58 protein-coding genes (1 of these 58 only partly in view) are annotated in these 56,511 nt (G+C 64.4%); 37 read left to right on the top strand and 21 right to left on the bottom strand.

Annotated features, from left to right (window positions below; all coding sequences use genetic code 11):
- Together QMG52_RS00290 and QMG52_RS00285 are read left to right on the top strand one after the other, a co-directional pair.
- On the top strand, window positions 1-143 hold the final stretch of the coding sequence (locus QMG52_RS00290) for a sulfatase family protein (protein WP_283558441.1). Its footprint begins 1,276 nt before the window's first position; only the last 143 of its 1,419 coding nucleotides appear in the window; the start codon falls outside the window, past its left edge; the stop codon is at window positions 141-143.
- Entirely contained in the window at window positions 136-1,479 is a 1,344-nt protein-coding gene (locus QMG52_RS00285) for a sulfatase family protein (RefSeq protein ID WP_283558440.1), read from the top strand. The genes QMG52_RS00290 and QMG52_RS00285 overlap by 8 nt, the downstream gene beginning before the upstream one ends.
- Before the next feature lie 144 nt (window positions 1,480-1,623).
- Here QMG52_RS00285 and QMG52_RS00280 read toward each other — a convergent pair whose 3' ends face one another.
- Entirely contained in the window at window positions 1,624-2,001 is a 378-nt protein-coding gene (locus QMG52_RS00280; protein WP_283558439.1) for a VOC family protein, read from the bottom strand.
- Between the two features lie 234 nt (window positions 2,002-2,235).
- Entirely contained in the window at window positions 2,236-3,165 is a 930-nt protein-coding gene (locus QMG52_RS00275) for a GNAT family N-acetyltransferase (protein ID WP_283558438.1), read from the bottom strand.
- A gap of 229 nt (window positions 3,166-3,394) precedes the next feature.
- Between QMG52_RS00275 and QMG52_RS00270 the strand changes: the two genes are divergently transcribed.
- From QMG52_RS00270 to QMG52_RS00210, 13 genes are all read left to right on the top strand, one after another.
- Window positions 3,395-3,730, top strand: coding sequence for a metal-sensitive transcriptional regulator (locus QMG52_RS00270; protein WP_283558437.1), 336 nt, complete (start codon window positions 3,395-3,397; stop codon window positions 3,728-3,730).
- A gap of 43 nt (window positions 3,731-3,773) precedes the next feature.
- Window positions 3,774-4,004: a heavy-metal-associated domain-containing protein gene (locus QMG52_RS00265; RefSeq protein ID WP_283558436.1), complete on the top strand. Its 231-nt coding sequence runs from the start codon at window positions 3,774-3,776 to the stop codon at window positions 4,002-4,004.
- 51 nt (window positions 4,005-4,055) lie between these two features.
- Window positions 4,056-6,434: a heavy metal translocating P-type ATPase gene (locus tag QMG52_RS00260; RefSeq protein ID WP_283558435.1), complete on the top strand. Its 2,379-nt coding sequence runs from the start codon at window positions 4,056-4,058 to the stop codon at window positions 6,432-6,434.
- 57 nt (window positions 6,435-6,491) lie between these two features.
- Complete coding sequence (locus QMG52_RS00255; RefSeq protein ID WP_283558434.1) at window positions 6,492-6,839, top strand: NADH-quinone oxidoreductase subunit A; 348 nt, start codon at window positions 6,492-6,494, stop codon at window positions 6,837-6,839.
- The gene (locus QMG52_RS00250) at window positions 6,830-8,287 is read left to right on the top strand and encodes a hypothetical protein (RefSeq protein ID WP_283558433.1); all 1,458 of its coding nucleotides are present in this window, start codon (window positions 6,830-6,832) and stop codon (window positions 8,285-8,287) included. Before QMG52_RS00255 ends, QMG52_RS00250 begins: the two co-directional genes overlap by 10 nt.
- The gene (locus QMG52_RS00245) at window positions 8,280-9,218 is read left to right on the top strand and encodes an NADH-quinone oxidoreductase subunit H (RefSeq protein WP_283558432.1); all 939 of its coding nucleotides are present in this window, start codon (window positions 8,280-8,282) and stop codon (window positions 9,216-9,218) included. Before QMG52_RS00250 ends, QMG52_RS00245 begins: the two co-directional genes overlap by 8 nt.
- 10 nt (window positions 9,219-9,228) lie before the next feature.
- Window positions 9,229-9,786: an NADH-quinone oxidoreductase subunit J gene (locus tag QMG52_RS00240; protein WP_283558431.1), complete on the top strand. Its 558-nt coding sequence runs from the start codon at window positions 9,229-9,231 to the stop codon at window positions 9,784-9,786.
- Entirely contained in the window at window positions 9,783-10,088 is a 306-nt protein-coding gene (gene nuoK / locus QMG52_RS00235) for an NADH-quinone oxidoreductase subunit NuoK (RefSeq protein WP_283558430.1), read from the top strand. Before QMG52_RS00240 ends, nuoK begins: the two co-directional genes overlap by 4 nt.
- Window positions 10,089-10,093: 5 nt before the next feature.
- Window positions 10,094-11,986: a proton-conducting transporter transmembrane domain-containing protein gene (locus QMG52_RS00230; RefSeq protein ID WP_283558429.1), complete on the top strand. Its 1,893-nt coding sequence runs from the start codon at window positions 10,094-10,096 to the stop codon at window positions 11,984-11,986.
- Window positions 11,987-11,988: 2 nt separating this feature from the next.
- A complete protein-coding gene (locus tag QMG52_RS00225; protein WP_283558428.1) occupies window positions 11,989-13,635 on the top strand; it encodes a complex I subunit 4 family protein in 1,647 nt (548 codons plus the stop codon).
- Window positions 13,636-13,640: 5 nt separating this feature from the next.
- Complete coding sequence (locus QMG52_RS00220) at window positions 13,641-15,140, top strand: NADH-quinone oxidoreductase subunit N (RefSeq protein ID WP_283558609.1); 1,500 nt, start codon at window positions 13,641-13,643, stop codon at window positions 15,138-15,140.
- A 244-nt stretch (window positions 15,141-15,384) separates the two neighbouring features.
- The gene (locus tag QMG52_RS00215; protein ID WP_283558427.1) at window positions 15,385-18,003 is read left to right on the top strand and encodes a bifunctional lysylphosphatidylglycerol flippase/synthetase MprF; all 2,619 of its coding nucleotides are present in this window, start codon (window positions 15,385-15,387) and stop codon (window positions 18,001-18,003) included.
- Window positions 18,000-19,316: an alpha/beta hydrolase gene (locus tag QMG52_RS00210; RefSeq protein ID WP_283558426.1), complete on the top strand. Its 1,317-nt coding sequence runs from the start codon at window positions 18,000-18,002 to the stop codon at window positions 19,314-19,316. The genes QMG52_RS00215 and QMG52_RS00210 overlap by 4 nt, the downstream gene beginning before the upstream one ends.
- Before the next feature lie 592 nt (window positions 19,317-19,908).
- On the opposite strand, the gene lgt is transcribed toward QMG52_RS00210, so the two are convergent.
- The 6 genes from lgt to QMG52_RS00180 all read right to left on the bottom strand — a co-directional run bounded on the left by lgt (window position 19,909) and on the right by QMG52_RS00180 (window position 25,325).
- Window positions 19,909-20,823 (bottom strand): prolipoprotein diacylglyceryl transferase, encoded by a 915-nt coding sequence (gene lgt, locus QMG52_RS00205; RefSeq protein WP_283558425.1) that lies wholly within the window; start codon window positions 20,821-20,823, stop codon window positions 19,909-19,911.
- A 12-nt stretch (window positions 20,824-20,835) separates the two neighbouring features.
- Window positions 20,836-22,398 carry a multicopper oxidase family protein gene (locus tag QMG52_RS00200; RefSeq protein WP_283558424.1) on the bottom strand — a complete coding sequence of 521 codons (1,563 nt, stop codon included), beginning with the start codon at window positions 22,396-22,398 and terminating at the stop codon, window positions 20,836-20,838.
- Window positions 22,399-22,436: 38 nt separating this feature from the next.
- Window positions 22,437-23,186, bottom strand: a complete 750-nt coding sequence (locus QMG52_RS00195) for a cytochrome c biogenesis CcdA family protein (RefSeq protein WP_283558423.1) — start codon at window positions 23,184-23,186, stop codon at window positions 22,437-22,439.
- A 4-nt stretch (window positions 23,187-23,190) separates the two neighbouring features.
- Complete coding sequence (locus QMG52_RS00190) at window positions 23,191-24,078, bottom strand: F510_1955 family glycosylhydrolase (RefSeq protein WP_283558422.1); 888 nt, start codon at window positions 24,076-24,078, stop codon at window positions 23,191-23,193.
- 83 nt (window positions 24,079-24,161) lie between these two features.
- Window positions 24,162-24,791, bottom strand: coding sequence for a DUF305 domain-containing protein (locus QMG52_RS00185; protein ID WP_283558421.1), 630 nt, complete (start codon window positions 24,789-24,791; stop codon window positions 24,162-24,164).
- A gap of 105 nt (window positions 24,792-24,896) precedes the next feature.
- On the bottom strand, window positions 24,897-25,325 hold the full coding sequence (locus tag QMG52_RS00180; protein ID WP_283558420.1) for a DUF6153 family protein: 429 nt from the start codon (window positions 25,323-25,325) through the stop codon (window positions 24,897-24,899).
- A 189-nt stretch (window positions 25,326-25,514) separates the two neighbouring features.
- On the opposite strand from QMG52_RS00180, the gene QMG52_RS00175 reads away from it, so the two are divergent.
- On the top strand, window positions 25,515-25,880 hold the full coding sequence (locus tag QMG52_RS00175) for an ArsR/SmtB family transcription factor (RefSeq protein ID WP_283558419.1): 366 nt from the start codon (window positions 25,515-25,517) through the stop codon (window positions 25,878-25,880).
- Here QMG52_RS00175 and QMG52_RS00170 read toward each other — a convergent pair.
- Entirely contained in the window at window positions 25,853-26,002 is a 150-nt protein-coding gene (locus QMG52_RS00170; protein WP_283558418.1) for a hypothetical protein, read from the bottom strand. The two genes, QMG52_RS00175 and QMG52_RS00170, sit on opposite strands and share 28 nt — an antisense overlap.
- A gap of 48 nt (window positions 26,003-26,050) precedes the next feature.
- Here QMG52_RS00170 and QMG52_RS00165 point away from each other — a divergent pair, with 48 nt between their 5' ends.
- The 5 genes from QMG52_RS00165 to QMG52_RS00145 all read left to right on the top strand — a co-directional run bounded on the left by QMG52_RS00165 (window position 26,051) and on the right by QMG52_RS00145 (window position 30,328).
- On the top strand, window positions 26,051-27,037 hold the full coding sequence (locus tag QMG52_RS00165; protein WP_283558417.1) for a cation diffusion facilitator family transporter: 987 nt from the start codon (window positions 26,051-26,053) through the stop codon (window positions 27,035-27,037).
- A 147-nt stretch (window positions 27,038-27,184) separates the two neighbouring features.
- Window positions 27,185-27,457, top strand: coding sequence for a hypothetical protein (locus QMG52_RS22055; RefSeq protein ID WP_502920411.1), 273 nt, complete (start codon window positions 27,185-27,187; stop codon window positions 27,455-27,457).
- Between the two features lie 155 nt (window positions 27,458-27,612).
- Window positions 27,613-28,323, top strand: coding sequence for a response regulator transcription factor (locus tag QMG52_RS00155; RefSeq protein WP_283558608.1), 711 nt, complete (start codon window positions 27,613-27,615; stop codon window positions 28,321-28,323).
- A gap of 12 nt (window positions 28,324-28,335) precedes the next feature.
- Complete coding sequence (locus QMG52_RS00150; RefSeq protein ID WP_283558416.1) at window positions 28,336-29,934, top strand: sensor histidine kinase; 1,599 nt, start codon at window positions 28,336-28,338, stop codon at window positions 29,932-29,934.
- Between the two features lie 103 nt (window positions 29,935-30,037).
- Window positions 30,038-30,328, top strand: a complete 291-nt coding sequence (locus tag QMG52_RS00145; RefSeq protein ID WP_283558415.1) for a WXG100 family type VII secretion target — start codon at window positions 30,038-30,040, stop codon at window positions 30,326-30,328.
- Between the two features lie 25 nt (window positions 30,329-30,353).
- Here the strand turns inward: QMG52_RS00145 and QMG52_RS00140 are convergent, their stop codons facing one another.
- Window positions 30,354-31,286 carry an RNase H family protein gene (locus tag QMG52_RS00140; RefSeq protein ID WP_283558414.1) on the bottom strand — a complete coding sequence of 311 codons (933 nt, stop codon included), beginning with the start codon at window positions 31,284-31,286 and terminating at the stop codon, window positions 30,354-30,356.
- Window positions 31,287-31,388: 102 nt separating this feature from the next.
- Window positions 31,389-33,017, bottom strand: coding sequence for a chaperonin GroEL (gene groL, locus QMG52_RS00135; RefSeq protein ID WP_283558413.1), 1,629 nt, complete (start codon window positions 33,015-33,017; stop codon window positions 31,389-31,391).
- Window positions 33,018-33,392: 375 nt separating this feature from the next.
- Between groL and QMG52_RS00130 the strand changes: the two genes are divergently transcribed.
- Complete coding sequence (locus QMG52_RS00130; RefSeq protein ID WP_283558412.1) at window positions 33,393-34,022, top strand: TM2 domain-containing protein; 630 nt, start codon at window positions 33,393-33,395, stop codon at window positions 34,020-34,022.
- A gap of 170 nt (window positions 34,023-34,192) precedes the next feature.
- On the opposite strand, the gene QMG52_RS00125 is transcribed toward QMG52_RS00130, so the two are convergent.
- Entirely contained in the window at window positions 34,193-34,663 is a 471-nt protein-coding gene (locus QMG52_RS00125) for a LapA family protein (protein ID WP_283558411.1), read from the bottom strand.
- Window positions 34,664-34,938: 275 nt separating this feature from the next.
- Here QMG52_RS00125 and QMG52_RS00120 point away from each other — a divergent pair, with 275 nt between their 5' ends.
- The 3 genes from QMG52_RS00120 to QMG52_RS00110 all read left to right on the top strand — a co-directional run bounded on the left by QMG52_RS00120 (window position 34,939) and on the right by QMG52_RS00110 (window position 37,186).
- On the top strand, window positions 34,939-35,976 hold the full coding sequence (locus QMG52_RS00120; RefSeq protein ID WP_283558410.1) for an NAD-dependent epimerase/dehydratase family protein: 1,038 nt from the start codon (window positions 34,939-34,941) through the stop codon (window positions 35,974-35,976).
- Entirely contained in the window at window positions 35,973-36,413 is a 441-nt protein-coding gene (locus QMG52_RS00115) for a pilus assembly protein CpaE (protein WP_283558409.1), read from the top strand. Before QMG52_RS00120 ends, QMG52_RS00115 begins: the two co-directional genes overlap by 4 nt.
- A 68-nt stretch (window positions 36,414-36,481) precedes the next feature.
- Entirely contained in the window at window positions 36,482-37,186 is a 705-nt protein-coding gene (locus QMG52_RS00110) for an HAD family hydrolase (RefSeq protein ID WP_283558408.1), read from the top strand.
- A 65-nt stretch (window positions 37,187-37,251) separates the two neighbouring features.
- Here the strand turns inward: QMG52_RS00110 and QMG52_RS00105 are convergent, their stop codons facing one another.
- The 3 genes from QMG52_RS00105 to QMG52_RS00095 form a co-directional block, all read right to left on the bottom strand.
- On the bottom strand, window positions 37,252-38,448 hold the full coding sequence (locus QMG52_RS00105; RefSeq protein WP_283558407.1) for an ABC transporter substrate-binding protein: 1,197 nt from the start codon (window positions 38,446-38,448) through the stop codon (window positions 37,252-37,254).
- Window positions 38,449-38,609: 161 nt separating this feature from the next.
- Entirely contained in the window at window positions 38,610-39,233 is a 624-nt protein-coding gene (locus QMG52_RS00100) for a LytR C-terminal domain-containing protein (RefSeq protein ID WP_283558406.1), read from the bottom strand.
- Between the two features lie 41 nt (window positions 39,234-39,274).
- A complete protein-coding gene (locus QMG52_RS00095) occupies window positions 39,275-39,568 on the bottom strand; it encodes a DUF3263 domain-containing protein (RefSeq protein ID WP_283558607.1) in 294 nt (97 codons plus the stop codon).
- Between the two features lie 230 nt (window positions 39,569-39,798).
- Between QMG52_RS00095 and QMG52_RS00090 the strand changes: the two genes are divergently transcribed.
- The 3 genes from QMG52_RS00090 (at window position 39,799) to QMG52_RS00080 (ending at window position 42,591) form a co-directional block, all read left to right on the top strand.
- Window positions 39,799-40,572: a uracil-DNA glycosylase gene (locus QMG52_RS00090; RefSeq protein ID WP_434617638.1), complete on the top strand. Its 774-nt coding sequence runs from the start codon at window positions 39,799-39,801 to the stop codon at window positions 40,570-40,572.
- A 76-nt stretch (window positions 40,573-40,648) separates the two neighbouring features.
- Window positions 40,649-41,473 carry a siderophore-interacting protein gene (locus QMG52_RS00085; protein WP_283558405.1) on the top strand — a complete coding sequence of 275 codons (825 nt, stop codon included), beginning with the start codon at window positions 40,649-40,651 and terminating at the stop codon, window positions 41,471-41,473.
- Between the two features lie 110 nt (window positions 41,474-41,583).
- Window positions 41,584-42,591 (top strand): DNA-formamidopyrimidine glycosylase family protein, encoded by a 1,008-nt coding sequence (locus tag QMG52_RS00080; RefSeq protein ID WP_283558404.1) that lies wholly within the window; start codon window positions 41,584-41,586, stop codon window positions 42,589-42,591.
- Between the two features lie 65 nt (window positions 42,592-42,656).
- On the opposite strand, the gene QMG52_RS00075 is transcribed toward QMG52_RS00080, so the two are convergent.
- Both QMG52_RS00075 and QMG52_RS00070 read right to left on the bottom strand, forming a co-directional pair.
- Entirely contained in the window at window positions 42,657-44,132 is a 1,476-nt protein-coding gene (locus tag QMG52_RS00075; protein ID WP_283558403.1) for a threonine/serine exporter family protein, read from the bottom strand.
- A gap of 67 nt (window positions 44,133-44,199) precedes the next feature.
- Window positions 44,200-45,273 (bottom strand): lipid II:glycine glycyltransferase FemX, encoded by a 1,074-nt coding sequence (locus QMG52_RS00070; RefSeq protein ID WP_283558402.1) that lies wholly within the window; start codon window positions 45,271-45,273, stop codon window positions 44,200-44,202.
- Window positions 45,274-45,570: 297 nt separating this feature from the next.
- Between QMG52_RS00070 and QMG52_RS00065 the strand changes: the two genes are divergently transcribed.
- Both QMG52_RS00065 and QMG52_RS00060 read left to right on the top strand, forming a co-directional pair.
- Entirely contained in the window at window positions 45,571-47,067 is a 1,497-nt protein-coding gene (locus tag QMG52_RS00065; RefSeq protein WP_283558401.1) for an ABC transporter permease, read from the top strand.
- Window positions 47,068-47,070: 3 nt separating this feature from the next.
- A complete protein-coding gene (locus QMG52_RS00060) occupies window positions 47,071-47,751 on the top strand; it encodes an ABC transporter ATP-binding protein (RefSeq protein ID WP_283558400.1) in 681 nt (226 codons plus the stop codon).
- A gap of 122 nt (window positions 47,752-47,873) precedes the next feature.
- Here QMG52_RS00060 and QMG52_RS00055 read toward each other — a convergent pair whose 3' ends face one another.
- Window positions 47,874-48,116, bottom strand: coding sequence for a DUF2630 family protein (locus QMG52_RS00055; RefSeq protein WP_283558399.1), 243 nt, complete (start codon window positions 48,114-48,116; stop codon window positions 47,874-47,876).
- A gap of 111 nt (window positions 48,117-48,227) precedes the next feature.
- A complete protein-coding gene (locus QMG52_RS00050; protein WP_283558398.1) occupies window positions 48,228-49,679 on the bottom strand; it encodes an amino acid permease in 1,452 nt (483 codons plus the stop codon).
- Window positions 49,680-49,897: 218 nt separating this feature from the next.
- Here QMG52_RS00050 and QMG52_RS00045 point away from each other — a divergent pair, with 218 nt between their 5' ends.
- The 3 genes from QMG52_RS00045 to QMG52_RS00035 all read left to right on the top strand — a co-directional run bounded on the left by QMG52_RS00045 (window position 49,898) and on the right by QMG52_RS00035 (window position 51,474).
- A complete protein-coding gene (locus QMG52_RS00045; protein ID WP_502920410.1) occupies window positions 49,898-50,770 on the top strand; it encodes a prephenate dehydratase in 873 nt (290 codons plus the stop codon).
- Between the two features lie 130 nt (window positions 50,771-50,900).
- On the top strand, window positions 50,901-51,305 hold the full coding sequence (locus QMG52_RS00040; protein ID WP_283558397.1) for a hypothetical protein: 405 nt from the start codon (window positions 50,901-50,903) through the stop codon (window positions 51,303-51,305).
- A gap of 4 nt (window positions 51,306-51,309) precedes the next feature.
- Window positions 51,310-51,474, top strand: a complete 165-nt coding sequence (locus QMG52_RS00035) for a hypothetical protein (RefSeq protein WP_283558396.1) — start codon at window positions 51,310-51,312, stop codon at window positions 51,472-51,474.
- Here QMG52_RS00035 and QMG52_RS00030 read toward each other — a convergent pair.
- Entirely contained in the window at window positions 51,471-51,620 is a 150-nt protein-coding gene (locus QMG52_RS00030) for a GntT/GntP/DsdX family permease (protein ID WP_283558395.1), read from the bottom strand. The two genes, QMG52_RS00035 and QMG52_RS00030, sit on opposite strands and share 4 nt — an antisense overlap.
- 254 nt (window positions 51,621-51,874) lie before the next feature.
- Between QMG52_RS00030 and QMG52_RS00025 the strand changes: the two genes are divergently transcribed.
- From QMG52_RS00025 to QMG52_RS00015, 3 genes are all read left to right on the top strand, one after another.
- Complete coding sequence (locus QMG52_RS00025) at window positions 51,875-52,990, top strand: cation:proton antiporter (protein ID WP_502920409.1); 1,116 nt, start codon at window positions 51,875-51,877, stop codon at window positions 52,988-52,990.
- A 59-nt stretch (window positions 52,991-53,049) separates the two neighbouring features.
- On the top strand, window positions 53,050-54,057 hold the full coding sequence (locus tag QMG52_RS00020) for a zinc-binding dehydrogenase (protein ID WP_283558394.1): 1,008 nt from the start codon (window positions 53,050-53,052) through the stop codon (window positions 54,055-54,057).
- Window positions 54,058-54,406: 349 nt separating this feature from the next.
- A complete protein-coding gene (locus QMG52_RS00015; RefSeq protein WP_283558393.1) occupies window positions 54,407-54,817 on the top strand; it encodes a hypothetical protein in 411 nt (136 codons plus the stop codon).
- A gap of 62 nt (window positions 54,818-54,879) precedes the next feature.
- On the opposite strand, the gene QMG52_RS00010 is transcribed toward QMG52_RS00015, so the two are convergent.
- The gene (locus QMG52_RS00010) at window positions 54,880-55,062 is read right to left on the bottom strand and encodes a hypothetical protein (protein WP_283558392.1); all 183 of its coding nucleotides are present in this window, start codon (window positions 55,060-55,062) and stop codon (window positions 54,880-54,882) included.
- A gap of 962 nt (window positions 55,063-56,024) precedes the next feature.
- On the opposite strand from QMG52_RS00010, the gene QMG52_RS00005 reads away from it, so the two are divergent.
- Window positions 56,025-56,511: GntR family transcriptional regulator (locus tag QMG52_RS00005; RefSeq protein ID WP_283558391.1), on the top strand; the 487-nt coding region annotated here is incomplete at its 3' end.

Here is a 56,511-nt window from a genome sequence, read left to right as displayed (position 1 = left end):
TGCGCAAGGATCCCTATGAACTGGTCCCGGTGCTGGACCCAGATGTGAACAGTTTGTGGGCTGCCCGATTGGTTGCTGAACTGCAAACCGCCGGGGACGATTGGATGGGCCTTAGTGCATTAAAGGAGCTGGCCAATGCCTGAGGACCTGCCCAACATCGTGCTGATCATGGCCGATCAGTTCGCAGCGCACGTGCTCGGCAAGGAGGCGGGAGAACATGAACACTTTTCCACCCCCGCGCTGGACCGCCTCGCCGCCGACTCCACCAGGTACACCCGTGCCTACACCAGCTTTCCGCTCTGCGTGCCCGCCCGTAGTTCCATGCTGACGGCAAAGTACCCGCACCGGCTGGGGATCGACGGCAACGGGCGCGAATTCCCCCCGGACGCAGACCGGAACGAGGACGAGCCCGGCCGTGGCCCACACAGCCTGGGGCACTGGTTCGGCGGACACGGCTTCGATTGTGCCTACGCCGGGAAATGGCACGCACGCCAAGCCAGCGCGCAGGCCTCCGACGGCTTCGCGCCCATCCACGATTTCGGTGACGAAGGACTGGTCAGATCCTGCACGCAGTGGCTGGCAACGCGCCGGTCCTCGAAGCCGTTTCTATTGGTCGCTTCCTTTGACGATCCGCACACCATCTGCGAGCACGCTCGGCTTCAGCCACTCCCCTACGGTGATGTTGCGGCGTCGCCGTTGGATGATTGCCCTCCGCTGCCGGAAAACTTCCCCCGCGCCCCGTTCGCCGCGCAGGCGCCGCAGGAGGAATACGCCGCGGCTGCCGCCAAGTATGGCACGACAGCATACACAGCCGAGGATTGGCGCCGCTACCGTGATGTCTATGCACGACTGGTGTCCAGGGTAGACGAACGGATCAACACTCTTCTCAGTGCCGTGGATTCTGAGCCCGGGAACACCATCGTCGTCTTCATTAGCGACCACGGCGACGGGGACTCCTCGCACGGCTGGAACCAAAAATCGGCCCTCTTCGAGGAATGTATCAGAGTCCCGTTCCTGCTGCGCGTTCCTGACCGGCCAGCCGGACGCATCGATACCCCGGTCGCCGCGGTGCTGGGTCTGCTGCCCACCCTGTGCGAGACGGCAGGCATAGCCGCTCCCCCTGGTCTGGACGGGTCGAGCGTGCTGGACCCTGACGCCCGCCCCGTGTTCATCGAAACCAAGTTCGACGGCGGCAGCGAACCTGCGACGACGGGCCGGGCAGTGATCCACGGCCGTTACAAATACGCCGTATATAACTGGGGCAAATGGCGTGAACAGCTTTTCGACCTCGAGGCTGACCCCGGGGAACGACGGAACCTCGCCGTCGAAGGAAGGTTCGACGACGTGCTGGAACGGATGCGCTCGCTGCTGCTTCACTGGTGCTTGGAAACCGTGGATACTGCCTTTCTGAAACGGCTGGTCAGGCCCCCGGATGCTTCCGAGGAGCTGCGCCGGCAAATCTTCGAGGTGCCGTACTAGCATTCCGGGTGCTGTGTCCGGCAGTCGCATGTTGGCGCCGTCTGAAGGGCACTTTTCGCCGGGTCGTTACGGCAGAGCTCACCTGCCGATTTGGACATTGTCGACGGCGGCGGTAGCCGTCACGGCGCGGGAACCAGCCCGCAATTAGCGAAGCTTAAGGTCCTGAACGGTGCGGGACAATAAACAGAATTCATTTCCTTCTGGATCTGCCAGCACCACCCAGCTCACATCCGGGCCCTGGCCGACGTCGGCCCGGCTGGCTCCCAGCGCAAGCAGCCTGTCCAGCTCCTCGGACGTCGTCGTACCGTCCGCGCGAAGGTCAAAGTGCAGGCGGTTTTTCCCGCCCTTGCCCTCCGGAACTTGAAGGACATCGATTGTTGGCCCACTTCCGTCCATGGGCGCGATGCTGATGCCGCCCGGATCTTCGTCCGTGCTCTTCCAGCCCAGCACAGCACACCAAAAGTCGGCGACCTTCCGTAGGTCTTGGGCATCAATGGCTATCGTGGCAAGTCGACTGGTCATGACTGTATTCTCGGCAGGTTTCCGTATGGAAGCAAGAGTAATCTCTCCTAACGACGGCAACCATCCGCTTTCAGTGGTCAAGCAACGCCGGCCACGCTAAATCAGCGCCCGGAACAGACCCAGATATCGGATCGCCGCCCAGTCTTCCGAAGCCAAGCGGCGACGGAGGAGACTGCATAAACGGGAATGATCGCCGCCGTCGCCATCGAGCCCTACGGACCGGCCGGCAGTATCTTAAGCGGTCAGCACCAAGCGCCGCTTGATAATGCAATAGCCCGCCCGCTCGAACGCAGCCAGCATCGGTGCATTGTCCAAATCGGTAGTCCCTGTAATCCGTGGGACACCCGAAGCTGCATGCACTCGGGTAATTTCGCCCAGCAGCTCATGGATGTATCCGTGGCCGCGCTGGTCCGGATAGACCCCGACGTAGCTCACGGACGCATCGTAGGCGGTGCGTGTCGGGATGATGAACCCGATGGGAGTCCCGGATGGTACAAACGCCAGTCGCCAGGCCGCCCTCTCGCCCGGCAGGGAGAGATAGAATTCCAGATCGTCCTGCGCTTGTCCGCGCGGCCCCATGATGGCCAGATTGTTCCTGGTCTGGGCATCCAGACTACCTTCGGCTGCGCGGGCAAAGGCGGTCTTAAACTCCTGGTCAGTTCCTGTCCTGTAGTCCAAATCGTGTACGGGAACAGGCAGGACTGTCCCGGGAGTCCATTCGAAATTCACCCGCTCAATAAAACTCTCCAGCCCGGCGCATTCAGCGGCGCGGCGGCGCCACGCTACGGCTTCCATCGCCCTCGGATCCTCGTGCCACCCAACGGCAACGTCGATTGTATAGTCAGGCAACGTCGTCGCCCCCGCTGCCTTGAAGGCTTCATGTCCCGCTTTGAGCAGGCCTGCAGCGAGCTCCTCGGGTTGTTTGACGGAAGGCTTCACCAGCAGACAATCAAGTGCAACAGGATGGTCTGCTCCGGAAGGTGCCCACCAAATCGCCCGAGCCATTGGGTATCCGCTGGCCTCTGCGATCCACGTCCAATGATCGCGGTAGTTATTCGTAGCCAGTTCGCGCCGGTACCGCCCGGCATCAGTCCACCCCACGGGCTCGGCATTAGCAAAAGCCAAAATGGTGTCGAGGTCGGCACTGTTCGAAGATCGAAACATAGGAAAGCGTCCTTCACAAGAGAGTGGAGGCGCTTCTCGCCCAGCTAAGCCATGGGCTCGGGCAGCGAGAGAAGCGCCGAACAACGGACATCACGGCAGAGCCTCCTTTCGCTTAGAACGCATGGGCGTCTGAGATAAAACCCTAAGACATGTGGCCCCTCGACGCACCCTCTCGACATATACCCTATAGGGGTATACTCTCGAAGCAGAGTTCAGGGAAGGAACCATCATGAGCGGCACCACCACGAGCGAGACGGTCGACCAACACCTCGACCACGGCTACACCACCGACAAGGATGCGTACCTGCGCCGGCTAAAGCGGATTGAAGGGCAGGTCCGCGGAATCGCCCGCATGGTGGATGAGGACAAATATTGCATCGACATCCTCACTCAGGTGGCGGCAATTAATAAAGCGCTTCACGCATTGAGCCTTGGTTTGATCGAAGACCACATAGCTCATTGCGTCGTGGGCGCGGCCGCCGAATCGGACAAAGCCGGGGACCCGGAGATTGTCCAGGCAAAGGTCAAGGAAGCCACCGACGCGATCGGCCGCCTTTTGCGCTAGCGCTACCAGTAACACCGATGACTACCGGCAAGAAGGAACCATCATGAACGCCATCACCACCACCGTCAGCATTTCCGGCATGACCTGCGGGCACTGCGTCTCGGCGGTCACCGAAGAACTCAAGTCCCTCAAGGGCGTCGAAGACGTCAGCGTTGATCTGACGGCAGGCGGGATTTCCACCGCCACCGTGACGTCTCATTTGACCATTTCACCGGAAGAAATCAGCGAAGCTGTCGCCGAGGCCGGGTACCTGGTCGTCGCCAACGAGGCGTAACCAACTGCTTCACCCAGTCGCGCACTTGCCACCACTGCCGAAGGATGCCCTGTGAGTACCGAAAACCTGCTTCACCAACCGCTGACGCGGATCATTGAACTCGACATCGAGGGCATGACTTGCGCGTCCTGTGTCGGCCGTGTGGAACGCAAGCTGGGGAAGCTCGACGGCGTAACGGCGGCTGTGAATCTACCGCTTGAATCGGCGCGCGTCACCGTCCCGGACGGTTTGACCGATCAGCAGATTGTCGACACGGTGAATGCGACAGGGTACAAGGCCACGCTCAAGGGCGTACCGCATAGGGCGAGCGCGACGGACGACGGCGGCGCAACTTCGGATGTCCACGCGGCCGCGGGCGCACTTGGTCGGTCACCGGTTTCGGCCCCTGGCGGCCTTAGTTGGTCACCGAAAACAGGCCTTGGTCGATCACCGGAAACAGGCGCCGGGACCCCTGCGCGCACCGCTGCGGAGCAGCTGCGGCCACGGCTGCTCCTGGCCGCAGCGCTGAGCGTGCCGGTCTTCCTGATTTCCATGTTTCCCCCTCTGCAGTTCACCAACTGGGGGTGGGTGGTCGGCGTACTCGCCTTGCCCGTGGTGACCTGGTCGGCCTGGCCGTTTCACCGCGCTGCGGCCATCAACGCGCGCCACTTCTCCTCCACGATGGACACGCTCGTCTCCCTGGGTGTGATCGCGTCCTATGTGTTTTCTGCCGTCATGCTCGCATCGGACCCGGCCATGACCGCACACACCGACATGGACGGTCACGCGGAACTGTATTTTGAGGTCGCCTCAATAGTGGTGACCTTCCTGCTCTTGGGCCGCTACCTGGAAGCGAAGGCCAAGGCTAAGGCCGGGGATGCGCTCAAGGCACTGCTGAGCCTGGGTGCTAAAGATGCCACGGTGATCCGCGACGGCGCCGAGGTCAGCGTTCCGGCCGCAGAGCTCATGGCAGAGGACATCTTCATAGTCCGGCCAGGTGAAAAGATTGCCACTGATGGCATCGTCGTCGAGGGCCGTTCCGCCGTCGACGCCTCCCTGATCACCGGCGAATCGATGCCGGTCGACGTGGACGTGGATGACCCGGTCACCGGCGCCACGATTAATACGTCCGGACGGCTGCTGGTCAAGGCCACCCGCGTGGGCAGCGAAACGACGCTGGCCCAAATGGGACGTCTGGTCAGTCAGGCCCAGTCCGGCAAGGCACCGATCGCCCGGTTGGCGGACCGGATCAGCGCCGTCTTCGTACCGATCGTGCTCGGCCTCGCCATCCTGACGTTTGTCCTGTGGCTGCTGCTCAGCGGCGACATCCAGAGCGCCTTCACCGCCGCCGTCGCCGTCCTGGTCATCGCGTGTCCCTGCGCCCTCGGACTGGCCACGCCGGTCGGCCTGCTCACGGGGACCGGTCGCGGCGCGCAGCTGGGTATTCTGATCAAGGGACCGCAGGTTCTGGAAGACACCCGCACGGTCGATACCATCCTGTTGGATAAGACCGGCACCGTCACCCACGGAAAACTCGCCGTCACCCGCACCATCGCGCTGGGTCAGCGCGGGGAAGCCGAGGTGCTGCGTCTGGCGGGATCTGTCGAAGCCGCCAGCGAGCATCCGATCGCCCGCGCCATCACGGCCGCAGCCGCGGGAGGACCGTCAGCCGCGCCGGGAGCGGCAGCAGGCCTCGCTGCGGTGACCGGGTTCGAGTCGGCTCCCGGCGGTGGCGTCCGTGGCACGGTTGACGGGCACATCGTGGTGGCCGGGCGGGCAGGTTGGCTTGGCGACAATGGGATCGCGACAACTCCTGCCCAGCAGGACACGCTGCTAAATGAGGAGCAGTCGGGCGCCACCGCCATCTGGGTTGCCGTGGACGGAACCCCGGAGGGCATCATCAGCCTGGCGGATACCATCAAGGACGGATCAGCGGCCGCCATTGCCCGGCTCAAGACGCTGGGCTTGCGGCCTATCCTGCTCACCGGAGACAACGCCGCCGCCGCCGCTCAGGTGGCCGCCGCCGTCGGCATCGCGCCGGCGGATGTCTATGCCCGGGTGTTGCCGGAAGGGAAGGTCGACGCCGTCAAGCGCCTCCAGGCCGAAGGCGCCACGGTGGCGATGGCCGGGGACGGAGTCAATGACGCAGCAGCGCTTGCGCAAGCCGATCTGGGGATCGCGATGGGATCCGGCACGGATGTTGCGATCCAGGCCGCGGACCTGACGGTGATGGGTAATGATCTCGCGCAAGTGGCGCAGGCCATCGAGCTGTCCCGCAAAACCCTCGGCACCATCAAGACAAACCTCTTCTGGGCATTTTTCTACAACGCCGTCGGCATCCCGGTCGCCGCGCTGGGGCTGCTGAATCCGATGATTGCCGGCGCGGCGATGGCTGCCAGCTCGGTATTGGTGGTCACGAACTCGCTGCGGCTGCGGCGGTTCGGGAAATAAGACTAGTCTGAGCAGCACCCGGACCCCGGCAGCCGATCTTCAGGAGGCGATGACGACGTGGAATTCGGACTGGCTCTGATGGCTCTGGCCATAGCCGTGGCAGTCATCCTGGCGGTCTGTGCCATTTCGGCATCCGTGCGGGTGGTCAGCAAACCTCTGGTCCGCGAGCCGTTCCTGTCCGGCATGACGCCGAGCGAGCATGCGGTATCGCGGTACCACGTGCGCTGGTACACGGTGGCGGTGCTCTTCCTGGCCTTCGATATGGAGATGGTTTTCATGTATCCATGGGTATTGGTGGTCGGCCGAATGGGAGCTGGCGCCGTCGTGGAAATGTTCACTTTTCTCGCCGTGCTGTTCGCCGCCGTTGTGTATGCATGGCGGGAAGGAGCCTTCCGGTGGAGCTGATCGCCCGGCTGCTCGCCCTCGGCGTGCCGCACCCCTTCCTGATGACTACGCCCGGTTCCACGTCGGTGCGGCTGGCCGTCGAAAAATTGGTCCGCGAGCGCGGCTGGTCCGAGGCGCTGAGCCCCGCGGACGCGGACATGCTCGTGCTGTGCGGCCAGGGCGGCCCGGAATTCAACAAGGCGGCCGGGCGGGTTTGGGAGCAGCTGCCAGCACCCCGGGCCAGGATAGTGATCTCTGCCGCGCAAGCCGCCTCCGACTGCTTGGACGCGGCCGCCGCGGCGCTCCGGGATCTGGAGGGGTTCCGTCGGCTCGAAGCCGACCGGCCCGATGTCGCTCCGATGGCTGCCGAGCCGATGAACAAGGACGACGGCGGCGGCCCAGCCATGAGCGGACACGCAGACAGCGAGACGGCAACGTCGGATACTGGCTCGGACTCGGACATGTCCGGCATGGATATAGCCGGCTCAGAATCAAACATGTCCGGTATGGATATGGACATGGAACTGCCGGGAGGTCGGCCCATGGCGGACCGCGGGGCTGACCGCGACGGGTTAAAACTCGATCAGCTCCATCTGGTGCTAGGACCCGCACTACCGGATTGGCCAGCAGGGCTGGTGGTCCGGCTGGTCCTGCAAGGTGACGTTGCCCAATGTGCGGAGATCTCCGTGCTGGCCGGCGGCACGGATGGCCGGGCGATCTCCTCCTTCTGGGCGGACCTGCTCGGTGGGGCCGCGCAGTCGGAGCAGACCGGACACCTCGAACTCGTCAGCGCGGCCGCGGCCACGGATTCGCTGCAGCGGTTCTTGAGCGTGGCCGGTTGGCAATCCGCTGCCCGCACGGGACGGCGGTTGCGCGATGGACTGCTCGAAGCCGCCGTGACAGATTCTTCTTCGACTGACACTGCTTCGACCGGCACTGCCGTGACGGATGCCGCCCGAGCCGACTCTGCTGCCAGGCGGCACACGCTTTATCCCCAATGTCGGCGCTGGCTGCGCACAGTGCGGCGTTCGCGGTTGCTGCGCTGGTCAATAGCGGGTCTCGGGCACCTCGATAACGGCGTGTCGTCGTGCTTGTGCGGCGACGTCACAGCAAGGGTGCTGCGCTGGATGGACGACATTTCCATTGTGCTCGATCCCGCATCCGGAGCTGCCGGGGACGAGGTCTTGGCTCTGGGCAGGGCCCCGGACCCCGGTCAGTCCACGTCCGTTCCGGACCCCGGGTCACTCTTGGCCAGCCGCGCTGCGACCGCCCGGGTGGCGTTGACCGCCTTGCCTCAATTGCTCGCGGGTCAGGAACTGGCGGCGGTTCGTCTGATTGTCGCCTCTCTGGATCCCGACATCGAAGCGCTGCAGGCACAGGCAGCGGGGCTGGAGCAGTCCCCTCCGCTGTCCCCTGAGGTGCCGTCCGGACAGACGCCTGTGCATTCTCATGGGCAGTCGAATGATTAGCGCGCTGCTGTGGAACATCATCCTCGGCTTCGTTTTCCTGGGGGTCCTGGCCTACGCCGCTGCAGCCTGGTCAGCGTTCCTGAGCGCCCGCGAAAGCGGAACCTCGCCGGTGGCTGCGCTGGCGGGGCCTGGCCGGGAGACCGCCCGGCTGCTCATCCGCCAACGCAGCATCGCCCCCGGCGCGGACGCCCTGCTCGCCAGGATCGGCACCTGGCTGCTGCCGCTGGCGGCGCTGCTGGCCGTCCTGGTGATCCCGCTGGGACAGCACGCCATCAGTGATCTGTCGGTTGGCGTGGTTTGGTTCAATGCGATGGAAGTGCTGGCCTGGGCCGCGGTATGGATGGTGGGATGGGGATCCAATTCCATCTGGGGCCTAGTGGGAGCCAATCGTTTCCTGGCACAAGGGTTAGCGTACGAACTCCCGCATATGTTCGCGCTGATCACGGCGGCCGTGGGCGCCGGATCCCTGCGGGTCAGCGACATTGCCGCCGTGCAGGAACAGCCCGGGCACCTGTGGTTCGTGGTGTATATGCCTGCCGCGTTCCTGGTTTTCCTGCTCTCCTTGCTGGGGTTCGCCTTCTTCGGCCCGTTCAATCAGCCGGTGGGCAGGGAAATCGCCGGCGGAGCTGCAGCAGGAATCTCCGGAATCGACAGGTTACTGCTCCTCGCCGGGAGGTACCTGCTGCTGACGGCCGGCGCCGCCATGGCCGTTCCGCTGTTCCTGGGCGGCGGTGCGGGCCCGCTGCTGCCAGCCTGGCCCTGGGTCCTGTTCAAGACGGTAGCCGTTCTGGCAGTCCTGGTCTGGATCGGCCGCCGGGTGCCGGCGGTGCGGATGGAGCGTTTCACCGAGATCAGCTGGCTGGTGCTGTTGCCGCTGACGATTCTCCAGGCGCTGGCAGTATCGATTTTTGTGCTTGTCGGATGGATCTGAGGAGGCAGTGATGCAGACCGTAATTTTCCTCATCTGCGCCGTCGGTGCGGTGGCGGCGGGCATCGCGGTGTTCCGGGTGGACTCGATGGCGCGCGCGACGCTCGCTCTGCTGGCGTCCTTCGTGGTCGCGGCAATCCCCATCCTGCTGCTGGGCCTGTCTTACCTCGGGGTCCTAGTGATACTGATGATGGTGATGGAAATGATGATCATGGCCGTCTTCATGGTCATGTACATGATGAACCCCGCCGGGCTCATGCCGATGAAAATGGTCCATAACAACCGCATGTCACTGGTCATTGCCGCCGTCGTCTTCGTCTTGCTCGCGGCCGGCGCCCTCCTCACCCCGTGGCCGTCCGGCGGTCGGGCGACGTCGGACCCTACGCTCGCGCTCGGGATGGACTTGATGGGTCCGCACATGCTGGTGATGATCGTCATCGGTCTGGCACTGTTCGCGACGATGATCGCCGTCGTCGTGCTCTCCACGCATCGCGGCCGTTATGACAGGTTCGGCGATGACCTGCGGCGTCGAACTCCCGATGATCCGGTGCGGGGAGGATTGGGGAAATGATGCTCCAGCTGTTCCTGCTGCTGGCGGCGGCGCTCTTTGCGGTGGGGCTCTACGGGTTGCTGAGCCAGCAGTCCATCGTGATGATCCTGATGGGCCTGGAGCTGGCCATCAACGGCATCATCGTGGCCGCCGCCGCTTTCTGGTTTTTCACCACGGACGCACGCCCGGACGGGCAGGTCCTGGTCCTGCTGGCGATCAGCGTGATGGCGGTGGAGATGGCGATGGGCTTTGCCATCACCACCGCCATTTTCCGCGCCCGCGATGTGGACATGGCTGATTCCGCCTCGGATTTGGCGGGATAACGGGTATGGTCCTGTGGTTGCTGATTCTTCTTCCGGCGCTGGCCGGAGGAATCCTGCTGCTGTCCGGCCGCCGGGCCAACGCCGCCGCTGCACCGCTGGCCGTTGCGGTGGCCGTGGCGCTGCTGGGCCTGGCTGTCGCGGCGACGGTGCTGCGCCCCGCCGTCGAAGTACCCGCGTTGGAAGGCATCCCGGCCGGGCTGGCCGTGGACGGGCTTGCCGCGCTGGCAGTGATGACGGTGTCCGCGATCTTTCTGGCCGTCGTCGTCTTCTCCAGCGCTGACATCGGGCGGCAGGAGGCGAGGGCACGGTTTTTCGGTCTCATGCTGCTTTTCGTTGCCGCCATGCTGATCACGGTCACGTCGACGGGGACTTTGACGCTGCTCGGCTCCTGGGAGGTGATGGGGGCCGTCTCCTATGCGCTGATCGGATACTGGTGGCCGGACGCGGGACGGGTCAAATCCGCAACCCTGGCGTTCATCACCACGCGGACGGCGGATCTGGGGATGTATCTGGCCGCGGGTGCAGCCCTGGCCGGTGGGGCCGCAGGGCTGCGCCTGGATGCCCTCGCCGGGATGCCGAGCGGCTGGCGGGATGTGGCTCTGGCCGGATTGGCCCTGGCCGCCCTGGGGAAGTCCGCACAGCTGCCCTTTAGTTTCTGGCTCTCGCACGCCATGGCCGGACCCTCCCCCGTTTCAGCTCTGCTGCATTCGGCCACCATGGTTGCCGCCGGCGGGTATCTGCTGCTGCGGATCGAACCCGGGATGGCCGCCACCGGATGGTTGGGCGCCGCGGTGGCCTGGATCGGTGCGTTGACCGCGCTGCTGCTGGGCGCCGTCGCCTTCGCGCAGCGAGACCTCAAACAGCTGCTGGCCGCCTCCACCTGTTCGCAGATCGGCTTCATCGTGCTCGCCGCCGGCGCCGGAAGCGTCGTCGGCGGCGGCGCCCAGTTCGTGGCCCATGCAGCGGTCAAATCCCTGCTTTTCCTGGTGGCGGGAGCCTGGCTGAGTTACCTGGGAACCAAGGATCTGCTGGAACTTCGCGGCGTCGCACGGGGAGGTACGCACGGCTCTGTAGGCGGGTACCGGACCGCTGGAATCACCTTCACCCTGGGTGTCCTCGCGCTGGGCGGCCTGCCGCCGCTATCCATCTGGACCGCCAAAGACGCGGTCCTCGCCGGCGTTCTGCGGCAATCCCCCGCGCTCTACGTCGTCGGGCTTGCCGCCGCCGCCGTGAGCGCAGCCTACGCGGCTAAGGCGCTGGCCGTGGTCTGGGCAAAGCCGCAACCAGCGCCCGGAAAACGCCGCCGTGCCCTCCCCACCGCCGTGCTGCTGCCGATGCCCGTCCTCGCCGCAGCAGCGGTGCTACTTGGTCTTTTCGGTGTGCCGTCCATCGGGAAATGGTGGCAGGAGTTCCTCGGACTGCCGAATATCGGCGGCCCGGCGCCGTGGGAACTGGCAGTCTCGGGACTTGTGGCCCTCGCCGTCACCGTATGGATTTATTGCCAGCAAACCCGGCGGCTGGCCGGCGAGGGCACGCTGTTGGGTGTGCCGGCGGCGGGGGGGACGGGCCTGTCGGGTGACTGGCTCGGCCTGGAACACGCCGCGACCGTGCTCATCTCCCGCCCGACCATGGCGCTCGCGGTTTCGCTGGCCCGGTTCGACGACCGGATGCTGGCCCGCAGCGTCGACGCGGCGGCGGTGCTTGTCTTGAAAGCCGCCACGCTCACTGACCTGCGGCTGGAGCGCCGGCTCAGCGGCGCCGTCGGCGGCCTCACCTCAGTAGTGCGGAAGCTGGCGCGCTCCGCCCGCCGTCCGCAGACCGGCCTAATTTACCAGTATTACGCCCAGGCGCTGATTGTAATGACCGTCCTTGCCGTCCTATTCGTCGTCATGAGGTGACTGTGTATTCCGAGGTGACCGTGTTTTCCGAGGTGACCGTGTTTCCTGAACTGCCGGTGCTCTCCTTCATCGTGTTTCTTCCGGTCGTGGTCGGAGCCGCCCTGTTGTTGGTCCCTGAAGCACGACGGCGGCTGGTGGGATGGATCTGGATCGCGACAGCCGCCGTCGACCTCGGTTTAGTAGTAGCGCTGTGGATCGATTACGCGGCAGGCGGCGGCAGGAGCGGTGGGAGTGCCGGGGTCCAGGCCGGTGCCGGGACGGGCGCGATCGGCTATGAGACGAAATTCGCCTGGATGCCCACCTTGGGGTCGGGATATCACATGGGCGTGGACGGGCTTTCCCTCCCGCTGGTCGCCCTGACAGCTTTGCTTTTCCTCGTCTGCGCCATCTATTCGGTGCGCCAGGAGCACCGTCCCCGGGCGCATGCCGCGCTGTTCTTGTTCCTGCAGACCGTGTCCCTGGGGCTGTTCGTCTCCCTGGACCTGATCCTGTTCTTCATCTTCTTCGACCTGTCAATCGTCGGCATGTACTTCATTATTGCGGTCTGGGGTCACGGGAGTGCCGTCCGTTCGGCGCTGCAGTTCTTCCTCTACACCTTCATCGGCTCACTGGCCCTGCTGCTGGGTTTCATCGTGCTGTACCTGGCCAGCGATCCGCACACTTTCGACATCGTCGAGCTCATCCGGCAGGATCCACTGAAGAATGATCCGGTGCTGGGTGGCCTGGCACTGCTGGCCATCAGCATCGGACTGGCCGTCAAGACCCCCACCGTGCCATTCCATACTTGGCTGCCGCCGGCGCACACGGACGCCCCGGCGCCGGGCTCGGTGATCCTGGCCGGGGTGCTGCTCAAAATGGGGACTTTCGGCTTCGTCCGGATCGCCATGCCCATCCTGCCCGGTCCGTGGCGCAGCTACGCCATGGGCTTCGTCATCGTCGGTCTGGTCTCCGTGCTCTACGGCGCGCTGGTAGCCATGGCGCAGACCAACTTCAAGCGGATGGTGGCCTATACCTCGGTGAATCACATGGGTTACATCATTTTGGGCCTCGGAGCTGCGGGTCTCGCCGCGGGAAGCAATCCCCACGCCGCCAACCTTGCCGTCACGGGCGCAGTGACCCAAATGCTCAGCCACGGACTTCTGACCGGGGCACTGTTCCTGCTGGCAGGGGCGCTCTTTGAACGCGGTCACACCTACGAGATGTCCGCCTACGGAGGCCTCGCCGGCGGCGCCCCCCGGTTTGCCGGACTCACCGCCGTCGCCGTCTTCGGCTCCCTGGGCCTGCCCGGCCTCTCCGGGTTCATCGCGGAGTTCCAGATCTTCACGGGCAGCCTGGAAGCCGCACCCGTTCCCACTGCGCTGGCCCTGCTGGGCATCCTGATCACCGCGGCCCTGCTGCTGCGGATGCTGGCGCAGATGTTCTTCGGACCGGTGCGGCAGCCAACGGCGGAGCAGTTGGAGTCTGGCGCGCCGAGTGCTGGATTATTGAGTGCTGGAACGCCGGGTGATCTGCGCCCGCGCGAGCTGCTCTCGGTCGCTCCCCTGCTGGTGCTGGCCATCGTCGTCGGGGTTTTGCCGCGATTCCTGCTGGATCTGATCGAGCCCGCGGCGCACGCGCTGATCGTCCTCGTCGCTGCGGCTGCCCCGTGAATGGAATGCCGGCGGGGGACGCCATCAGTCTCGCAGCCCTGGCGCCAGAGATCATCGTGGCGCTGGCCGCCGTTGTCATCCTGCTACTGGGCAGCTGGCTCCCGAGGCGCCGGCAGCATCTGTCCCGCTGGATCGCGCTGGCGGCCGTTGGAGCGGCACTGATCCTGTCTGTGGCCCGAACATCCCGGCCCGCGGAAGTGACCGCGGCGGCTACTTTCACCATTGACACCTCCCTGAGCACGACCCGCCTAGCGGTACTGGCCGGTACCGCCGTCGTCCTGGTGCTGGCCGGCGGACGGTTCGGCGGTCACAAAAGGGAATCGGAGTTTTACGTTCTGCTGCTGCTTGGGGCCCTCGGGACGCTGGTCCTGGCCGGCGCCAGCGACCTGCTGGTGCTGGGAGCCGGCTATCTGCTCGCCAGCATTCCGCTCTACGCCCTGGTGGGATTCGCCAAGGACTCCGCCGGCACCGAGGCCATGCTCAAGTACTACCTGATGGGCGCACTGTTCGGCGTGCTGCTGCTGGTGGGGATCACGGTGCTGTTCGGCGTCGGCGGGAGCACCACCTATGCCGGCCTGACCCGCACCTTGCCCAATGCACCCGCGGGAGCCGCCGCCGTCGGGCTGCTGGCCGTTGCCGCCGGGCTGCTGTTCAAAGCCGGCGCCGTACCGGCGCATTTCTGGGTACCGGACGCCATCGACGGCACCACCGGGCCGGCCGCCGCGTTCATCTCCACGATTCCCAAGATCGGCGCTCTCGTGGCACTCTTCCGGCTCAGTTCACTGACTGGAGTGCCGACGGCGTGGCCGCTGATACTGGCGTTGCTGGCGGCCCTGACCATGACACTCGGAAACCTGGCCGCGTTTTTTCAGGCCCGCGTGCTGCGCCTGCTCTCCTACTCCACCATCAGCCAGGTCGGATATCTGCTGATGGTGACCGCCGCCGTCGGGCATTCCGAGCTTGCCCTGCCCAGCCTGCTGTTCTACCTGCTCGGCTACACCGTCACCAATCTCGGTGCCTTCGCCGTCGTCTGTGCGTTCCCCACGCTACGGACCTTGGACGATTACCGCGGCTTTTTCCGCCGGCACCGATGGCTGGCGCTGAGCCTAATCTTCTGTCTGTTCGGGCTGATCGGCACGCCTCCCACCGCCGTCTTCGTCGGCAAACTCACCGCCTTCACCGCCGCGCTCGACGCGGGATTCGGCTGGCTGGTGGTGCTCGCATTGATCAACTCCGTGGCCAGCGTCTTTTACTATCTGCGCTGGATCTACCTGCTCTTCCAATCGTCGCCCTCGGGGAAGGCCATCGAACGGGTGGACCGAGGCGGGGCCGAACCTGAGGCGGCAGGTGACGCGGAAACGGACGAGGGCGGTCCGGTCGACCCAGACGCTGTTCCCGTCCCGTGGAGTGCCCGGTCCGCGGTTATCCTGAGCATAGTTTCAGTGTGTTTTGGTCTATCCGCGAATCCGGTTCTGGCATTTCTGCTGGTCAGCCCCCTCCCTTAAAATCGGCCTCGCCGGTTTGAACGCGCCGCTCGACCGTCCTGCTCGTTCCCGGTGTCTCAGCCTTCCCTTAGGAACCATGGCGGAGACTCGAAAGGGAGGGTTCGGTACCGCATCATTGCGGCGTGACGAAGCCGGCGGCGAGAACGGTGGTAGCGTCCGAGAGGCTGTCCCGCATAGTTGTGATAACCGCAGCCGACATGACAGATGTTCCGCGATTTATCGCGATTTAGGAGGAGGACAGACCGTGCTACAGACCATGCACCCGCGCCTTGCTGCCGCGCGGCGCGTCTGGCAGTGGATCGGGGACATGGCCGCGGATGGGATCCGCCACGCCCCGCTGACATTCGCTTTGCTGGTCATGATGTGGGCGGTAGCGCTGGGGACCACAAGCATCGTCCGCGGACCGCGCGGTCACCTCGCCGATGCGGTGCTGGCCAATCCTTCCACCACCGGTTCCCATCCCTGGTCTGTGGTGCTGTCTCTACTGTGGGCTCCGGACTTGAGCACCTACCTCTGGACAACTGCAGCGTTGCTCGGGCTGGGAATATTCGCCGAACGGCAGTTGGGCACGGCACACTACGCGGTGGCTATGGTGTCCGGCCACCTCGTCGGAGTCCTCGGCGGCTTCGCCATGGCCGGTGTCGTTGCATTCGCTTTCCCGGACTGGGCCTCCGTCTTGGCCACGGCCGGATTCGGCGGCCCGTCCCTGGCCGTGGTCGGGGCCGCCATGGCATCGACCGCATCCCTGGACACCATGTGGCGGCGGCGCTGGCGGCTGAGCGGATTCATCCTGCTCAGCACCATGGTCCTTTTCAACGGTGCCATGGTCACCATTATGCTGCTCGCCGCAGCAGTAGCCGGCTATCTCGCGGGCAGGCTCCGCTACCGCACCCCGCACGCGCGGGCCGTGCCGTCCGCGTCGATCCGGGAGAGCAGGATCCTAATCGCGCTGATCTGCGCCGCAGCGGCTGCTGGTCCCCCGCTGGCAGCCGTATCCGCCAACGCGAACGGCCCCTTCGCCGTGCTGGGGGAACTTTTCACCGGAGTACAGGACACCGATCCGACGGCCATCCGGGCGATATGCCAAACCGCTGCGACTGCCCGCGAGTGCGCCGTGGCCCAGCTCCAGCTTCGCTCCGGGATTGGGTCAGTCATCATGGCATGTGTGCCCTCACTGCTGCTGCTGGTGTTTTGTTACGGGCTCCGGCTGGGCCGCCGGTTTGCCTGGTGGGGTACGCTGCTGCTGCAGCTTGGGCTGATGGGGCTCGCCGTAGTCTCCTTCACCTCCCTGCGCCACGGCCGTGATGTGGGCGAAGCCACGCAGGCCGCCGGGAGCGCGCCCTTTATAGCTGATCTGGTAATCCCGGTCCTGGAGCCGGCCGCCGTCGTCGTCCTCCTGCTGATGACGCGACGGCTGTTTCCCCTCGTCGCGCCCGCAAAGCAGTACCGGGCTTTGGCAGGGAAGGTTGCGCTCACCGCGGCTGGTGCCGCGGCAGTCTATCTCGGAGGCGGGCTGATCGTGGCCGGACAGTTCAGCCCGGCGTCCGATCCTGGGCGGCTGATCAGCGATTTCCCGCAACGGCTGGCCCCCGTCGGAGTGACGCTGCAGCTGTTCCCGGATTTCCTGCCCAACGGACCAGCGGCCGACGTGCTCTACGAATGGACCGGCGTCCTGTTCTGGGCAGTCGTGTCGGCCCAGCTGCTCGCCTCCTTCCGCCTCCGGAGCGACCACGGCGCGCAGACCGGCCGGGAACGTGCCCGCGGCCTGCTGAAAGCGAACGACGGCGGCGCCATCGGCTGGATGGGTCTGTGGCCGGGCAACTCATACTGGTTCTCCGCCGACGGAACCGGGTATGTGCCCTACCGTGTGCTGGCCGGTATCGCCCTGACCACGGGCGACCCGATCAGTGCGGCCCCGGAGCGCCAGCGGATCCTGCGCGAGTTTTCCGAGCATTGCGCGGCGATGGGCTGGACCCCGTGCCTGTACTCCGTCACCTCAGCCCACCGCGATGCCGCGGCGGCTCAATCATGGCAGAGCGTGCAGATCGCCGAGGAAACAGTACTGGATCTGGGTGCGTTGGTATTCACCGGGAAAAAATTTCAGGACATTCGTACCGCCCTGAACAAGGCCGCGCGCGAGGGCGTCCACACCGAATGGATCCGCTACCCGACGGCGCCGCTGGCGATCGTGGACCAGATCAGAAGCATTTCCGAAGAATGGGTCGCAGACAAAAAACTTCCCGAAATGGGGTTCACTCTTGGCGGCCTCGAGGAACTCAACGACGACGAAGTCAGATGCCTGCTCGTCATCGACGGTGACCGGACCGTGCACGCCGTCGCGTCCTGGTTGCCCGCCTACATCAACGGGGCAATCACCGGCTGGACCTTGGACTTCATGCGCCGGCGGTCCACCGGCTTCAAAAACAGCATCGAAGTCCTCATCGCCCAAGCCGCCCTGGACTTCCAAGCCGAGGGCTACACTACAGTGAGCCTTTCCGGTGCACCGCTGGCAAAATCCGTCTCCGCCAGCCAGGACACGGATTCCGGAGTCGTAACCGGTGCAGGCGCCGGACGCGATGCGGCCGACGGGGTCGGCGGGGTCGGCGGGGTCGGCGAGAGACCGCCGCCGGGGTCCCTGGAACGGGTGCTGGACTGGCTGGGCCGCACGCTGGAACCGGTGTACGGATTCCGGTCCCTGTTTGCCTTCAAGTCAAAGTTCCATCCACGCTACGTACCCTTGTATATGTGTTACCCCGATCCGGCCGCCCTGCCGGCGATCGGCCAAGCCATCGCCAAAGCCTATGTCCCGGACGCTTCCCTCGGGGACCTCCTCCACCTGGTATCGCAAAGGACACGTCGATGAGCGATCTGTTAAAGCTCGCCCTGATCAACGGACCGGTTTGGGCGGTTTTTACGACGCTGGGCGTCGCCGCGCTGCTGTGGCTGCTGCTGGTCGGCAAACGGTACGTACTAATCACCGTGCCCCTCGCAGTGGCCGCGGCGCTGACCGTCACCGCTGCGGTGTGGTTTGTCACCGAACGGGTCTGGAATGTCTGGGGCGCCCCGCAGCCGCTGCAGCTTTACGTACCCATCGGCCTGTCCCTGCTCGCACTGGCCCTGGCCGTCCCGCGATTCCTGCGTGGGCGACGGATCCCCGGCCGGGTGGCCACCGCCGTGGCCGTACCCTTGGTCCTGTTGGCCGCAGCAGTGAACGTCAACGCCTACTACGGCAACTACCCCACACTGGGGACGCTGACCGGAACCGGGGTGCAGATCCGGGCCCTGCCCACCACCCCGGCGGCACCAGCGCCAGGACCGGTCGTCACCCCAACCGCGCTGACAACCGAAGCCTCCTGGAACCCGCCGCCGGACATGCCCACCCATGGCACAGTCGCCCAAACGACGATTCCGGGAACCGTGTCAGGGGTCAAACCGGGCGGAGGATTCGTATGGCTGCCCCCGGCCTATCTCGCCAGCCCGCGCGCCGTCGTGCCCGTACTCGTTCTCCTGCACGGCGTGCCCGGCGGTTCCATGGACTGGATCGCCGGTGGACAGCTGCCGGAGCTGATGGACGCCTACGCCGCAGCGCACAAGGGTCTGGCCCCGATTATTGTCATGCCCGACGCCAACCAGGGCAGCGTAGCCGAGCCCACGCTGTGCATGGACACCAGCCATGGCAAAGCCGCGACGTACCTCGCCGCCGATGTGCCCGGCTGGATCAAAAGCACCCTCGACGCCGGCCACGGATCGGCCCGGAACTGGGCCGTCGCCGGCTTCTCCTACGGCGGGACCTGCGCCCTGCAACTCGCCGTGAACTTCCCGGCCGTCTTTCCCACCTTCATCGACATCTCCGGTGAGAACGCGCCCACCATCCCCGCCGGACGGCAGGCCCTGATCAATGGCTACTTCAACGGCGACGCCGCCGCATTTGCCCGGCAAAATCCGTTGGACGTGCTCAAAACGGGCAACTTCCCCGACACCGCCGGCCTCATCACCGTCGGCGCCGAGGACAGCTTCTACAAGCCCCAAGGCGAGCAGGTCTATGCCGCGGCGAAGGCAACGGGTATGAATGTCACGCTCCAAACCGTGCCCGGTTCCCATACCTGGCAGGCCTGGCGCGCCGGACTAGCGAATAACCTCGACTGGCTCATGCAACGCTACGGCGTTGTTCCTTAGGCCAAGTCGGGAGAGACCAGCGGGCGACGGCGGCACAGCCGTCCGCTGATAGCCATGCGTTTTGCGCTCGGCTAAGCCGGCCAGGTGCCGCTGACCTCGGTTGCCGGCGTGAGCGTGAGCGCTAGGCCACTCGGCGCCAAGGCTCTCTCAGCCTCCGCTTAGGGCACGCCGGATAGCGTAAAGCCCATGGAACGATCCAGATCCGCGCACGCAGCGACTCAAGGCTCAGCCCCGGAGTCCGGTCGATTGGATCGCGTCGACGGGCTCACCGGTGCCGACGAAAAAGACGATTATGACCTCATTGACGACTACCTCGATCAACGCGACAAAACATGGCGCAGGAATTTTTGGCCCAGCGCTCGGCATCCGAAGCGCCCCGGCCCGCATTCGGCTATGAGTCGTCCAGCCGCAGCAGCACCAAAGCATGACGACTTCGAGGCTGCCCTCCACAGAGGTAGCGTGCGTAGGCCCGCCATGGCGACAGTCTGCGTAGCCGTTGCCGCCATCGTCGGATCCCATTGCGGGACGCAAGGCCCAGCCCGATAGTGCCCCTCCGATAAGCACCCGGCGCCTGTTGTCTTTTCCTCGTTGCTCATTTGGTAGTTCCATCCGCCGATGTAACGGTGTCCGCAATCGGTTCAGTGTCCGGACTGTCGAGCTGGGCTGTTGAGCGGTCCCTTCGACGTAAAAGCAGGAAGCCGGCGAGACCGGCCAGCAGGAGTAAACCGGAAACCCAGGTATTGACGCGCAGCCCAAGGATGGTGTTGGCGTAGTCGGAACGGAGTAATTCGAAGATGAACCGACCGGATGTGTAGAAGACCACATAAAGGGCAAATACTGATCCCGCGCCAAGCCGGTATCTCCTATCCAGAAACATCAGCAACGAAGCAGCCGCAAGACACCAAAGGGACTCATAGAGGAACGTTGGCTGGAAGTAGCCAAGCACCACGGGAGCCCCGGCCGCGTCCGTGGCCGCCCGGCCGGTGGAAAAATCCATCTGATGGATCTGCAATTTCCAGGGCAGCGCCGTCGGGTCGCCATAGAGTTCGTTGTTGAACCAGTTGCCCCACCTGCCCAGCCCTTGGGCGATCAGCAAGCCAGGGGCGGCCGAGTCAATCAGTGCAGTAAAGGGCACGTTATGCCGGCGGCAGCCAAGGTACGCTCCGAGCAGTCCCAGGGCCACGGCTCCCCAGATACCCAGGCCGCCGTCCCAGATTTTGAGGGCATCCCACGGATTCTTCCCCGGAAAAAAGTAGAGCTCCGGGTCCGTGATGACGTGATAAATCCGGCCGCCCACGATGCCGAACGGAACAGCCCAGATGGTTATGTCCAAGACCACGCCGGGGCGGCCACCCCTGGCGGTGAGGCGACGGTCGGCGAGCCAGACCGCGAAGACGATCCCTGCCAGGATGCACAGCGCATAGAACCGAATCGTCAGGGGGCCGAGCTGGAAGGCATCGACGGCGGGTGAGGGGAAAAACAGCTCAGAAGCTGCCGCTGGGTTCATGGTCGGCCTGTCTTAGGTGGTGTAGGAGAAGACGCCCATCATGCCGCGTTCGGCATGGAGGGCATTGTGGCAGTGGGTGAGCCATTGGCCCGGGTTGTCCGCGTCGAACTGGACGGTAACGGTCTGCTTGGGCCTGACGATGACGGTGTCCTTGCGTGCACCGTCATCGCCCACCTGGAATGTATGGCCGTGGAGGTGCATGGGATGCCACATCATCGTGTCGTTGATGAACGTCACCTGGACGCGCTCTCCGATTTTCAGGTCGAAGGTGTTCTCGAACGGCTTAGCCATATCGAAGCGTTTCCCGTTGATTCCCCAGTCGTATTTGCCCATCCCGCCGGTCAGATGCAGCTCGTGGACCCGGTCCGGTGTTTTTGTCGGCAGGGTCACGGATGGGTCGGCCTTGAGCTGACCACCGTCGACGACGACGCCGTCAAGTTGAGCGGGCAAGTCCGCTGCCGCGGGCGGCGTCCCGATGCCGGTGGCAACGAGTCCGTATGTCAGCTGGCCCTTGCCCTCGGCCAGAGCCAGGACAGGAGTGATTCCGTCCCGGACTGTCAGGAGTGCGTCGATCCGCTCCCCCATGCCCAGCACGACGGCGTCCACGTCCCGGTGCGCGACGGGGAACCCGTCGGCATGCGTGAGTGTGAGTTTCTGCCCGGGGATACCGACGCGGTAGGCGGTGTCCCCTGCGGCGTTGATGATGCGCAGCCGGATGACCTCTCCGGGCTTGGCTGTCAGCGTTTCGGGCTGGGAAGGCGGCCTGCCGTTGAAGAGGTGGAAGGGAAACTTCACGTCTCCGGCATCCCCTCCCAAGAAGTCGCTGCGGGCCCCCATCAGCATGTGTCCCATATCCATCCCGCCCTGCCCCATGCCCCCGGTCATCCCGGACGTGCTCGTCCCCCCGGACATCCCGGACATACTCATGCCCTTGGACAGCTCCTGCAGCACCTCATCGGGCGTGCCTGTGACGCCGTCGAGCCAGTCATCAAGCACAATGACCCAGTCCCTGCTGTACTGCAGCGGCTCCTTGGGGTCTTCGATGATCAGGGCGCCGTAGAGCGCCCGGGCCCGCTGCATTTCCACGTGCGAGTGGTACCAGTAGGTCCCCGGATGGGGCAGCCTGAAGTTATAGGTGAAGTCGGCACCGGGGGCGACGGGTTGCTGCGTGACGTTCTGGACGCCGTCGTCGTTGTTCCGCAGAGCCACGCCGTGCCAGTGCACCGTCGTGCCGTCCGTGAGCCCGTTGGCGACTTTTGCTTCCAGCAGGTCTCCGACGGTCGCACGGATCAGTGGTGCCACTAGGGCTCCGTTGTAGCCCCAGGTAGTGATCTCTTTGCCGTCCAGACTGGTACTGAGCGCCGCCGGTGTCAGCTGTGCACTCACGGTCTTACCCGTGGATGTGCGGCGCGACTCGTACTCGGCGATCAACGGATTGTCGGGCATGATCCGGTGGGCGTCCGCGCCGGTTGTCTGGGTGGGAGCTGTATTGCCCGTGCACGCGGCGAGCGCTGCAGCCGCGGTGGCTGCGACGGAGAGTCCAATGAAGCTGCGGCGGTTGACCTGAGTGGTCATGATAACCATTCCTTACTAATGATGATGATTGGGGAATTTCAGACCGGGGTGACGAAGGTCCCGGATAGGCCCTGCAATTGGTAGATCCACTGCATCCAGAGGCCGCTCACCATGAGCAGGCCGAGGGCAATGAGCATAGATGCGCCGGCGATATTAACTGCGCGAATGTGCCTGCGGACGTAGCCGAGGATCCGCGTGACCCAGCCGAGCCCCATCGCGACGAGGGCGAACGGAATGCCCAGCCCCAGGCAATAAACGAAGGCCAGCAACGCACCGCGCCAAGCGTTCCCGGAGGTCACGCTGAGAGTCAGGACAGCGCTGAGGGTAGGACCCATGCACGGTGTCCAGCCAAGGCCGAAAACAATGCCGAGAAGCGGTGCCCCCGCCAAGCCGGTGCGGCGAGTGAGTGCGAGTTTACGGGTCTGCTGGAACCAGGAAAATTTACCCATCAGCACCAAGCCCATGACGATCACGACGACGCCGAGGACCCGTATGAGCGGGTCCTGCCACCGGGTGAGCCACGACCCGACCGTCCCGAAGGCCGCACCGTAGAGCGTGAAGACCGCTCCAAAACCCAGAACGAACAGGGCGACTCCGGCGAGGACACGGCGTCTGTTCTTTGGTTGGCTTGGATCGGTGAGCCCGGAAACATATCCCAGATAGCCCGGAACGAGAGGCAAAATGCATGGGGACATGAATGACACAATGCCTGCGATCATTGCCAGCGGCATGGCGATCAGTAGTGCTCCGGAGCTGACCGAGTTGGCGAAGAACTCTCCGATATTCATCGAGCTAGCTGGAATCCGCTGGGCTGAAAGTCATTCCGCCATCCTTAGAGACCTGAACACCGGTACTCGTGGCGGCCCAGATCCGCGGCTTCCCCGTTTCTCCCTCAACTGCTGTGACCGCCTGCACCTGGCCGCTGATTTGGCCGGTTTGGACCCAGCTCAGACCGGCGTCGGCGGAAGCGTACACCGTGCCGTCCGGCGCGACCCCCACGGCCTCCGTCGTTGCTTTGTCCTTAGCAGTTGCAAAGGCCGCGTACTGCATAATCGGAGCCCCGGGATTCGGCTGCCACGTTTTTCCGCCGTCGGTGGAACGTTGTAGGCCCTGTTCCGTGGTGGCCAGGACAACGGTGCTGGCGGGGCTGCCGGCCAGCGCTGCGGGAGCGAAGGACGACGGCGACGGAGTCCAGTTGACGCCGTCGGCGCTGGTCTGCAGGGTCCCGTCGAAGGCCACCAGGCCTGACTTGGTGGAAGTCAGGGCGTGGAAGTCCGATTGACCCTGCCGGGAGACGGGATTCCAGGTTTTACCCGAGTCTTCGGATTTGATGAGTCCGACGGGGTCCGGCAAAGCCGATCCCGCGCCCGGGTGGCCCGAGGCATAGAATACGGCGGGATCCGCCGTAGCCGTGAACCCCATCAGGTCAATGGTGTCGCTGATCTTGACCGGCTGTTTTTTGCTCGCGTCATACAGCCCATCGTGGGTGGCCAGCAAGACTTCCGACGAAGCCGGGCCCACGGCGATGGCGTGAATATGGGCAGCGGGACTTTGGGAAGTTGGCGCCGGATCAGCTGCCGTTGATCCGGCAGAGCACCCCGCAAGCAGCAGGGCGGCGGTGGCCAGCACCGCGGGGGCAGCCAATCGATGGTCGCGGGGAAGGAAGGTAGGTGTGTTCACAGCGGGCTCCAAGGAAGGAAAGAAGGTGTCCCAGTGGCGACCCGGATCCCCGGGCGCCACTGGCCGTGACAGCGTGCCCTGACTCAGAGGGTCGTCAGCAGATCCTGCATTTCCTTGATCTCGGATTCCTGGGTGGAGACGATGGACTTCGCCAGCGCAACTGCGTCAGCGTTCTTGCCGTCGATCACCTCGGCCTTAGCCATCTCCACTGCCCCTTCGTGATGGGTGACCATCTGCGAAAGGTACAGCTTCGCGGCCTCCGCGCCCTGCGCCGCGTCGAGCTTTTTCATCTCTTCATCGCTCATCGTGCCGGTCATTCCCGACGTGCCGGACATTCCCGACATGGCCGTCGGTTCCTTCCAGGCAGCAAGCCACCCCGTCATCTTCTCGATCTCGGGGGCTTGCGCCGCCTTGATTTTGGTTGCCAGGGCACTGACCCGCGGGTCGATGCCCTGCTTGGCCAGCAGCAAATTGCTCATGTCCACGGCCTGCAAGTGGTGCGGAGTCATCATCTGGGCGAAGGTGGTGTCGGCAGAGTTGCGCTCGGCGCCGGCCATCATCGCGGAGTCCCCCGCGCTCGTGCTGGTAGAGCCCGCAGAGCTGCCGCCGTGATCCATGCCCGGCATGCTGCCGCCGTCGGTGCCGGCAGAGCAGCCGGCAAGGGCGATGGCCGCGGCAACGGCCGTGGACGAAATGGTCAGAAACTTCTTCATTGGTAGAGTCCTTCACTAAAAACTAGAGTCTCACTCGATAGCCGGCGCACGGTATCAGTGCGCGTCGATGAAGGCCGTCCGCATAGCGGCGGCCAAGTCATCGGTTTACGTTCGGCTAACGGAGAGCTGGCTTAGTGAAGGTCCATCGGGGATCCGCTCGACCGCGGTAAATACTGGCGTTCGCCCAAACGCAATATCGCCATACAGGTGGGTAACCGTCTGCGGCGCCGGGACAATCATGCCCGCCGGACCGAAGGTGGGCATGCAGGCATCCATGGCCATCGACCCGGGGCAGCCAGCTGAACAGCTACAGATGACAGGAACTTGTTCAACCGGCGCGTGCGGACCGGAGACCGTCACGGCATTAGCCGTCGCTGCCGAGGTTGTCATGGCTGCTGGAGCCATTGACATAGCAGGCGTTCCGCTGATCACGTGCATGCCCAGGATTCCCCCGGTTATACCGAGCACGACGATGAGCAAGCGTCCCCAGCGCAGGATGGATCGGATGCCGGGCAGTGAGACTGTGCTGCTCATGAATCCTTCCTTATTCGCTGGGTTGCCAGCCATCTTACCGGTCACGCTTGCGCCCTGAAGAACCCAAGGCAATGGGCTTAAGCGAAGGCGGTATGCAAAGCTGGCAATTGACGCTAATAAAATACCCCGGCAGGGTATACTGGTCAAGGCTCGGCCGGCAGCGGCGCATTTCTGTGCAAGAATCTACGTATGGATGCAGATAAGAGGATATGCGGCCGGGAACCGGACAGCCAATACGTTGAACTGGCGGTCGAAGTGTTCGCAATGCTCGCCGACGCCACGCGGGTACGGATAGTTCTGGCGCTGCGGGACGGTGAAATGCCCGTCAACCAGTTGGCCGAGATGGTCGGAAAATCTCCGGCAGCCGTGTCCCAGCACCTGGCGAAAATGCGCCTTGGACGCCTTGTTACCACCCGACAGGACGGCACGAGGGTGTTCTACCGCCTGGAGAACGAGCATGCTCGCAAACTTGTCACCGACGCCATCTTCCAAGCGGAGCACTCCCTCGGGGGAACCCCCCGCCACCATCACGTCGAAAGCATGGACGCGTCATGAGCAACCACCACACCGACCACGACCATACGCATCCTGACCAGCACGAGCACGGCCACGAAGACTCCCACGGCCACGGCCACGGCCACGGCCACGGCCACGGCCACGAAAATGGACATGACCATGGTCATCCCCATGGGCACCCCGCTGGAATCAAAGGGTTTTTTTACGGATTGTTCGTTCCGCACAGCCACGACGCCGCGGATTCCATCGATGATGCACTGGAGGCCAGCGAACAGGGCGTCCGAGCGGTGAAGATTAGTTTGTTCATGCTACTCGGCACCACCATCCTGCAATTCATAGTGGTCCTGATCAGCGGCTCCGTAGCGCTGCTGGCGGATACCATCCACAATTTCTCCGACGCCCTGACGGCGGTCCCTCTCTGGATTGCGTTCATCCTTGCCCGCCGGGCAAGGACCCGGCGCTACACCTACGGCTTCGGTCGAGCCGAGGATCTGGCGGGATTGTTCATCGTGGCCGTCGTCGCACTATCGGCCATTATTGCAGGCTGGCAGTCCATCGACCGACTGATCCATCCTCAAGTCTTGAATAACCTGGGGTGGGTTGCCGCTGCAGGGCTGGTTGGTTTCGCTGGGAACGAGGCCGTTGCCATCTACCGGATCACGATCGGTCAGAAGATCGGTTCGGCAGCCTTGGTCGCGGACGGCGTGCACGCCCGAATCGACGGCTTCACCTCGCTGGCCGTCGTCGCTGGCGTCATCGGCGTATGGTTGGGCTTCCCCCTCGCCGACCCCATCGTCGGCTTGCTGATTGCCGCGGCGATCATCGTTTTGCTCTGGGGTACGGTGCGGAGCATCGGCCGACGGCTGATGGATGGAATCGAACCGGAGTTACTTGACCGCGCGGAGTCGGCTCTGACCGGCACCCCCGGCGTGCACTCCGTCCAGGCACTGCAGCTGCGCTGGATCGGACACCGGCTCCAGGGCAACGCCAGCCTGGAGGTCAGTGACATGCCAGTGACAGCGGCCGAAGAAATCATCCGTGAAGCCGAACACCGGCTGGGACACGCCCTGCCGAATCTGGACCTGATGTCCGTCCGAGCCGTTACGAAACCAGCTGAACAGAACGCTGGTGAACAAAACGAGCCTGAACCACGCCACGGCGAGCTCGCGGCACACCACGATCGTCCGCACGGGTGAATCTATTCCACTCGCTGTCCGACCTGCGCGGGTGACCGGCCCCGACGTGCTGGCCCGGATTCCCGGCAACGGAACCTTCACTGTAACCGGTGAAGCGACGGTCAGCCGTGCTTAACGCTCTTTCACGACCGCAAGGAAATCGCTGACTTGATAGTAAGCAATCCGGCCCTGTGCACCAGCGCGCATGATCTGCTCCCGCAGATACGGGTCCCACCAGAGGTGAAAGGTGTCGACGACGACGACGACGCCGACGGCGGCGGCGGCCGGGTGCGGTGCTGCGAGCCCGATGGCGGGTACATGGCCGCCTTCCCCGTGGCCGCTCTCGCTGTATCCGCAACCAGAGCGTCGCCGTCGCAGGCTTTGACGACATGGCAACCCTCCGGACTTCTCCCCGGATTCCGAGCCTCCGCTGACCGCTGACGCCGGACGGCATGCCGATGGCGCGGCGCTCTACGGAATGCAACAGTCCCTCGACGCCGCCTGGCAGCCCCCCGGATGCCGGCTGGCGATAAGCTGACAGTGCCCTCACAACGTACGTCCAGCCAATTCCCAGCCAACCATCGGAGACTGAAATGGTGAAAAAGAATGGACCAGAAGCGAGGCTCCTTGTCGTCGATGACGAGCCCAATATCCGCGAGCTACTTTCCACTTCGCTGCGCTTCGCCGGTTTTGAGGTATTCGCCGCCGGCAACGGCCGCGAAGCGCTCGCCGCTGCTGAGGAACACAATCCGGACCTTGCGGTGCTGGATGTGATGCTGCCGGATATGGACGGTTTCACCGTGACCCGACGGCTGCGCGCCGCGGGACGGCATTTTCCTGTCCTGTTCCTCACCGCCCGTGACGATACGGAGGACAAGGTCACCGGCCTCACGGTGGGCGGGGATGACTACGTCACGAAGCCCTTCAGCCTGGACGAGGTGGTGGCCCGGATCCGCGCCGTGCTCCGGCGCACGCAGCCGATGGAAGACGACGACGCCGTGATACGGGTCGATGATCTGGAGCTCGACGACGACGCCCATGAGGTCCGCCGCGGCGGCCGCACCATCGAGCTCTCCCCCACCGAATTCAAGCTGCTGCGCTACCTGATGCTGAACCCAAACAGGGTCCTTTCCAAGGCGCAGATCCTGGACCACGTATGGGAATACGATTTCAACGGCGATGCCTCCATTGTGGAGTCCTATATTTCCTACCTGCGCCGCAAGGTGGACACCGATCCCCAGTCCCCGGCGCTGATTCAGACCAAGCGCGGCGTGGGCTACGTGCTGCGGACGGTCGAAAAGCGCTAACGGAGCCGCACAGTGATCCGGACCTGGAAGAACGCCTCGCTGCGCACACAGCTGGTGGCCATCATCTGCGCCCTGCTGTTGGTGTCCATGCTTGCTCTCGGCGGCGCGACATATGTGCTGCTCCGTGCGTTCCTGCAGGATCAGATGGACAACCAGCTGACGACCTTCCAGAAGTCCATCGCGCAAACCGGCATCACCCCGGCCGACGCCAAAGGCGACTCGCCATTCGGCTTCGAGTACTACGTTCGGTTCTCTTACCCGGATGGGACCATATTCGCCCAGAATCGCCAGGGCCGGGACACCCCCGTACTGGATTCCTACTCGCTGCCGCAGGCCACCGGGCTGGCGGACCGGCCCTTCACCGTTCCCGGGACCGCGGGCAATGATCCGTGGCGCGTCATCATTGTCTCCCCCGCCAATATCAGGGGTCAGAGCAGCAGCGGTGCCTCGACCAGCTTTGCCGGGTACGTCGTCGTCGGCCTTCCCTACACGGATCTCAACAACACCATGGAACGGCTGGCGACGGTGATTGCCGGAGTCTCGTTGCTGGCCGTGGCGCTTGGAACCGTGATTGCCAGGTGGACGGTCTCCAGATCGTTCGTGCCGCTGTCGCGGGTGGAAAAGACCGCCGCGGCCATCGCTGCCGGCGATCTTTCCCGCCGGGTGGAAATTGAAAACCCAGCGACCGAGGTGGGTCGGTTGTCCGGCTCGCTCAATGCCATGTTGGCACACATCGAATCCGCCTTCGCCGCCCGGACGGCGTCGGAACGGCGGATGCGCCGGTTTGTCGCGGATGCCTCGCACGAGCTGCGCACTCCTTTGGTGACCATCCGCGGTTTCTCCGAGCTGTACCGGCAGGGCGCGCTGCAGAGCTCCGACGATGTGACCACGGCGATGGGTCGGATCGAGAGCGAAGCCAAGCGGATGGGTGAGCTGGTGGAAGACCTGCTGATGCTGGCCCGGATCGACGAACAGCGCCCGGTGCAGCGCAAGCCGGTGGATCTGCTGCTGCTCGGGCACGACGCCGTAATCGATGCGCGAGCGGCCGCGCCGGACCGTGTGATTACCGTGGTGGGGCTCGACGACGGTCCGACTGTCAGTGCGCCGGTGAGCGGCGACGAAGCGAAGCTGCGTCAGGTCGTGGCCAATCTGATGGGCAACTGCATGCGCTACACCCCCGACGGCAGCCCGGTGGAAATCGCGGTGGGAGTCACCGGCACAGGCGATGACAAACGCTCCGTGCTGCAGGTCCGCGACCATGGACCGGGCATTTCCGAGGAGGAGGCGCCGCGGATCTTCGAGCGTTTCTACCGCGCCGATTCCTCACGCAACAGAGACACCGGCGGCAGCGGCCTGGGGCTGGCCATAGTCTCGGCCCTGGTCGCCGCGCATGAGGGCACGGTCAGGATGGAACAAACCCCGAATGGCGGAGCAACGCTGGTCATCTCGCTGCCCTTCCAGGCTCCCGACGATGCCGTGGACGACGCCGGCCCGGAGGACTCATTGGACCGCCGGCAGGACTCATTCAACCACCGGCACGGCTCATTCGACCACCGGCACGGCGGCGACGGGTCGGACGGCAACAGCAGCTTCTCCTCCACCGACGCCTGACCCAGTGTGTTATGCACTGAGTGTCGGCAGCCGCTGGGCCCGCACGGCGTCGGCCGCTAGCCTCGAGGGATCCGGTTACATCCCCAGTCCAGGAGGCACTCACATGGCCGTGTTCCATGTCAACAGCGACGATCTTGCGCTTAAGAGCCAGGCGGTCAAGGGCTCCATCGATCAGATCCGTGCGGAGGTGGATGCCATGCAGCGCAACCTGTTGGATCTGCAGTCCAGTTGGACAGGTGCCGCGGCCACGAATTTCCAATCCCTGATCACCGATTGGCGCAGCACCCAACTCCGCGTTGAAGCATCGCTGGAGAGCATCAGCCGTGCACTGGCCAGCGCGGCAACCCAGTACGCGCAGGCCGAAGACGCCAACACCCGGCTCTTCGCCGGCTGACCCGTCAGCCGACCTGTGGTCGGTCCTATGCCTCGGGCGTTCCCTGGTGGAAGCGCAGCCGCCACTGGCCACCGGTCTGCCGCCACAGTGAACTGCGCAGCGCGGAACCCTCGCGGCCGGTCGTCCGGTAGGTCATCAGGGCCGTCGCCTCATCCAGCAGAGCCACGTCCAGCACCTCCATGTCCGGATCCGGCCCAATGTCCGCACCCATGGCGCCGAGCATCGCATCCCGGGTCCACATCCGGCCGGAAACTCCGAACTCCTCAAAATCGGGGTGTAGCAGCACCGCCACGCGGCTGGAGTCCCGGCGCACGTCCGGACGCAGCAGTTCCTGCTCCAGGGTAATAATTTGGTCCCGGACGGACGAGGTCAGGGGTTCAAAATCCCCCTCCAGCAGGCTGGAAAAGAGGTCGGGGTCCTCGTGCGCCACGGCCCGCCGCCCGGACACGGCGTCCGCTCCGGTTGCCCCGAGCTCCGCAGCGGCGGCTGCGGATCCCGGATAACCCGGGCCTGCCGGAACAGCCCCGCCGGATTGGAATGCGATGGCCACGGCGCGGGCGCGCACGTCTGCCGCCTCATTCAGGTCATGTCCGGCATGACCCTTGACCCATTCGAAACTGTAGTCCCGTCCGGCGATGGCGGCGTCGATATCCTTCAGAAGGTCAACGTTGAGCACCGGTTTACCATCGGCCTTGCGCCATCCCTTGCGCTTCCAGCCGGCCATCCATTTGGTGATGCAGTTGATGACGTATTGGCTGTCGCAGAGGATCCGCAGGTGCTCGTCCGGCACGTCCTCGGTGGAGCGGAAGAGATCAAGCACCGCCATCAGCTCGCCCTGATTGTTGGTGCCGTGTGGCCATCCGCCGGCCCGCCAGCAGGAATCGTCCACGTACCAGGCCCAGCCGGCGGGTCCTGGGTTTCCAAGGGCAGATCCGTCCGCGGCAGCAACAATCGTCATGCATCCATACTTTCAGATCCAAGCCACCGTTAAGACACCAAAGGCGCCCCTGCCGGAAACTAAGGTGGCAGGAGCGCTTTGGCGCTTGGAAAGCAGAGTGGCTTAGAAGCCGCCCATGCCCCCCATGTCATCTGCACCCGGGCCGGCCGGAGCCGACTTCTGCGGCTTGTCGGCCACAACAGCTTCGGTGGTCAGGAACAGACCGGCGATGGAGGCCGCGTTCTGCAGTGCAGAGCGGGTCACCTTTACCGGGTCGTTGATGCCGGCGAGCAGCAGGTCCTCGTAGACGCCGGTTGCTGCATTGAGGCCGTGCCCGACGGGCAGGCCGCGGACCTTCTCGACAACGACGCCGGGCTCCATGCCCGAGTTGAAGGCGATCTGCTTCAGCGGCGCGTCGATGGCAACGCGGACAATGTTCGCGCCGGTTGCTTCATCGCCGGTCAGGTTGAGGTTGGCAAATGCCTTGACCCCGGCCTGAATCAGGGCGACGCCACCGCCGGGGACGATGCCTTCTTCCACAGCGGCCTTGGCGTTGCGCACTGCATCTTCGATGCGGTGCTTGCGCTCCTTGAGCTCAACCTCGGTTGCGGCTCCGGCCTTGATGACCGCAACGCCGCCGGCCAGCTTGGCCAGGCGCTCCTGCAGCTTCTCGCGGTCGTAGTCCGAATCGGAGTTTTCGATCTCGGCGCGGATCTGGGCAACCCGGCCTGCGATGGCCTCGGCGTCGCCGGCGCCCTCAACGATGGTGGTCTCGTCCTTGGTGACAACAACCTTGCGTGCGCTGCCGAGCAGCTCAAGGGTGGTGTTCTCCAGCTTGAGGCCGACCTCTTCGGCAATGACCTGTCCGCCGGTCAGAATGGCGATGTCCGCCAGCTGAGCCTTGCGGCGGTCGCCGAAGCCCGGTGCCTTGACGGCAACGGACTTGAAGGTGCCGCGGATCTTGTTCACGATCAGCGTGGCCAGGGCCTCGCCCTCGATGTCCTCGGCGATGATCAGCAGCGGTTTGGACGACTGCATGACCTTTTCCAGAACGGCAACGAGATCCTTCACGTTGGCGATCTTGGAGTTGGCGATCAGGATGTACGGGTCTTCGAGGACCGTTTCCTGGCGCTCTGCGTCGGTGACGAAGTACGCGGAGATGTAGCCCTTGTCGAAGCGCATGCCCTCGGTGAGCTCAAGCTCCAACCCGAAGGTGTTGGACTCCTCGACGGTGATGACACCTTCCTTGCCGACCTTGTCCAGCGCCTCAGCGATCAGGGCGCCGATTTCGGGATCGCCGGCGGAGATGGACGCGGTTGCGGCGATCTCTTCCTTGGTCTCGATTTCCTTGGCGGAGGCGAGCAGCTCGGCGATAACGGCTTCGACAGCCTTCTCGATGCCGCGCTTGAGGCTCAGTGGGTCGGCTCCGGCCGCGACGTTCCGCAGGCCTTCCTTGACCAGGGCCTGTGCCAGAACGGTCGCCGTCGTCGTACCGTCACCGGCGACGTCGTCGGTCTTCTTGGCAACTTCCTTGACCAGCTCGGCGCCGATCTTTTCGTAAGGATCGTCCAGCTCGATCTCCTTGGCGATGGAAACACCATCGTTGGTGATCGTCGGAGCGCCCCACTTCTTTTCGAGCACAACGTTGCGGCCGCGCGGGCCGAGGGTGACCTTGACGGCGTCGGCGAGGATATTCAATCCCCGCTCCAGACCGCGGCGTGCCTCTTCATCGAATGCAATGATCTTGGCCATGTAGGCTTCAGTCCTTTCGGGACAGTCATTTCGGACTCAGGACCAGGCTGCGGTGCCCGCGACGGACGAGCCGTGGACGCGGCGATCTCTATACGCCGGCCGGCAGGCTCTCACCACACTGGTTACTGCATCACTCGCTCCGGCACCTCGAGTTTTTAGCAGTCGGCACCGGAGAGTGCTAACTCAATAATTAGCACTCACCCGTGGAGAGTGCAAGCGGATCGGATTTCTTGCGCTGCCGGCGAACTCCGCGCCGGGGAAATTGCACCGCCAGCGTCGCCTCATTCTCTGGCGCCCCGCATGGTCATGGCATAGCGTTAATGAAGAATACATTCCCTTACGCGTTTGTCCCCCGCAACAGCATCAGGAGTCAGCATGAGCGAAAATCCGCAGCAGGGAAATCCGGCCGACCCCGATCTGCCCCGCGAGAACATGCCCTCCGAGTCACTTCCCGGATACCAGTCTCCCGACTCCCCCTACCAGCCTCCGGAGACAGGGGGCAGCGGATACGGCCAAGCCCCTTCGGGCAAGGTTCCCTACCCCAGGCCGGACGAAGCCCCCGCTGCCGAGCCGGAGCAGTACGGTCAGCAGCCGTATCCCCAGCCGCCCGCGGGGCAGCAACCCTATGGCCAGCAGCTTGGGCAGCAGCCGTATCAGCAGTCATATAATCAGCAGCCCTACGGTCAGTCGCCCGGTCAGTCGCCGTACGGTCAGTCGCCGTACGGTCAGTCGCCGTACGGTCAGCAGGTATACGGCCAGCCCGGCGTGGAACAGAAATCCAAAATTGCGGCCGGACTGCTCGGCATCTTCCTTGGCTCGTTCGGCGTCCACAATTTTTACCTTGGCTTCACGGGCAAGGCGGTGGCCCAGTTGCTGATTACTGTGCTGTCTATTGGTACCCTCTCCTGGGTCAGTTGGATCTGGGGCATTATTGAGGGAATTCTCATCCTGACCGGATCCGAAAACTTCAGACATGATGCCAAGGGGATCCCGCTGCGGGATTAAAACTGCGGGACTGCCCCTGCGGGATTGACGCTGCGCGACCGCCAGCCAGAAACCGGAACCATGCCCGCAACCGCGGACGGAGCCGTAGCCAGGACCCGCGGCTGGATCTGTGCGCAGAATCCTGCCGTGCCCGGAGCCGCGGCCGGAGCCGCCGGCCGCAGCCGCGCCGGCTAAGAGTTCCCCAGTTTCCTCCTTCTATGTCCCTGAATGCGCAACTGAATGATCCGCGCCCCTCCGGCCAGGGCCACCAGGATCCCGCCCCCGACGGCCGCTATAAACAGCGCTATCCCCAAGGCCAGCGATCCCTCCAAGCCAAGGAAGTAAACCCTGACCTGATCCTGATTCTGGATGAAAAAGATAATCAGCAAAACCAGCACGGCCAGCGAAATGGCCACGGCGACCCAGACAGCCGCAGCGCGTGTCACACCTGTTCCACGGGGTATTTCCGTGCCGGAACGGCCGGGGTCCGTGCCGGAACGGCCGGGGTCCGTGCCGGAACGGCCGGGGTCCGTGCCGGAACGGCCGGGGTCCGTGCCGGAACGGCTCCGGCTCAAAGGCCCCTCGGGCTCGTCCGTTTCCTGTGCCCGGGGGCCGAGCCCGGATGGAACGCCTCGTGACGGTTCGCTGGATTCGGTGCTCATGGTCCGACTCTCCTGTCTGTGACCGCGGATCCAGCGTTGCGGCCTCGTTGCTGGGGCCGGGACCGGACGTTCCGCGTTGCTGGTTCCGATACTTGTACTTAGGCAACATCCTAGGCCGGAAAGGGCCACCGCGCCCTTGCTCCCCGTACCCTTGCTCCCCGCACCGGCCGACAATAGGCTTGCTTACTATCAGTAGGCTTACTGCCACCAAGTTTGCCTGTCACCAGCTTTGCTTGCCACAGAGGGTGCTTACCATCAAGTTTAAGGAGAGCCGGATGCGGGTTGCTGTCATCGGAGCCACCGGGAACGTAGGAACAGCGCTGCTGCGGCGTCTTCACCAGGCCCCGGGAGTCGAATCCGTGCTGGGAATTGCCCGCCATCTCCCCGATCCCGACGCGGAGCCGTACGCCTATGTGCGCTGGCACAGCGTGGACATAGGGGCACCCGGGGCGGCGCCGCGTCTGGCCGCAGTACTTGACGGGGCCGACGTCGTCGTCAATCTTGCCTGGGCCATTCAGCCCAACCATGACGAGCCGACCATGTTCGCCACCAATGTCACCGGGCTGGAAAATGTGCTGCTTGCCGCGGCCAGTGCCAAGGCCCGGCACGTCGTATATGCCTCGTCCGTCGGCGCCTATAGTCCAGGGGCCAAGATCCGGCGCTCGGATGAAGCGTGGCCCACCGGAGGCATTCACACCTCGCATTACAGCCGGCACAAGGCGGCCAACGAGCGCCTGCTGGACGCGTTCGAGGCCCAGCATCCGGAGGTGGTAGTCAGCCGCCTGCGGCCCTCCCTGATTTTCCAGCGCGACGCCGGAAGTGAGGTCGGGCGCCTATTCCTCGGTCCCCTGGTGCCCAAGTACCTTGGCTACAAAATCACGACGCCGTTGCTGCCGCTGCCCCGCGAGCTGACGTTCCAGGCTGTACACGCGGACGACGTAGCGGACGCCTATTGGCGGGTCATCGCCGAGCGTGCGCCCGGCGCGTTCAATGTCGCGGCGGAACCGGTGATCACCCCCGAGCTGTTGGGGTGGATTCTCGGGACCCGCCGGATCATTACCTTGCCGCTGGTGGTGCTTCGTGCGCTGGCCGCGGTGACCTGGTGGCTTCGGCTGCAGCGTTCCGATCCGGGATGGGTGGACATGGCCGCGCAGTCACCGGTTATGAACACGGACAGGATCCGGGCGTTGGGTTGGGATCCGAAAATCAGCTCCGTGGACGCCATGGTGGCTGCGATCCAGGGCATGGGCTACGGCGACGGGGTGGCAGGTTCCCCCAAGCTGCAGCCGCGCCGGACGCGGGCCGGAAAGTGATCTCCACGGAACTTGCCGGTGCCCTGCGCAGGGCCGGCCTGCGCTGGATACCGGTCGCCGGCGACACGTTCTGCATCGAACGGCTGATCGACAGTCCCGACGTGCTCGAGGCAAATGAGGTTTTCGTGGTCAGCGATATGACGATCGAAGCCCACGCCTACCCCACCGGGACCGTACTGGGGATGAACGGGACCACTGAATGGGCGCTGGACTCCGTCTCGCTGGAGGAATCGCTCTGGCTCCCGCACGAGAATCAGCTCCGGGACCTGCTGGGGGGCACCTTCAGGGCGCTGCGGCGGGAAGCCCTCAACAGCGGCCAGATCGGGTTCGTCGTGGAGGTTCAGCGGCAGAGTGCGCTCAGGCTCTACCAGGACCCGGATCCCGCGGAAGCGTACGGGAAGGCGGTGCTGGCGCTGGTCAGCGACGGCGCAGCGTAGACGACGGCGTAGCGTTAACACAGGGCGCCGGAGCACCTTGCGGCGTCCGGAAACCCATGGGACGCATCATGACTGTGCACGGTGAAAAGAAGCTCGGCGTCCTCTTCGACGTCGACGGAACCCTGATCGACTCCAGCTACCTGCATACGATCGCGTGGTGGGAGGCGTTCCGGCGGTACGGGCTGGATGTGCCCATGGCGTCCATTCACCGGGCGGTCGGAATGGGCGGAGACAAGCTCATCGGGCATCTGCTCGGTGCAGACCGGGACCAGGATAACGACGCTGCGCTGGAAGCCGCCCACGGGGCTATCTTCTCCACCCGCTGGCCGTCCCTGCGGCCCTTCGCCGGGGCCAAGGACCTGTTGGTCCAATGCGCGGATGCACAGCTCGCCGTTGTGCTGGCGACGTCAGCCAAACGGGACGACCTCACTGTCCTAAGAGCGGCGCTGGATGCCGACGCCAGCATTGATGCCGCCACGAGCTCCGCCGATGCACAGGAGAGCAAGCCCGCCCCGGATATCCTGGCCGCGGCGTTGCGGGCCGGGCACCTTGAGGCGGAAAACGTGGTGTTCGTCGGGGATTCCGTGTGGGATGTCCAGGCCGCCGCAAAACTGTCGATCCCGTGCATCGGCGTCACCTGCGGCGGCACCAGCGAGGCCGAGCTGAAGGACGCCGGCGCCGTGGCTGTTTTTGAAGGCCCGCAGCAGCTGTTGTCCAATCTGGCGCAGAGCCCGATCGGCCCGCTGGCGGCCCGTGCGGCCCGACGAAACTAGCGGGCCCAAGGAGACCCCGCCGGCACGGAACTTTGCGGCCCCGGCGTCGCCCCGGCAGCCGCTGATTACGGCGCAGTCGCCTTTTCCGTCCCGCTCATCACGGGTTTATTGTCCGCACCAAAGCTGTAGACAACGTAATTTGCCGCCGTGATATCACCGTTCTCGTTGAAGTTGATGGCACCGGAGATGCCGTCGTAGTCAATGTGTTTCTTTTGCATCAGCAGCTGCGAACAGTCCGGATACCCGGTGCAGGGCACCCCCGCGGCCTCGCCGGCTACCCTGCCTCCGGAGACGGACAGCAGCTTGGCCGCGATGGAGGCCCCCGCGTCGTCGTTAGCCGCCGTTGCGGCCAGCGCGGCCAGCATCACGGCGTCGTACGTTTCGCCGGCGAACGTCATGTCCTTCAGCGCCGGCGAGACACTCAACAGCTGCTGCTGGAATTCCGCCGTCGGGAAGATTCCCGGCAGCAGACCGGTGGCACCCTGCAGCGCGGTCGAGGCCAGAGCGGTGCCGTAAATTCCCGTGGCGCCGTCGCTGAGCACCAGCTTGGACCCCGGAATGCCGGCATTCGCCAGCTCGGCCAGCATGGCCTGCCCGTCACCCCGGGCCACCAGGATGACCGCGTCGGGCGACGCATCCTTGATCGTCTTCACGGCATCCGCTTCCGTGCCCGGCTTGGCCTCCGCATCGGCCGCAACGGAATGTGATGATGCCTTCAGCGCATCGGAGACGGCATGGGAGACGTCCGTCCCGTAGCTTCCGCTCTCGTGCAGCACGGCAACCCTGGCACCGATGCCGGCAGCCCGTTTGGCCAGCACCTGTGCCTGCAGGGTGGACGAAGCCTGGGTCCTGAAGTAGTACCCCCCGCTGCCGATGCTGCTCAGTTCGGGCGCCGTGTTCGCCGGCGAGATGAGCGTAACCTTGGCCTTGCTCAGCACGTCGATGGCGGCCACCGCGTTGGACGAATCGGTCGGTCCGATCACCACGTCGGCGCCGGCCGCCACCATGTGCTCCGACTGGGCCCGGGTATCGGTTCCCGGCGTGACCGGCAGCAGCGCCACCGGTTTGCCCTTGAATCCGCCGCTGGCATTGATCTGGCTTACGGCAAGCCGTGCAGCCGCCTGCTCGGAATCGTTGATGAAGCCCTGGGTGCCCGGGCTGTCCAGCAGCAGACCGACCCTGAGTACGCCGTCGCCGCTGGGCTCCACGTCGGCGGTCCGGGCGTTGCCGGACGTGCCGGAGCAGGCTGTGGCAACCAGCACGACGGCGGCAAGCGAGATAGCGAGGGAACCGCACCGCACGCCGGCGTGCCCGGCCCTGCTCGTCTGCTGCCCCGGGCCGGCACAACGCGTGGGCCAGCGACGCTGAGCGGAGCCACGCGGGACGGAGTCACGCGGGACGAGAGTCGCCGATGGCGCAGGCGTCACTGAGCTCCCGGCCCCAGCACAACAGCCAGCGGAATCTGCAGGTCCGCGGTCTCGGTCAATCGGGTGATCCCCAGCAATGCCCCGACCGCCTCGGCAGTGGCTTTCTGCTCGGCGCCCTGGTAAAAAATGACCGAGCTGGGCTGGGCCGCACCAGCCCAGTTGGCCATCTGGCTGACCGACCACCCGGCGCCGGTCACCATGTCACCGTACTTCGCGGCGAGTCCCACGACGCCTGAGGCATTGAGCACACTGATCGGCGTTGTCCTGTCCACTGCAGTGGCCTGAGGTGCTGCAGCCGGCGCGGACGACGGCGGCGCCGCCACCCTGGAGGTCGGGGTGGCAGGCGCGCTCGACGAAGGGGCGCCGGAGGGTTCGGGACTGGAGGATGCAGGCGTCGACGTTGGCGTAGCCGACGGCGATCCGGAGGTATCGGACACGGAGCCGAAGCCGAACTTCGGCAGCACAAAGAACGCTGCGGCACCGATGATCAAGGCCACCACACCGAAAACAATCAGCGGTGCAAGCGCGGCCCTCGGTGCATCAATGGAATCGCGGTGGACCCCGCGGCGCGACGAATGTTCGGGGACTTTGTCGAACTCATCCCGCGGGTGTTTGCTCATGTGGCTACTGCGTCCTTGTGTTTATTGCACGTGGCTTCGCGTCAGTTTCCCAGCCGGCGGGCCGTCCTGGCCCTCTGACGCGACGTACGTAGTCTACGCAGTCTCTTGACCAGCATTGGATCATGGGCCAAAGCGTCCTCTGTGTCGATCAGGGCATTGAGGATCTGATAATAGTGCGTCGCGGACATGTCAAAGAGCTCACGGATGGCCTGCTCCTTGGCCCCGGCGTACTTCCACCACTGCCGTTCCAGCGCAAGCATCTGCGCGTCGCGTGCGCTGACGGCCCTCGCGGCCTGCTCCCCCCCGGGGCCGGCATCCACCGGAGTCCCGGGCATCGGTGCAGGTTCAGCCACGGCACACTCCATTCCAAATTCCGGCAAAGTCAAGTCCCTCCATGATAAGTGCGAATCACACTGTTGTCATTTGGTGGCCTTTTGGCCTGCCCGCCGGCCGCTTCCCCCTGCCGGTCACCCGCCAGGCCGTTGGCGTGCCAGCTGGGCGGTCCCCTGTGCGTGCCGCCGAGCGGACGATGCACATGCGCTCCGGGTCGGCCAGAATAGGGTGCGTGACTGATTCCGATGCACTTTTCGATCCCCCCGCATCCGATCCCCCCGGGACAGGCCGCTGGCAGGCTGACGATGAGGACGCGCTCGCGCGCTTAGCGGATGAGCCGCTGGCGGCCATGGCTCCGGACTGGGCCGCGGCCCTGCAGCCGGTCGAGGAGCAGCTGCGCCGGATGGGCCGCTTTCTGCGGCGGGAGTACGACGACGGACCCGGGTTTCTGCCCCGTCCCCGGCACGTTTTGCGCGCCTTCGAACGTCCCCTGGCCGACGTCAGGGTGCTGATCGCCGGTCAGGATCCCTACCCCACCCCGGGGCACTCCGTCGGGCTGGCGTTCTGCACGGACCGGCGCACCCGCCCGCTGCCGCGTAGTCTGGCCAACATTTATAAGGAGCTTCAGTCGGATCTTGGCATTCCGCCGGTGCAGCACGGTGATCTGAGCCCGTGGGCGGACCGGGGTGTGATGCTGCTGAACAGGGTTCTTTCCGTGGCGCCGGGAGCCACCGGCTCGCACCGCGGGAAGGGCTGGGAGTTCGTCACGGATGCCGCCATCAGCTCCCTGGCAGCCCGGGACACGCCGCTGGTCGCCGTCCTTTGGGGCAAGGATGCACTCAAACTCCGGCCGCTGCTGGGCGGAACCGCCGCCGTCGTCTCCGCGCACCCCAGCCCGTTGTCCGCTTCCCGCGGATTCTTCGGATCGCGGCCGTTCAGCCGCACCAACGAACTGCTGCAGGCCCAGGGCGGGTCCCCGGTCGACTGGGCCCTTCCCTCGCTATAGGCTCGTAAGGGCGCCCTCACCCAGCTGGCAAAAGCCCGGTCTGGAGGTTGTCCACGCCGATCCCAGGAGCCCTGACATGACAATTGCCCCCGCCGTAAAGCACCGTCCGCAGGCCACCCTGACCGTGCTGCGGACGCACTGGCTCGGTGACCATATGGTGCGCGTTATCGCAGGAGGTGCGGGCTTCTCGGACTTCACCCCGAACAATTCCACCGATATGTACGTCAAGCTCCACTTTCTTCAGCCCGGCGTCGACTATCCGGAACCAGTTGACGTTTTCGCCCTCCGGGACACGCTTCCGCGCGAACAATGGCCGTCCACCCGCACCTACACGGTCCGCTGGGTGAACCCGGTGGCGCAGGAACTGGCCATCGACTTTGTGGTGCACGGAGACGAGGGTCTGGCCGGCCCGTGGGCCGCGGCGGCCCAACCGGGTGACCGACTGATCGTCTCCGGACCGGGCGGCGGCTATACCCCAACCCCGGACGCCGACTGGTACCTGTATGCCGGCGACGAGGCCGCACTACCCGCCATCGCCGCGGCGATGGAAGCGCTGCCCGAAGGTGCCGTTGGCCACGCTTTTCTGGAGGTCGACGCCGAAGCGGACATCCAGGAAATTGCCGCCCCGCGTGGAATGGAATTGGTCTGGCTGCTCCGCGAGGGTGAACCCGCCGGCACCAGCGCCCTGCTGACAGACGCGGTGGCGGCGGCCACGTGGCGCGAGGGAACAGTAGATGTCTTTGCCCACGGCGAGCGCGAATATATGAAAGCACTCCGGAAGATCTTCTTCGCCGGACAGGGCCTGGAGAGGTCCCAGGTCTCGCTTTCCGGCTATTGGGCCCGGGGGCGCAACGAGGACGGTTTCCAAGCCGAGAAGAAACTGCCGATCGGAAAAATCTGACCACCCTTCTGAACGCTGCTGAGCACTCTTCTGGAGTGTGCCGAGGGACGCCTCGGGCCGTGGGAATTTCCATACTGCGCGGATCCCTGGCGTTGGGGCACAATGGCTGTATGCCAGAACTTCCGGAGGTTGCCGGTCTGATCGGCTTTCTGCAGACAAATCTGTTGGGGGCAATGCTGACGCGGATGCAGGTTCTGTCCTCCGCGGCGCTGAAGACGGCCGATCCGTCCTACGCAGACCTGCAGGGGCTGCGGCTCGCCGCCGTGACACGGCACGGAAAGTTCGTCGATATGTCCCTCACCGCGCTCGGATCCCCCGACCTCCACGGTGCCGCGGCCGCCGCCGCGGATACCGAGGCTTATGGTGCCGCGGTCGCGGAAACTGAGGCTCACGCTTCCACTGCCGCGGATACTGAGGCTCACGCGGACTGGACCCCCGGGCCACTCCACCTGATCTTCCACCTGGCAAAGGCGGGCTGGGTACGGTACTTTGAAACGCCGTCGAACGCTGTGCTGCACCCGGGCAAAGGACCGATCGCTGCACGACTGACCTTCGACCAGGATTCCGCCGTGCGGAGCCTGGATCTGACCGAGGCCGGGACCAGGAAGAGCCTGGCGGTTTACGTCGTCCGCAGCCCGTCCGATGTACCCGGCATCGCCGCCCTCGGACCGGATCCGCTCAGCGCGGACTTCGGCGTTCCGGAACTGGCCGGCATCCTGGCCGCAGGCTCCGGCCAGCTCAAGGGTTTGCTGCGCAATCAGCGGGTGATCGCCGGAATCGGAAACGCCTACAGCGACGAGATACTGCATGCCGCGCGGCTGTCGCCCTTCGCCATCGCCCGATCCTTGGACGAGCCGGCCGTCAGGGCGTTGTACGACGCCATCGGGAACGTGCTCGGAGCGGCCGTTAAGTCAGCCGAAGGCAAGCCGGCCAGCGCATTGAAGGACACGAAACGGGCCAGCATGCGGGTCCATGGAAGAACGGGACAGGCCTGCCCCGTCTGCGGCGACGAGGTCCGGGAGGTCTCCTTCGCTGACACGTCGCTGCAGTATTGTCCGACCTGCCAGACCGGCGGAAAGATCCTCGCGGACCGGCGGACGTCCAAGTTCCTCAAATAGCGTCCACGTTGCAGGCATGTTGGCCTCGCCGACCGGAGCGGGCGGGGAAAATTCATGCAGGAGCGCTAACGGCGCCGGTTGCGCCGCTTCTCGTTGCTCCCCTGCCCCCGGGTCAGTGGACGTGCCAGATTATCGCCGAGCACCACGCCGGCGGCAACGGCCATGATGATGATCAGAGCATTAAACAGTCCCACCGCGCCTTCCACCGAGGCGGCTGGAGTGATGGTCATGACGAACATGGCGCGGAAGATGGACAACCCCACCAGCAGGAAAATGACGGACGGCACGGCGACAACCAGCTGCGGCGCCCCCATCCGCAGCGCCACGAAACGAGCCGCCATTCCCACGGCAACGGCGGCCACTGCGGGCGCGAATCTGTCGCCGAGCCCGGCCGCCGTGGCGACCAGCAGGACGCAGTACCCCATCAGCCCGATCAGGCCGGTGGGCAGCAGCAGCTTAATCTTGGTCTGCTCGGCAATGCCGATGGCCACGGAGGCCAGCAGCACCAGCGGCAGGGCGATCCATAAGGGCAGACCGCCGGACAGCGGCTGCGTCACGTTCAGGTCCCCGGAGCCGAAAAGCGATCCGCAGACCAGGGCCCCGGCAATACCGGAGACGATCGCACCAAAGGTCAGGAACGCGGACAGGAAACGTCCCGCGGCTGTCACGGGGAAGCCATTGATGGCATCCTGGACGGCGGAGACGAGCCGGCCGGAGGGCAGCAGCAGCAGAATACCGCCGGCCACCACCGTGGCAGGGGTCAGGGGAACGTTCAGCAGGGAACATGCCAAGGCTATCGCGGTCACCACAAAGGAGCTGGCCCCCGTGATGAAGAAGTCCGGCACCCGCCATTTGCCCAGGGTACGGGCCAGCAGCCCCACCAGCAGCGAGCTGAGCAACGCGACTAGCGCGCCGAAGGCGGCGCCACCGATCACTGCCACGACGATGCCGGCAAATCCGGCCTCCGCCAGGGTCACCATCCAGCGCGGGAAGGGCCTCGGGCTCCTGAGGATGACGTCCAGCCGGCGATACGACTCGTCGCGGCCCACCCCGCCGGAGACAATGTCGGTCACCAGCTCATGCACCAGTGCCAGGCCGGCATAGTTATTGGTCCACGACCGCACCACGCGCAGCAGGGTGATGGGCGTGGCATCCTTCTTGGCGTAGTTGATGATGACCGACTGGTTCGTGATGTCGACCTCGATATTGCGCAGCCCAAGCGCAGCGGTGACCGCGATGATGCTGGTCTCCACCTCCAGGGCCCCGGCCCCGTAGCGGAACATCGTTTCGGCCAGATGCAGCGCGAAATCGATGGTCTTGCGGGCCGAGGCATCCACCCCGCCCACCTGGATCATCGGATTCGCATAGGGGCTGCCGGCAAGGCGTTCCACGATACTCATCGGGGCCGTCGGTGGTGCTTCGCCCTGCACGAGCTTACGCAGCACACTCCGTGCCGCGTAATTCTGCTTCACTGCCGGAACCACGGGAATCATTCCGGGATGTTGCACCGAGCGGTTCCTGTCCTGTGACTTGTCGCTCATCTGGCCCTTCCCACCGGCTGAAGCCTGCTGTTGCTGCTGTTGCTGTTGCTGTTGCTGTTGCTGTTGCTCAGTAAAACTGCTTTCCTGTCCGGCGCGTATACAGTTGCCGGAAGAGCCGCTCACCGGCCACGGTCCATGCCTTATAGGTCAAGGGCCTGACCGCCAGATCGTAACAGCCCACAAAGTCGGTGACCGTTTTCGTGAAGCTGGTCTTAAACATTCCCAGCCCGTGATGCGGATGCGATGGGTCCTTCAACCGGTCTGCCGGCGGCGTGCCACAGAAATCGTACTCGGTGACGCCAAGTTCCTTTATGGCATTGATGGCAACCCATTGCACCAGGTGCGAATCCCCATACTGCGAGCGCTTCTGCAGCGATCCGCCGTCCTTATAGGTGCCCTTGTTTCCGTAGTTGATCACGAAGGCGCCAACCGACGGACGGTTGTCCTCGTAAACAAAGTAGAGCCGGCCCTGCCCCCGGCCGATGAACCCGTTCCAGAACCGGCGGTAATAGCCGTAGTCCCGGATCTGGGTGCTCCCCTTTTCGGCAATGGTGCCCGCCATCAGCACATACATGGACGTCAGGTTCTGCTCCGTCGGCTCCACCTGACGCACCTCGACGCCTTCGCGCAACGCCCGTCGGACCGCGTTGCGGCCGCGCGAATGCAGATTGCGCAGCAGCTGGTTTTCCTCCGGTGAAATATCCAGAATCGCGGTACTGTCATTGGGCTGCAGATTGAAAGTCTTGACCAGCCCGGCGTCCGCAAGAACGGCACGGGCCCGGGCACCGTCCACGATGTCCGGCTCGATCTTAACCGCAAAGACGTTCAGCCGGGCCCGCTTAATGAGTCCCACCGTGGCCGTCATCATGGCGCGAATGTCCGCCACGTCCGCGGCGTCTGGCCCCTTGATCAGATACCAGAGCCTGCCGAGCACGGGGAATGACTTTTCCAGCACCAGGTTGTAGCTGCGGTAATCGGAGGATTCGTACACCAGGTACAACGGCTTCCAGCCGTAGTCGCTCTTAACCTCCGCGAAGGCCTCCGACTGCAGGAGGTTGCCACCATTAGGATTCGCGGTGACATGTGCATCCCAGCCCGCAATCTCCGCTGGGGAGGCGAACCGGGCAGTGAATTCTGGCAAGAGACCCTCAATTGATTGGCGGCATTGTATGCAGCGTGGTTTGGCGGGAGATTTGGCGGCAGACGGCTGCATCAAGGTTGGCTGATGGACGTCTGCATCAAGTCTAACGGCCAGTGGCTGTGCCCTTCCTGAGGCGTTGCCCACGTCGGGAGGAGCACAAAGCAGAGTGCCGGAATTTCCGGGGAGGTCCACGGCTCACAGCCCGGCCACAGCATCGGGAAAGCACTTCCACGGTTACACGCTGAAGCATGAAGGACAACGAGCGCCGCCAGGGCGCCGGCAATCTCTGGAGCAATTATGAGTGTTTTAGCCCGTAGTGTGGGCAATGCCTTCCGCAATAAGGTCCGCAGCGGCGCCGTCGTCGTTATTCTGGCCGTCGCCATTGGGCTGGCCCTGTCCATGCTGGTGGCCAATCAGGCCGTGGCGGACAGGATCACCTCACTGAAGGCGTCCGTCGGCAACAACCTGACGGTGAACCCAGCCGGATCGCGCGGCGGGCAGGGCGGCGGCGAGCCGTTGACCACTGCCGATGTCAGCACCGCCCAGTCCGTGGCGCATGTCGGCTCGGTCAACGGGGCGCTCACGCTCCGGTTGAGCAGCTCCGGCACCGCCGCGGCATCCGCCACTGCACAGGGGGGCGGGCAGTCCGGCGGCCCGGGAGGAAGGGCCGCCGACGGCACCACCAGCCTGGTGTCCGCCGTCGACCCCGGCACCTTGGGTAACCGGGCGAGCGGCAGCACCGCCAGCAACTCGTCCGCTACCGCCACCTCCGGAGCCAGCGGCGGGACCGGGGCCGGCAACACCGCCGCAAGGGCCGGCTTCAGCATCCCGATCGAGGCCACCGGCATCAACGGATCGGTCAACGCCGCCGGTGCGGCCATCAACATCATCAGCGGGGCCGCCCTGAGCGATTTCGCCGGGACCTCCGCCCAGGCGCTCGTCGGCAGCACGCTGGCCGCCAAGAACTCCCTGACCGTCGGCTCCACGTTCACCGTCAACGACCGCACCATGACGGTGGCCGGAATCTTCGACGCCGGCACCGCCTTCGACAACAACGCGATCTATCTGCCGCTCGTGGCCGCACAGACGCTGACCGGCCAAACCGGCGAAATCAGCACCATGAGCGTGGTTGTGGACAGCATCGACAACGTGGATGCCACCAAGACAGCGCTGGCGTCGGCGCTGGACAGCACCCGCGTGGACGTCACCGCCGGCTCCGCCAATCTGGATTCCGCCATCGGCTCGCTCGGCAGCGTGCAGAACATCTCCCTGATTGGCTTCATCGCCGCCCTCGGCACCGCCGGTCTGATCGTGTTGCTGATCATGATCATGGTGGTGCGTGAACGCCGCCGGGAGATCGGCGCGCTGAAGGCCATCGGCGCCTCCAATCGCAGCATCGGAGTGCAGTTCGTCATCGAGGCACTGGTGCTGGTGGTCATGGGCTCCGTGGCCGGCGCGGTCATCGCGTCCTTCAGCAGCAATTCGATCGTCGGCGCGCTGGTCTCCAGCAACACGAGTACGACGACGGCGGCAGGCTCGGGTCGCCGGGCGGCCCTTGGTGCCGCGGGGCAGGCGGCCGGACAGGCAGTCGGTGGAGGCACGCGATTTCAGGGCAGCGGTCGGGGTGCCTTTGCCGGAGCGAGTCAGCTGATCGGCACCGTCAGTACCTCCGTTGGCTGGCAGACCCTGGTCCTCGGCGTCGTCGGCATCCTGGTCATTGCAGCCCTCGGCGCGCTGATCCCGGCGCTGCTGACAGCCAAGATCCGTCCCATCGAAGTTCTGCGAGGAGAGTAAGCCATGCTGGAAGTAAAAGACGTCGTCAAGGCCTTCAAATCGGGCGACCACACCATCAAACCGGTCAATGGAGTGACCTTCTCCGTCGGGCAGGGCACCTTTGCCGCCATTCTGGGCAAGAGCGGCAGTGGCAAGAGCACGCTGCTGTCCCTGCTGGGGGCGCTGGACAAGGCCACATCCGGCGACGTGCTGGTGGATGAGGTCAACATCAGCAAGCTGCCCGACGCCAAGCTGACGGCCTACCGCCGAGACGATATTGGTTTCGTCTTCCAGCAGTACAACCTGATCCCGAACCTCTCGGCGAAGGAAAACGTCATGCTGCCGATGGAATTCGCCGGTGTGTCCCGGGCCGAACGCAGCGTGCGTGCCGCCGAGCTGCTCAACCAGGTGGAACTGACTGAGGATATGCACGACCGGAAGGCCAACAGGCTTTCCGGCGGTCAGCAGCAGCGCGTTTCGATTGCGCGGGCCTTGGCGAACAGGCCCAAACTGATCCTGGCGGACGAGCCGACGGGAAACCTCGATGACGAAACGGGCGAACTCATCATCGAACTGCTGCGCTCGCTCTCGCATGAGAAAAACACGACCATTCTGGTGGTCACCCACGACCAGGCCCTGACCGGGAAGACGGACCGTAAATTCCGGCTGGCCCGCGGCAAAATCACTGAGATAACGGCCAGCTAGGGACGCTGCCCGGGCCGCTGGCCGCTGATGACGGGGCGGACCTGCGATAACGATGTTGCGCAACAGCGTCCTCGCTGGTCCGCCCCGTCGTCGCTGGTCCGCCCCGTCTTCTCGCTGGAGGGCTACTGTCGGTAACCCTCCACCTCATCAGCGGGACGCACGGCGGCCTCATCTGGATTCTGGCCCGCGTCTAGCTTGGCGCGCCGCTGCCGGAGCAGGTCCCAGCACTGATCCAGCTGGACCTCGAGGCGCCGGAGCTCCTCGCTGCGGGATTTCGACTCCCCCTCGGAACGGGCCACGTCGCGTAGGCCTTGCTCCTGCTGCACCAGTTCCTGAATCCGTTGATGTATCTGCTGACCATCCATCGCTGACTCCTCCCTTCGACCCGGCAGGACATATGTCCTTGCGTCCTAGGCTACGCAGTACGCGCGCCGCTGACCACACCCAACCCCATCCGTCATCAGGCGGGCAACGGCCTATTTCACGACGATGACCGGTTTCTGGTCCGGGCTTCCTTCCGGTGCCGGATGCGTTTCAACGTCGGCGGAGCGGGCGGCCGCCGACACTGCGGCTGCGCGTCCACCGCCGCCACGGTAGCGGTACAGACCGAGGGCGACGACGACGGCCGCCAGTCCGGCCGAAAGCAGCAGCGCCTCGCGGGTGTCCGGCAGGACGATCATGCCGGTGAGCAAGGCCACGATGCTGCCGATGGCGAGCCAGGTCAGGTATGGGAAGGCCCACATTTTTAGTTGCAGGTCCCTCGCGGCAGCACCCATCCTGCGGCGCAGGATCAGCTGGGACAGCGCAATGACCAGCCAGACGAACAGGGCGATCGCGCCCGAGGTATTGACGAGGAACAGAAAGACCGTGTCAGGGGCGATGTAGTTCAGGCCCACGGTGATGAAGCCGACGACGGTGGAAGCCAGGACCGCCGCAGCAGGAACGCCGCGCCTGGATATCCTTCGCAGCGCTTTGGGAGCGTCCCCACGGCTGGAGAGCGAAAAGATCATGCGACTAGCTGTGTACAGGCCCGAGTTCAGGCAGGAAAGCACAGACGTCAGCACGACGACGTCCATTATCACGCCTGCGCCGGGGATTCCGTACAGCTCGATGACGGCGACGTAAGGGCTCTTGGCCACCGACGCGTCGTTCCAAGGCAGCAGGGTAACCACGATGGCAATCGAGCCGATGTAGAAGATCAGAATGCGCCAGACCGTAGATTTAACCGCCTTTTTGACTGCATCCACGGGGTTGGCGGACTCGCCGGCGGCTATCGTGGCAATTTCCGCGCCGAAGAAGGAAAACACGACCACCAGGATCCCCGCCAACACGGCTCCGCCACCATTGGGCAGGAAGCCCCCGTTGCCGGTGAGGTTACTCATGCCGGGTGCTGCGACGCCGGGCAACCAGCCCAGGATTGCCGCCACGCCGAGCAGCAGGAAGATGGTGATTGCCGCGACCTTGATGGAAGCGAACCAGAATTCAAATTCGCCGAAGGATTTTACCGATGCGACGTTGGTCAGCGTCAGCAGCACCATCAGGATCAGCGCCCAGATCCACTGGTCCACTCCAGGCACCCAGCGGTGCATGATCGCGGCTCCGGCCGTAGCTTCCACGCCAAGAACAATGATCCAAAACCACGCATACAACCAGCCGATACTAAAGCCCGCCCATCGTCCCAGCGCTTTGTCCGCGTAGGTGGAGAAGGACCCGGTTTCCGGATTGGCAGCGGCCATCTCCCCCAGCATGCGCATCACTAGAATGACCACTAAACCCGCGGCGGCATAGGCAATGAGGATGCCCGGACCCGCCTGCTGGATTGCGACACCGGAGCCGACGAACAGCCCTGCACCGATCACGCCGGCGATGGCGATCATGGACAGATGCCGCGGTTTGAGCGTTTTGGAAAGTTGTGGGTCTGCAGTCACTGCTGATATCCATTCTGTTCTTCGACTCTGTTCTTCGACGTCCCGCGGGCCACTACGTGCGGCCACTGGTATCGAAAAGCGTGGGCTGTGTCACAGCCCGGGTTTTACTGTAACGGCAGTTCCGAATGCGGCCTATGTGCAGTTGGACAGTTGAGGCGTCCCGCTACTGAACGGACGCCCTTTTAGGGAGCCTGCCGGCCATTAACTAGCATGGAATCATGACGTCTCCAGCAGAACCTACCGTGATCGGTTCCATTGCCTACCAGGGCGAGCCCGGAGCGAACTCGCACATTGCCTGCCTCGAGGCCTACCCGGGCTGGGAGGCCCTGCCGTGTTCCACCTTCGAGGACGCCTTCGCCCTGGTCACGTCCGGTGAGGCACAACTGGCCATGATTCCGATCGACAACTCGGTGGCGGGGCGGGTAGCGGACATTCACCTGCTGCTCCCGGACACTAGTCTGCAGATTGTCGGCGAGCACTTTCTGCGAATCCGCTTTGATCTGCTGGGTATACCCGGTGCCACCATTGACCAGGCACAAGAAGTTCACAGTCATGTCCACGCCCTGGCCCAATGCCGCCGCTTCATCCGCGCTCACGGCCTCAAACCGGTCGTTGCCGGGGACACAGCCGGGTCCGCCCGCGAGGTACGCGACTGGAACGATCCGAGTAAGGTTTCGCTGGCTCCGCCGCTGGCCGCCGGCATGTACGGGCTGGATACTCTGGCCAAGGATGTGGAAGACGAGCACCACAACACCACCCGATTCGTGGTGCTCTCTCCCCCACAAAGCTACCCGGAGGCCGGTAGCGGGCCGCTGGTCACCAGCTTCGTTTTTCGGGTCCGCAACATCGCTGCATCGCTGTACAAAGCGCTCGGCGGTTTCGCGACCAATGGCGTGAACATGACCCGGTTGGAGAGCTACATGGTGGATGGTGAATTTTCCGCCACCATGTTCATGGTGGATGTGGAGGGCCATCCCGAGGACCGCGCCCTGAAACAGGCTTTGGCGGAGCTCACCTTTTTCAGCACCGAGTTGAGGATCCTGGGCGTGTTCCCCGCACACCCCTACCGGCAGACCAAAATATCGGATTAGACCCTGATCCGCGAACAACTGATCGGTACGTCGTCGAAGCAGTCACGGCAGCCGTCCGCTGAGCGGGCGCGGACGTCCCCTTGGATCCCCCCTGTTACCCCCGTTACCCCCGCGGGACTATGCTGATCCGATGCGAACGGCTACCGAAATCCCCGGCTGGCTGCAGTACATCTCTGCCGCCGCGCCCTTGGCCATATTGGTCGGCGCCGTGATCGCGGGGGCCATCGGCCTGGTGACCCTCGTCGAGCGCACACGCGCCGACAGACGGGATCAGTTCTGGCAGCGCCTGCAGTGGGCCATCGACGCAGCTATCTGTACGAACGATCGGATCCGGCAGCGGACCGGCCTTATCGTACTGGCCCGATTGGGAGTCAGTGACCTCTGCCGCGATGAAGACGCGGATCTTCTCCGTGACATCGCCGACGGCGTCACGGCCGAGTTGCTGGCCGCACCAGTGGACGGGACCGCAGCCCCGGACGATAATGAAAAGACAGCACATGAAGAAGGTGACGCTAGTGGCAACTCCAAAAGCTGAGGAAATGCAACCGAAGCTGATTAGGAAGCTGTCCCCGTCCGGCCATTACGAGGTATCGCTGCCCACTCAGAGCAGGACCGTCGTGGTGGCGAACAGGGAAGATGCGCTCGTGCTCGAAGCCGCGGAAAACCTCCGCCGCGCCCTGGATTCGCGGCACAGCAAACGCTAGCGGCCGTCGTCGCCGACCATGCAGAACCCGCCGTCGTTGACATGCGAGAAGAACTGCGACCCCGCACCGATGACAAACACCAGTAGGGCCAACTGCCCCGGCTGAAGGTTGCCTGCGCCGAAAGGTGCCCCGCCAGCGGACCACAACGCCGGCCGCAAAAAGTCGCAACCGTGGCAGACTCGGAGGCCGGCTGCGCAGCAGGGTGGCCACCGGCGGGTTACGTTGGGGCGACTACGATGACGGTATTAACCAGTTGCCTCCCGTCGGCGGCCCGCATCACCCCGACGGGTTGAGATGAAGGAATGCTGACGGGAACGATCTATCGACGAGCATCGTCCTTATCTCGCTGATCGCCGGGGCTGCGCCGCTCTTGGCCTCACTGACCGGTCGAGTTGCAAAGGTGCCTCTCGTAGTTTTCGAGATCGTTTTGGGTATCGTCATTGACCCGAGCATGCTCGGCTGGGTGCAGCCGACGGAGTTCATCAAGACGCTCTCCGAACTTGGACTAGCCATGTTGTTCTTCATGGCCGGCAACGAGATTGATTTTGCCGCGATCAAGGGACGCCCTGTCAATCGGGCCGCGCTGGCCTGGCTGATCTCCCTTGGCGCGGGAGTTGCCGCCGGCGTGCTGCTGACACCCACACCCGAGGCCGGAGTCCTGGTCGGGATCGCGCTCTCGTCAACGGCCCTCGGAACGCTTCTGCCAATACTTCGCGACGCTGGGGAAACCAAGTCACCTTTCGGACGGACAATTACGGCCATCGGCACGGTCGGCGAATTCGGACCGCTGCTGGCAATCTCGCTGTTTCTGAGTGGCCGGAACCTGGGACCATCCGCCATCCTCCTGCTGGTATTTGTCCTCATCGTCGGACTTTCCATCTGGCTGACTGGGCGAGGAAAGCATCAAAGCGTTCACCGGCTGATGACGGCGACCCTGCACACCAGTGGCCAGTTCGCCGTCCGCCTCGTTCTCCTCATCATCGCCATCCTGGTCGCCCTGAGTCTCATATTTGGTCTGGACATGCTCTTGGTGGCGATTGCGGCAGGCATTCTCTGGTGCGTTCTGATGGCAGGCGCCAGCCGGCACGACGCGGAAGTTGTCGAAATCAAGCTTGCAGCTGTCGCCTTCGGGTTACTGGTACCGGTCTTTTTCATCAATACCGGTATCTCGTTTGACCTTGCCGCGCTCCTGGCCGATCCGTTTATTCTTGCCCTGGTGCCCATATTCCTCATCCTGTTCCTGGTTGTGCGCGGCCTGCCGAATCTTCTGGCAGCACCCGTTGACGCTACCTGGTCGGACCGGCGCGCGACCGTCTTATTTAGTTCGACGGGTCTGCCCATCACCGTTGCCGTGACCGCCATCGGCAGGAGCAGCGGACTCCTCCCTTCGGGAATTGCGACCGCCCTGATCGGCGCGGGGATGCTGTCGGTACTGCTCTTCCCGTTCCTTGCCCTGGATCAACGACGACGGCGCCCCTCTGCCGTACCGCCCGATTCCAGCCGCACGACGGCGTGAACACCCCGTCTACTGGCTGCAGCGGTACCCAGGATTCCCGGGAGGCCTACGCTGGCACCATGGATTCTCACGAAGTGCTGCTGGCCAACTACCCGGACGGGGCCGTCGAGGCACGAAATTTCAGGATCGAAACGGCGGATGTCCCCGAGCTTGGCCCCGGCCAAGTGCTGGTGCGCCTGCGCCGGCTGGGCCTGAACGCCGGGCTGGCCAACCGGATCGGCGGCCCGGACACGGCCTACGGCCCGGGCATTCGTCCGGGCGACGTGCCGGCGAGCGACGGCGTCGTGGAGGTTCTTGACTCCCGCAGCGATCTGTTCCGCCAAGGCGACCTCGCCGTCCGAAAATCACCGTGGCGCAGTGTTGGAGTAGCCGCTGTCGAAGAGCTGCACCGCATCCCCACACTCGAAGCGGACGTCCCGCTGGAGGCCCATCTGACGGTGCTTGGACATGTCGGCTTCACCGCGTACACCGGCCTGATGCGCTTTGGCGGTGTGCGGGCGGCGGACACCGTCTACGTTTCTGGGGCGGCCGGCGGTGTGGGCAGCTGCGCCCTACAGTTCGCCAAGGCCGTCGGCGCCACCGTGGTTGGCAGCGCCGGTTCGGCTCAGAAGGTGCGGTTGCTGGGCGAATTGGGCGCTGACGCCGCCTTCAACCACCACGACGGCGCGGCCCTGGACCTGCTGCGCGCAGCGGCCCCGGACGGGATCGACCTGTTCTATGACAACGTTGGCGGAGAACAGCTGGAAGCCGCTCTGGAGGTGCTCCGCTTTGGCGGGCGCGTCGTGATCTGTGGCGCCGCGTCCCAGTACGGGAGTGGTGGCGAGCGCCGCGGCCCGGCGAACTACATGCGGATGATCTACCGGCAGCTGACCATGCGCGGCTTCGACGTGACATCGAACGAGGACCTGCGCGAGGACTTCGAGTCCGACGCCACCCGGTGGTTGCGCGCCGGGAAAATCCGCAGTGTCCACACCGTAATTGATGGCTTTGGCCGCATCCCGGAGGCTTTCGCGTCGCTCCTTTCCGGCGGCAACAGCGGCCGCATGATTGTCGACTGCGACGGCTGACCACGGGGGCTTGCTGCAAGGCGGGCCAGTCCGTGGATCGATACCCCTAGCCTTGCACTCCGCGATCAACGTCGAACCCTGGCCATCAACACCCAGAGCTGGGCCTCCTCAGCGATCCGATCCTTCGTCAACGACATACGCGACGCCTCACAAATAAAAGGGGCAACGACCGATTGGACTCGCCACCGGCTTGCGGACACCCAAAGCTGGTGGACCAGATCTAAGACACCTCAACGGGTTACACGGTCGCATCGTACGAGTGTTACCCAAGCCGAGCAAAATCAAAAGCATGCGCCTCTGGTTCCGCCTATAGTGGGGCCGTAGAGCGGACCCTTGAAAGGACCAGACCATGAGCACCACCTTCAGCCCAGAGGAAAAAGCTGCAATGCGCGCGGCGGCTGCCGAAGCGAAGGCTGCAAAGCTGGGAGCCGATCTGGAGGCAGCATGCCTCGCTGCAATTGCCGAGATGACCGGCACGGACAAGGAGTTGGCTCAGACTCTGCACCAGCTGGTCAAGAGGCACACTACTTTGGGGGCAAAGACGTGGTACGGCATGCCGGCGTACATCAACACTGATGGCAAGGTGGTGGTGTTCTTCCAATGCGCCGCCAAGTTCCAGGTCCGGTACGCCACCATCGGCTTTCAGCCCGATGCCAATCTCGACGAAGGCAATTTCTGGCCGAGCTCTTTTGCCGTGACCAAGCTGACCGCGGCCGATCAGAAGCGACTGGTGGAGTTGCTGAAGCGGGCCGTCAGCTAGGCGTAGATCCCATAGACGTAGTGATCAACGAGGCCGCCCATACTCTGTCTCATGGAGGATGGTTAGGCGGCCACTTGCGTTTCCAGCAGGCGATGGTGAATCGTGCTGGCGACGCCGATTAGCATCCGCGGACGCGCGGTCAGGCGGCCACGACGCTCCGCCGGCAAGTGGGCGGGGAAGACCCGGACATGATTTTGATCAGCGAACGACCTGCTGAAGTCGTTGACCGCGCCGTCGCTGGCCATAGGGATGCCGACCTGACGAAGGCACTTCAAGCGTCGTTGCCATTACGCACCTTCCCGATTCTGAACAAGCCGGACACCCAGACGCTGCCATGCCTCAGGAGCCATCTACCCGCGGTGGCCCACACCGATGCCTCAACGCAGGTGGCCCTCAACTGCTCGCTCATCGAACGCATGCAACCTGCCACAGCCATCGCGGAGCCCCGGCAGCTGTGGAAGGCGGCCTGGACGGCCCCGGCATGCCGGACGACGCCGCCGCCGCCGCGGTGGAGCCGGGTCGAACGCGGCGAAAGAGTCCTCCTGCACCTGTACACCAAGGCAGACCGCCTACCAGGTCCCGTACATGCGCGGGCCCGGAATTGAGGGCATGGGGTTCACATGAGGATATCCGTCGACGCGTCGCGAGCACGGTTGGCCTCGGACCATGTGTCCCCGTCGGTGATCTCTCCACCGGAAAGCACCGCAAGAAAGTTGCCACGAAAGGCTGCCGCTATTGACCAGGAAGTGAAGAAGGCCAAGCCGGCGCCCGATATGGCCCGTCTGGATGATGGGCCGGTGCCGACGGTCAGAAACTGACGGGGGCCCGTGAAATGTGGCCCTTCCAGGAGCCGCTTTACACAGCGCATCCATGCGAGGCTGGCGCCGATAGCGCATCACGGAAGCGCCGAGTTAGGGAATCCTTCCCACGATGTTACCGCCAGCAGACGTTGGGCGGGAGATCTCGCCCGCCCCCGCTGTTGATTCCTGACCTTGAAATCTGCCGTTGCACGTCTGGCGCTGTAGTTGCCTTTGGTGGCCCGTAGGCGTAGGGGTATTTCACCTGTGTTGTGATCGAGGGCCGGTCCATGGCGGGATCGATCGAAAATTCATAGCGTAAGAATGACGCCGACCTCTACCCAAATGTAGGAAAAGTCACTATTGTAAGATTGTCGACAATCGACAGTAGTAAGTGAAGGGTGCGGGCTATGGGCAAGTTGGAGAGAATCTCGATGAAGGACCGCCTTGCGACGGAGCTTCGGCGCAAGATACTGGCGGGAGATCTTCCGTCGCACTCCCGCATCACCGAGCAGGATCTCGCCGACGAGTACGGGGTCAGCCGCGCCGTGGTGCGGGAGACCATGCTGGTCCTTGAGCTCCAGGGGCTCATCGTGTCCACACCCTATAAGGGGTCCGAGGTCGCTTCGATTTCGCGCACTGAAGTCGAGGGACTGCTGTTGCCGATCCGTATCCAGATCGAGCAGTTTGCCCTCAAGGAAGGGCTGGCACTCTTTGACGCCGACACGTATGAAGACTTTGGGAGTGTCCTGGCCGAAATGGAACGAGCGATCTATAACAAGGACATCGAAGCCTTCAACGAGGCCGACATGCTTTTCCACGCCATCATCGTGGACGCCTCTCCGACGGACTCTGCGCGAAGCATCTGGGATTCCATTCATCCACGGATCAGGATGC

This window comes from Paenarthrobacter sp. PH39-S1 (genome assembly GCF_030063245.1).
GTDB lineage: Bacteria > Actinomycetota > Actinomycetes > Actinomycetales > Micrococcaceae > Arthrobacter_M.
This window is presented reverse-complemented; position numbering and strand designations above follow the sequence as displayed.

Coding starts and splice junctions, on each gene's coding strand:
- lgt (WP_283558425.1), bottom strand. CDS start 20,823: ATGAACCCAGCGGCAGCTTCTGAGCTGTTTTTCCCCTCACCCGCCGTC.
- QMG52_RS00285 (WP_283558440.1), top strand. CDS start 136: ATGCCTGAGGACCTGCCCAACATCGTGCTGATCATGGCCGATCAGTTC.
- QMG52_RS00220 (WP_283558609.1), top strand. CDS start 13,641: ATGCCGGCGGGGGACGCCATCAGTCTCGCAGCCCTGGCGCCAGAGATC.
- QMG52_RS00065 (WP_283558401.1), top strand. CDS start 45,571: ATGAGTGTTTTAGCCCGTAGTGTGGGCAATGCCTTCCGCAATAAGGTC.
- QMG52_RS00035 (WP_283558396.1), top strand. CDS start 51,310: ATGCAACCGAAGCTGATTAGGAAGCTGTCCCCGTCCGGCCATTACGAG.
- QMG52_RS00100 (WP_283558406.1), bottom strand. CDS start 39,233: ATGAGCAAACACCCGCGGGATGAGTTCGACAAAGTCCCCGAACATTCG.
- QMG52_RS00180 (WP_283558420.1), bottom strand. CDS start 25,325: ATGAGCAGCACAGTCTCACTGCCCGGCATCCGATCCATCCTGCGCTGG.
- QMG52_RS00270 (WP_283558437.1), top strand. CDS start 3,395: ATGAGCGGCACCACCACGAGCGAGACGGTCGACCAACACCTCGACCAC.
- nuoK (WP_283558430.1), top strand. CDS start 9,783: ATGATGCTCCAGCTGTTCCTGCTGCTGGCGGCGGCGCTCTTTGCGGTG.
- QMG52_RS00055 (WP_283558399.1), bottom strand. CDS start 48,116: ATGGATGGTCAGCAGATACATCAACGGATTCAGGAACTGGTGCAGCAG.
- QMG52_RS00015 (WP_283558393.1), top strand. CDS start 54,407: ATGAGCACCACCTTCAGCCCAGAGGAAAAAGCTGCAATGCGCGCGGCG.
- QMG52_RS00085 (WP_283558405.1), top strand. CDS start 40,649: ATGACAATTGCCCCCGCCGTAAAGCACCGTCCGCAGGCCACCCTGACC.
- QMG52_RS00110 (WP_283558408.1), top strand. CDS start 36,482: ATGACTGTGCACGGTGAAAAGAAGCTCGGCGTCCTCTTCGACGTCGAC.
- QMG52_RS00195 (WP_283558423.1), bottom strand. CDS start 23,186: ATGAATATCGGAGAGTTCTTCGCCAACTCGGTCAGCTCCGGAGCACTA.
- QMG52_RS00230 (WP_283558429.1), top strand. CDS start 10,094: ATGGTCCTGTGGTTGCTGATTCTTCTTCCGGCGCTGGCCGGAGGAATC.
- QMG52_RS00075 (WP_283558403.1), bottom strand. CDS start 44,132: ATGAGCGACAAGTCACAGGACAGGAACCGCTCGGTGCAACATCCCGGA.
- QMG52_RS00010 (WP_283558392.1), bottom strand. CDS start 55,062: ATGGCCAGCGACGGCGCGGTCAACGACTTCAGCAGGTCGTTCGCTGAT.
- QMG52_RS00140 (WP_283558414.1), bottom strand. CDS start 31,286: ATGACGATTGTTGCTGCCGCGGACGGATCTGCCCTTGGAAACCCAGGA.
- QMG52_RS00145 (WP_283558415.1), top strand. CDS start 30,038: ATGGCCGTGTTCCATGTCAACAGCGACGATCTTGCGCTTAAGAGCCAG.
- QMG52_RS00080 (WP_283558404.1), top strand. CDS start 41,584: ATGCCAGAACTTCCGGAGGTTGCCGGTCTGATCGGCTTTCTGCAGACA.
- QMG52_RS00170 (WP_283558418.1), bottom strand. CDS start 26,002: ATGGTCATGTCCATTTTCGTGGCCGTGGCCGTGGCCGTGGCCGTGGCC.
- QMG52_RS00240 (WP_283558431.1), top strand. CDS start 9,229: ATGCAGACCGTAATTTTCCTCATCTGCGCCGTCGGTGCGGTGGCGGCG.
- QMG52_RS00040 (WP_283558397.1), top strand. CDS start 50,901: ATGCGAACGGCTACCGAAATCCCCGGCTGGCTGCAGTACATCTCTGCC.
- QMG52_RS00280 (WP_283558439.1), bottom strand. CDS start 2,001: ATGACCAGTCGACTTGCCACGATAGCCATTGATGCCCAAGACCTACGG.
- QMG52_RS00175 (WP_283558419.1), top strand. CDS start 25,515: ATGGATGCAGATAAGAGGATATGCGGCCGGGAACCGGACAGCCAATAC.
- QMG52_RS00045 (WP_502920410.1), top strand. CDS start 49,898: ATGACGTCTCCAGCAGAACCTACCGTGATCGGTTCCATTGCCTACCAG.
- QMG52_RS00095 (WP_283558607.1), bottom strand. CDS start 39,568: ATGCCCGGGACTCCGGTGGATGCCGGCCCCGGGGGGGAGCAGGCCGCG.
- QMG52_RS00020 (WP_283558394.1), top strand. CDS start 53,050: ATGGATTCTCACGAAGTGCTGCTGGCCAACTACCCGGACGGGGCCGTC.
- QMG52_RS00060 (WP_283558400.1), top strand. CDS start 47,071: ATGCTGGAAGTAAAAGACGTCGTCAAGGCCTTCAAATCGGGCGACCAC.
- QMG52_RS00120 (WP_283558410.1), top strand. CDS start 34,939: ATGCGGGTTGCTGTCATCGGAGCCACCGGGAACGTAGGAACAGCGCTG.
- QMG52_RS00210 (WP_283558426.1), top strand. CDS start 18,000: ATGAGCGATCTGTTAAAGCTCGCCCTGATCAACGGACCGGTTTGGGCG.
- groL (WP_283558413.1), bottom strand. CDS start 33,017: ATGGCCAAGATCATTGCATTCGATGAAGAGGCACGCCGCGGTCTGGAG.
- QMG52_RS00125 (WP_283558411.1), bottom strand. CDS start 34,663: ATGAGCACCGAATCCAGCGAACCGTCACGAGGCGTTCCATCCGGGCTC.
- QMG52_RS00275 (WP_283558438.1), bottom strand. CDS start 3,165: ATGTTTCGATCTTCGAACAGTGCCGACCTCGACACCATTTTGGCTTTT.
- QMG52_RS00185 (WP_283558421.1), bottom strand. CDS start 24,791: ATGAAGAAGTTTCTGACCATTTCGTCCACGGCCGTTGCCGCGGCCATC.
- QMG52_RS00265 (WP_283558436.1), top strand. CDS start 3,774: ATGAACGCCATCACCACCACCGTCAGCATTTCCGGCATGACCTGCGGG.
- QMG52_RS00245 (WP_283558432.1), top strand. CDS start 8,280: ATGATTAGCGCGCTGCTGTGGAACATCATCCTCGGCTTCGTTTTCCTG.
- QMG52_RS00200 (WP_283558424.1), bottom strand. CDS start 22,398: ATGACCACTCAGGTCAACCGCCGCAGCTTCATTGGACTCTCCGTCGCA.
- QMG52_RS00130 (WP_283558412.1), top strand. CDS start 33,393: ATGAGCGAAAATCCGCAGCAGGGAAATCCGGCCGACCCCGATCTGCCC.